General features: G+C 40.9%; 48 protein-coding genes, 11 tRNA genes, 3 rRNA genes and 1 other annotated feature (1 of these 63 only partly in view). Of the genes, 48 read left to right on the top strand and 14 right to left on the bottom strand.

Annotated features, from left to right (window positions below):
• The 12 genes from V5M37_RS23935 to V5M37_RS23880 all read left to right on the top strand — a co-directional run.
• Nucleotides 1–358 carry the end of an alkaline phosphatase family protein gene (locus V5M37_RS23935; RefSeq protein ID WP_423799423.1) on the top strand. It extends 542 nt beyond the left edge of the window, so only the last 358 of its 900 coding nucleotides appear in the window; the start codon falls outside the window, past its left edge; the stop codon is at nucleotides 356–358.
• An 88-nt stretch (nucleotides 359–446) separates the two neighbouring features.
• Nucleotides 447–1,460 (top strand): UDP-glucose 4-epimerase GalE, encoded by a 1,014-nt coding sequence (gene galE / locus V5M37_RS23930; RefSeq protein ID WP_423799422.1) that lies wholly within the window; start codon nucleotides 447–449, stop codon nucleotides 1,458–1,460.
• Nucleotides 1,461–1,494: 34 nt separating this feature from the next.
• On the top strand, nucleotides 1,495–2,775 hold the full coding sequence (locus V5M37_RS23925; protein WP_423799421.1) for an O-antigen ligase family protein: 1,281 nt from the start codon (nucleotides 1,495–1,497) through the stop codon (nucleotides 2,773–2,775).
• 107 nt (nucleotides 2,776–2,882) lie between these two features.
• The gene (locus V5M37_RS23920) at nucleotides 2,883–3,635 is read left to right on the top strand and encodes a YveK family protein (RefSeq protein WP_423799420.1); all 753 of its coding nucleotides are present in this window, start codon (nucleotides 2,883–2,885) and stop codon (nucleotides 3,633–3,635) included.
• Nucleotides 3,625–4,311: a CpsD/CapB family tyrosine-protein kinase gene (locus tag V5M37_RS23915; RefSeq protein WP_423799419.1), complete on the top strand. Its 687-nt coding sequence runs from the start codon at nucleotides 3,625–3,627 to the stop codon at nucleotides 4,309–4,311. The genes V5M37_RS23920 and V5M37_RS23915 overlap by 11 nt, the downstream gene beginning before the upstream one ends.
• A 47-nt stretch (nucleotides 4,312–4,358) precedes the next feature.
• Nucleotides 4,359–5,108 (top strand): glycosyltransferase family 2 protein, encoded by a 750-nt coding sequence (locus V5M37_RS23910; RefSeq protein WP_423799418.1) that lies wholly within the window; start codon nucleotides 4,359–4,361, stop codon nucleotides 5,106–5,108.
• A gap of 12 nt (nucleotides 5,109–5,120) precedes the next feature.
• Entirely contained in the window at nucleotides 5,121–6,287 is a 1,167-nt protein-coding gene (locus V5M37_RS23905) for a nucleotide sugar dehydrogenase (protein WP_423799417.1), read from the top strand.
• 49 nt (nucleotides 6,288–6,336) lie between these two features.
• Nucleotides 6,337–7,380 carry a glycosyltransferase family 4 protein gene (locus V5M37_RS23900; RefSeq protein WP_423799416.1) on the top strand — a complete coding sequence of 348 codons (1,044 nt, stop codon included), beginning with the start codon at nucleotides 6,337–6,339 and terminating at the stop codon, nucleotides 7,378–7,380.
• 94 nt (nucleotides 7,381–7,474) lie between these two features.
• Nucleotides 7,475–8,410 (top strand): glycosyltransferase family 2 protein, encoded by a 936-nt coding sequence (locus V5M37_RS23895; RefSeq protein WP_423799415.1) that lies wholly within the window; start codon nucleotides 7,475–7,477, stop codon nucleotides 8,408–8,410.
• A gap of 51 nt (nucleotides 8,411–8,461) precedes the next feature.
• Nucleotides 8,462–9,910, top strand: a complete 1,449-nt coding sequence (locus tag V5M37_RS23890; RefSeq protein ID WP_423799414.1) for a hypothetical protein — start codon at nucleotides 8,462–8,464, stop codon at nucleotides 9,908–9,910.
• Complete coding sequence (locus V5M37_RS23885; protein ID WP_423799413.1) at nucleotides 9,907–11,373, top strand: lipopolysaccharide biosynthesis protein; 1,467 nt, start codon at nucleotides 9,907–9,909, stop codon at nucleotides 11,371–11,373. Before V5M37_RS23890 ends, V5M37_RS23885 begins: the two co-directional genes overlap by 4 nt.
• A complete protein-coding gene (locus V5M37_RS23880) occupies nucleotides 11,357–12,574 on the top strand; it encodes a hypothetical protein (protein WP_423799412.1) in 1,218 nt (405 codons plus the stop codon). The genes V5M37_RS23885 and V5M37_RS23880 overlap by 17 nt, the downstream gene beginning before the upstream one ends.
• Nucleotides 12,575–12,716: 142 nt before the next feature.
• Here the strand turns inward: V5M37_RS23880 and V5M37_RS23875 are convergent, their stop codons facing one another.
• Nucleotides 12,717–14,555, bottom strand: coding sequence for a metallophosphoesterase (locus V5M37_RS23875; RefSeq protein WP_423799411.1), 1,839 nt, complete (start codon nucleotides 14,553–14,555; stop codon nucleotides 12,717–12,719).
• Nucleotides 14,556–14,888: 333 nt separating this feature from the next.
• The gene (locus V5M37_RS23870; RefSeq protein ID WP_423799410.1) at nucleotides 14,889–15,947 is read right to left on the bottom strand and encodes a lactonase family protein; all 1,059 of its coding nucleotides are present in this window, start codon (nucleotides 15,945–15,947) and stop codon (nucleotides 14,889–14,891) included.
• A 211-nt stretch (nucleotides 15,948–16,158) separates the two neighbouring features.
• On the opposite strand from V5M37_RS23870, the gene V5M37_RS23865 reads away from it, so the two are divergent.
• Both V5M37_RS23865 and V5M37_RS23860 read left to right on the top strand, forming a co-directional pair.
• Nucleotides 16,159–16,857: a DsbA family protein gene (locus V5M37_RS23865; protein ID WP_423799409.1), complete on the top strand. Its 699-nt coding sequence runs from the start codon at nucleotides 16,159–16,161 to the stop codon at nucleotides 16,855–16,857.
• A 1-nt stretch (nucleotide 16,858) separates the two neighbouring features.
• On the top strand, nucleotides 16,859–17,281 hold the full coding sequence (locus tag V5M37_RS23860; RefSeq protein ID WP_423799408.1) for a disulfide oxidoreductase: 423 nt from the start codon (nucleotides 16,859–16,861) through the stop codon (nucleotides 17,279–17,281).
• Between the two features lie 8 nt (nucleotides 17,282–17,289).
• Here V5M37_RS23860 and V5M37_RS23855 read toward each other — a convergent pair whose 3' ends face one another.
• Together V5M37_RS23855 and V5M37_RS23850 are read right to left on the bottom strand one after the other, a co-directional pair.
• Nucleotides 17,290–18,180 (bottom strand): DUF2935 domain-containing protein, encoded by an 891-nt coding sequence (locus V5M37_RS23855; protein ID WP_423799407.1) that lies wholly within the window; start codon nucleotides 18,178–18,180, stop codon nucleotides 17,290–17,292.
• Between the two features lie 89 nt (nucleotides 18,181–18,269).
• Nucleotides 18,270–18,509, bottom strand: coding sequence for a glutaredoxin family protein (locus V5M37_RS23850; protein ID WP_423799406.1), 240 nt, complete (start codon nucleotides 18,507–18,509; stop codon nucleotides 18,270–18,272).
• A gap of 274 nt (nucleotides 18,510–18,783) precedes the next feature.
• On the opposite strand from V5M37_RS23850, the gene V5M37_RS23845 reads away from it, so the two are divergent.
• From V5M37_RS23845 to V5M37_RS23835, 3 genes are all read left to right on the top strand, one after another.
• Nucleotides 18,784–19,380: a cell wall hydrolase gene (locus V5M37_RS23845; protein WP_423799405.1), complete on the top strand. Its 597-nt coding sequence runs from the start codon at nucleotides 18,784–18,786 to the stop codon at nucleotides 19,378–19,380.
• Nucleotides 19,381–19,575: 195 nt separating this feature from the next.
• Nucleotides 19,576–20,994, top strand: a complete 1,419-nt coding sequence (locus V5M37_RS23840; protein WP_423802678.1) for an NAD-dependent succinate-semialdehyde dehydrogenase — start codon at nucleotides 19,576–19,578, stop codon at nucleotides 20,992–20,994.
• 155 nt (nucleotides 20,995–21,149) lie between these two features.
• Nucleotides 21,150–22,274: an HAD family hydrolase gene (locus V5M37_RS23835; RefSeq protein WP_423799404.1), complete on the top strand. Its 1,125-nt coding sequence runs from the start codon at nucleotides 21,150–21,152 to the stop codon at nucleotides 22,272–22,274.
• A 53-nt stretch (nucleotides 22,275–22,327) separates the two neighbouring features.
• Here V5M37_RS23835 and serA read toward each other — a convergent pair whose 3' ends face one another.
• Nucleotides 22,328–23,971, bottom strand: a complete 1,644-nt coding sequence (gene serA, locus V5M37_RS23830; RefSeq protein ID WP_423799403.1) for a phosphoglycerate dehydrogenase — start codon at nucleotides 23,969–23,971, stop codon at nucleotides 22,328–22,330.
• 102 nt (nucleotides 23,972–24,073) lie between these two features.
• Nucleotides 24,074–24,287: a binding site (T-box leader), on the bottom strand.
• A 291-nt stretch (nucleotides 24,288–24,578) separates the two neighbouring features.
• On the opposite strand from serA, the gene V5M37_RS23825 reads away from it, so the two are divergent.
• Genes V5M37_RS23825 through thrB form a run of 3 tightly spaced genes read left to right on the top strand, consistent with a single transcriptional unit; the run spans nucleotide 24,579 to nucleotide 27,842 of the window.
• Nucleotides 24,579–25,874, top strand: a complete 1,296-nt coding sequence (locus V5M37_RS23825) for a homoserine dehydrogenase (protein ID WP_423799402.1) — start codon at nucleotides 24,579–24,581, stop codon at nucleotides 25,872–25,874.
• Entirely contained in the window at nucleotides 25,871–26,941 is a 1,071-nt protein-coding gene (gene thrC / locus V5M37_RS23820) for a threonine synthase (RefSeq protein ID WP_213144442.1), read from the top strand. The genes V5M37_RS23825 and thrC overlap by 4 nt, the downstream gene beginning before the upstream one ends.
• Complete coding sequence (thrB, locus tag V5M37_RS23815; RefSeq protein WP_423799401.1) at nucleotides 26,928–27,842, top strand: homoserine kinase; 915 nt, start codon at nucleotides 26,928–26,930, stop codon at nucleotides 27,840–27,842. The genes thrC and thrB overlap by 14 nt, the downstream gene beginning before the upstream one ends.
• A gap of 27 nt (nucleotides 27,843–27,869) precedes the next feature.
• On the opposite strand, the gene V5M37_RS23810 is transcribed toward thrB, so the two are convergent.
• Both V5M37_RS23810 and V5M37_RS23805 read right to left on the bottom strand, forming a co-directional pair.
• Complete coding sequence (locus tag V5M37_RS23810; protein WP_423799400.1) at nucleotides 27,870–30,410, bottom strand: bifunctional diguanylate cyclase/phosphodiesterase; 2,541 nt, start codon at nucleotides 30,408–30,410, stop codon at nucleotides 27,870–27,872.
• A 74-nt stretch (nucleotides 30,411–30,484) separates the two neighbouring features.
• The gene (locus tag V5M37_RS23805; RefSeq protein WP_423799399.1) at nucleotides 30,485–30,628 is read right to left on the bottom strand and encodes a hypothetical protein; all 144 of its coding nucleotides are present in this window, start codon (nucleotides 30,626–30,628) and stop codon (nucleotides 30,485–30,487) included.
• A gap of 157 nt (nucleotides 30,629–30,785) precedes the next feature.
• Between V5M37_RS23805 and V5M37_RS23800 the strand changes: the two genes are divergently transcribed.
• The 10 genes from V5M37_RS23800 (at nucleotide 30,786) to V5M37_RS23755 (ending at nucleotide 42,796) form a co-directional block, all read left to right on the top strand.
• Nucleotides 30,786–34,025 (top strand): BTAD domain-containing putative transcriptional regulator, encoded by a 3,240-nt coding sequence (locus tag V5M37_RS23800; protein WP_423799398.1) that lies wholly within the window; start codon nucleotides 30,786–30,788, stop codon nucleotides 34,023–34,025.
• Nucleotides 34,026–34,179: 154 nt separating this feature from the next.
• Entirely contained in the window at nucleotides 34,180–35,376 is a 1,197-nt protein-coding gene (locus tag V5M37_RS23795) for a substrate-binding domain-containing protein (protein ID WP_423802677.1), read from the top strand.
• Nucleotides 35,377–35,564: 188 nt separating this feature from the next.
• Nucleotides 35,565–36,320 (top strand): ABC transporter ATP-binding protein, encoded by a 756-nt coding sequence (locus tag V5M37_RS23790; protein WP_423799397.1) that lies wholly within the window; start codon nucleotides 35,565–35,567, stop codon nucleotides 36,318–36,320.
• Nucleotides 36,317–37,024, top strand: coding sequence for an ABC transporter ATP-binding protein (locus V5M37_RS23785; RefSeq protein ID WP_213144447.1), 708 nt, complete (start codon nucleotides 36,317–36,319; stop codon nucleotides 37,022–37,024). Before V5M37_RS23790 ends, V5M37_RS23785 begins: the two co-directional genes overlap by 4 nt.
• A 17-nt stretch (nucleotides 37,025–37,041) precedes the next feature.
• Nucleotides 37,042–37,902, top strand: a complete 861-nt coding sequence (locus tag V5M37_RS23780) for a branched-chain amino acid ABC transporter permease (RefSeq protein WP_423799396.1) — start codon at nucleotides 37,042–37,044, stop codon at nucleotides 37,900–37,902.
• A gap of 4 nt (nucleotides 37,903–37,906) precedes the next feature.
• On the top strand, nucleotides 37,907–38,905 hold the full coding sequence (locus tag V5M37_RS23775) for a branched-chain amino acid ABC transporter permease (RefSeq protein ID WP_423799395.1): 999 nt from the start codon (nucleotides 37,907–37,909) through the stop codon (nucleotides 38,903–38,905).
• A gap of 12 nt (nucleotides 38,906–38,917) precedes the next feature.
• Nucleotides 38,918–39,097 (top strand): hypothetical protein, encoded by a 180-nt coding sequence (locus V5M37_RS23770; protein ID WP_213117939.1) that lies wholly within the window; start codon nucleotides 38,918–38,920, stop codon nucleotides 39,095–39,097.
• 14 nt (nucleotides 39,098–39,111) lie between these two features.
• Entirely contained in the window at nucleotides 39,112–40,122 is a 1,011-nt protein-coding gene (locus V5M37_RS23765; protein WP_423799394.1) for a 3-oxoacyl-ACP synthase, read from the top strand.
• A gap of 5 nt (nucleotides 40,123–40,127) precedes the next feature.
• Nucleotides 40,128–41,030, top strand: coding sequence for an alpha/beta fold hydrolase (locus V5M37_RS23760; RefSeq protein WP_423799393.1), 903 nt, complete (start codon nucleotides 40,128–40,130; stop codon nucleotides 41,028–41,030).
• Between the two features lie 281 nt (nucleotides 41,031–41,311).
• Nucleotides 41,312–42,796, top strand: a complete 1,485-nt coding sequence (locus V5M37_RS23755) for a class I adenylate-forming enzyme family protein (protein WP_423799392.1) — start codon at nucleotides 41,312–41,314, stop codon at nucleotides 42,794–42,796.
• Between the two features lie 25 nt (nucleotides 42,797–42,821).
• On the opposite strand, the gene V5M37_RS23750 is transcribed toward V5M37_RS23755, so the two are convergent.
• Nucleotides 42,822–43,133 (bottom strand): spore coat protein, encoded by a 312-nt coding sequence (locus V5M37_RS23750; protein ID WP_423799391.1) that lies wholly within the window; start codon nucleotides 43,131–43,133, stop codon nucleotides 42,822–42,824.
• Nucleotides 43,130–43,336: a hypothetical protein gene (locus V5M37_RS23745; RefSeq protein ID WP_423799390.1), complete on the bottom strand. Its 207-nt coding sequence runs from the start codon at nucleotides 43,334–43,336 to the stop codon at nucleotides 43,130–43,132. Before V5M37_RS23745 ends, V5M37_RS23750 begins: the two co-directional genes overlap by 4 nt.
• 136 nt (nucleotides 43,337–43,472) lie before the next feature.
• Here V5M37_RS23745 and V5M37_RS23740 point away from each other — a divergent pair, with 136 nt between their 5' ends.
• The 3 genes from V5M37_RS23740 to V5M37_RS23730 are packed head-to-tail and all read left to right on the top strand — an operon-like array spanning nucleotide 43,473 to nucleotide 45,204.
• The gene (locus V5M37_RS23740; protein WP_423799389.1) at nucleotides 43,473–43,676 is read left to right on the top strand and encodes a spore coat protein; all 204 of its coding nucleotides are present in this window, start codon (nucleotides 43,473–43,475) and stop codon (nucleotides 43,674–43,676) included.
• Between the two features lie 16 nt (nucleotides 43,677–43,692).
• Entirely contained in the window at nucleotides 43,693–44,052 is a 360-nt protein-coding gene (locus V5M37_RS23735) for a spore coat protein (protein WP_423799388.1), read from the top strand.
• A gap of 15 nt (nucleotides 44,053–44,067) precedes the next feature.
• Nucleotides 44,068–45,204 (top strand): zinc-dependent alcohol dehydrogenase, encoded by a 1,137-nt coding sequence (locus V5M37_RS23730; RefSeq protein WP_423799387.1) that lies wholly within the window; start codon nucleotides 44,068–44,070, stop codon nucleotides 45,202–45,204.
• Between the two features lie 72 nt (nucleotides 45,205–45,276).
• On the opposite strand, the gene V5M37_RS23725 is transcribed toward V5M37_RS23730, so the two are convergent.
• Nucleotides 45,277–46,161, bottom strand: a complete 885-nt coding sequence (locus tag V5M37_RS23725) for a selenium metabolism-associated LysR family transcriptional regulator (protein ID WP_423799386.1) — start codon at nucleotides 46,159–46,161, stop codon at nucleotides 45,277–45,279.
• 215 nt (nucleotides 46,162–46,376) lie between these two features.
• On the opposite strand from V5M37_RS23725, the gene V5M37_RS23720 reads away from it, so the two are divergent.
• A complete protein-coding gene (locus V5M37_RS23720; protein ID WP_423799385.1) occupies nucleotides 46,377–46,742 on the top strand; it encodes an SCP2 sterol-binding domain-containing protein in 366 nt (121 codons plus the stop codon).
• 138 nt (nucleotides 46,743–46,880) lie between these two features.
• Nucleotides 46,881–48,134: a DEAD/DEAH box helicase gene (locus tag V5M37_RS23715; protein WP_423799384.1), complete on the top strand. Its 1,254-nt coding sequence runs from the start codon at nucleotides 46,881–46,883 to the stop codon at nucleotides 48,132–48,134.
• 27 nt (nucleotides 48,135–48,161) lie between these two features.
• Here the strand turns inward: V5M37_RS23715 and V5M37_RS23710 are convergent, their stop codons facing one another.
• From V5M37_RS23710 to V5M37_RS23695, 4 genes are all read right to left on the bottom strand, one after another.
• Nucleotides 48,162–49,700, bottom strand: a complete 1,539-nt coding sequence (locus V5M37_RS23710; protein ID WP_378582649.1) for a solute symporter family protein — start codon at nucleotides 49,698–49,700, stop codon at nucleotides 48,162–48,164.
• Nucleotides 49,700–50,026, bottom strand: a complete 327-nt coding sequence (locus V5M37_RS23705) for a DUF485 domain-containing protein (RefSeq protein ID WP_423799383.1) — start codon at nucleotides 50,024–50,026, stop codon at nucleotides 49,700–49,702. The genes V5M37_RS23710 and V5M37_RS23705 overlap by 1 nt, the downstream gene beginning before the upstream one ends.
• Nucleotides 50,027–50,327: 301 nt before the next feature.
• A tRNA-Ala gene (locus tag V5M37_RS23700) sits at nucleotides 50,328–50,400 on the bottom strand.
• 81 nt (nucleotides 50,401–50,481) lie between these two features.
• On the bottom strand, nucleotides 50,482–51,177 hold the full coding sequence (locus tag V5M37_RS23695) for an MgtC/SapB family protein (RefSeq protein WP_423799382.1): 696 nt from the start codon (nucleotides 51,175–51,177) through the stop codon (nucleotides 50,482–50,484).
• Nucleotides 51,178–51,753: 576 nt separating this feature from the next.
• On the opposite strand from V5M37_RS23695, the gene V5M37_RS23690 reads away from it, so the two are divergent.
• The 13 genes from V5M37_RS23690 to V5M37_RS23630 all read left to right on the top strand — a co-directional run bounded on the left by V5M37_RS23690 (nucleotide 51,754) and on the right by V5M37_RS23630 (nucleotide 57,585).
• Nucleotides 51,754–53,303: ribosomal RNA gene (locus tag V5M37_RS23690) — 16S ribosomal RNA — on the top strand.
• A gap of 192 nt (nucleotides 53,304–53,495) precedes the next feature.
• Nucleotides 53,496–56,430 (top strand): 23S ribosomal RNA (locus V5M37_RS23685).
• A gap of 135 nt (nucleotides 56,431–56,565) precedes the next feature.
• Nucleotides 56,566–56,682, top strand: a 5S ribosomal RNA gene (gene rrf / locus V5M37_RS23680).
• Together the 16S, 23S and 5S rRNA genes with 10 tRNA genes alongside form the textbook arrangement of a ribosomal RNA operon.
• A gap of 9 nt (nucleotides 56,683–56,691) precedes the next feature.
• Nucleotides 56,692–56,767 (top strand) — tRNA-Val (locus tag V5M37_RS23675).
• A gap of 21 nt (nucleotides 56,768–56,788) precedes the next feature.
• Nucleotides 56,789–56,861, top strand: a tRNA-Thr gene (locus tag V5M37_RS23670).
• A gap of 4 nt (nucleotides 56,862–56,865) precedes the next feature.
• Nucleotides 56,866–56,941: transfer RNA gene (locus V5M37_RS23665), tRNA-Lys, on the top strand.
• Nucleotides 56,942–56,950: 9 nt separating this feature from the next.
• Nucleotides 56,951–57,035: transfer RNA gene (locus V5M37_RS23660), tRNA-Leu, on the top strand.
• A gap of 10 nt (nucleotides 57,036–57,045) precedes the next feature.
• A tRNA-Gly gene (locus V5M37_RS23655) sits at nucleotides 57,046–57,120 on the top strand.
• Nucleotides 57,121–57,125: 5 nt separating this feature from the next.
• A tRNA-Leu gene (locus V5M37_RS23650) sits at nucleotides 57,126–57,214 on the top strand.
• A 13-nt stretch (nucleotides 57,215–57,227) separates the two neighbouring features.
• Nucleotides 57,228–57,304 (top strand) — tRNA-Arg (locus tag V5M37_RS23645).
• Nucleotides 57,305–57,319: 15 nt separating this feature from the next.
• Nucleotides 57,320–57,396 (top strand) — tRNA-Pro (locus V5M37_RS23640).
• Nucleotides 57,397–57,413: 17 nt separating this feature from the next.
• A tRNA-Ala gene (locus V5M37_RS23635) sits at nucleotides 57,414–57,489 on the top strand.
• A gap of 19 nt (nucleotides 57,490–57,508) precedes the next feature.
• Nucleotides 57,509–57,585: transfer RNA gene (locus V5M37_RS23630), tRNA-Met, on the top strand.
• The last annotated feature ends 86 nt before the right edge of the window (nucleotides 57,586–57,671 follow it).

Here is a 57,671-nt window from a genome sequence, read left to right as displayed (position 1 = left end):
AAATTTCCCAAAGGATTTTAGCAATCTCCCAACTGTTTCATTTATCATCCCAAATCAGCAAAATAACATGCATGATGGGTCGATTGAGCAGGCGGACAAATGGTTAAAGGAGCATATAGATTCCTATCTCCAATGGGCAAAAAGGAATAATAGTTTATTGATTGTCACTTGGGATGAAGATAATGGTTCAAAGGAAAATAAAATTCCAACCATCTTCATTGGTCCTATGGTGAAACCAGGGAAATTCAATGAGGATCTAAGCCATTTTAATCTTTTAAGAACGATAGAGGATATATACGGGTTAGGACATGCAGGGAAAAGCGATACTGTACAACCAATAATAAACATTTGGAAATAAGGGAAATGCAAAAGACGAACAGGCCTTGCCTGTTCGTCTTTTGCATTACTTTGGAATTAACACTCAAGCCAATTAGGAGTGAATATATATGTCTATACTCATTACAGGTGGAGCAGGTTATATTGGCAGCCATACATGTGTAGAACTGCTAAATGCCGGCTATGAAATTATTGTTATAGATGATTTTTCCAACAGTAAACCGGATTCAATAAATAGGGTAAAAGAGATTACGGGTAAAGAATATAAGTTTTACGAGATTAATATACTAAATCGTAATGCTCTTGAGGATGTGTTCTCAAGTAATCACATTGAGGGAGTCATTCATTTTGCCGGATTAAAAGCGGTTGGGGAATCGATATCCACTCCACTTCGTTACTATCATAATAATATTTCCGGGACGCTTAACCTTTGTGAGGTAATGAATAAGTATGATGTAAAAAAGCTAGTGTTCAGCTCATCTGCAACCGTATATGGCATCCCGGAAAGGGTGCCGATTTCAGAGGATTTCCTGCTTGGAGCAACAAACCCATATGGCCGCACCAAGCTAATGATAGAGGAAGTTTTGCGGGATTTATATGCTGCCGATAATAGCTGGAGCATTGCCTTGCTGCGTTATTTTAACCCTATTGGGGCACATGAAAGTGGATTGATTGGAGAAGATCCAAACGGAATTCCTAACAATTTAATGCCATTTATTACCCAAGTGGCTGCAGGGAAATTAAATGAACTGCAAGTGTTTGGTAATGACTATCCAACAATAGATGGAACAGGTGTTAGAGACTACATTCACGTAGTCGACCTTGCGGCTGGCCATTTAAAGGCACTGGAAAAAATACGATTATCTAATGGAGTTGAAGCCTATAACCTAGGAACAGGAAGGGGGTACAGTGTGTTGGAATTGCACTCAGCTTTTGAAAAGACATCCGGAAGAAAAATCCCTTATAAGATTGTTGATAAAAGACCAGGAGATATAGCAGTTTGCTATGCGGATCCACAAAAGGCAAAGAGCGAACTTGGCTGGGCTGCAAAAAGAGGAATTGAAGAAATGTGCAGAGATTCATGGAGATGGCAACAAAAGAATCCTCATGGATATAAAGTTTAAATAAATTAACACCATTTCAGGAGGGTGTGCATTTATGGATTTTAGCCTATCAACACCACCGAAAGAGCGTATTTCCATAGTCATACTTCTGGTTTTTTCGGTTACATTAGGTGCTTATCATATAGATATTGGGTTTTCCTTGCTGCCCTACATGATGGTATGCGCTTTGATGTTTTTATATGGTTTTTTTAATTTCAAAATTCCAAAACTAAGGCCTTTCGAAATCGCCCTAATGGTTTTTTTTCTTTATTATTGTTCGACTGGGTTATTTGCAAAGTTTCCAGAAAGCAGCTTGCGTTTGATTTTGGGGGTTTGGCTTGTCTTTTTTTGTTATTTTGTCATGCGGCATATTCTTTTTAGGACAAGCATAGAAGGAATCGAAAAGGCAATTGGCAGAACCGGGATTATTTTCAATCTTTTATCATTGTTACTCTACTTTTTAGGACTTGCTATGTTAAGTTTTAACTTTTCCGGTAACGGAATTCGTCATCTGGGAGTTTTGATTGATCGCGGGTTTCCTAGATTAATTGGAACGTTTTATGATCCGAACTTTTTCTGTTTCGGGAACTTACTATTTTTTTTCTACTATCTTACACATTTGCATAAGAAAAGTTCAAAGTTCGGACTATTGTTGACTTCAATGACATTGCTGCTCACTAATTCACGTGGTGGAGGAATTGCTTTAGCAGCAGGGCTTATAGTTGTATTTTTTTCGATGAAACCTTCGCAAAAAATCAAAATGCTGTTATTTATACCACTGTTCGCTTTCTTTATAAATTTACTTTGTAAATTTATTTTTTCCATTGACTTATACACGCTGATGATTGAACGTTTTGAAACATCTGATAACGGCAGCGGCCGATTTGATATATGGATGCATGGATTAACGTTGTTCCAAGACCATCCGTTTTTTGGAATCGGAATATTTAATTATCGATCATACAATTTGCATTTATATGGAGACAGTCACTTTATGCACAATACTTTCCTGGAGGTATTAACAGAATCAGGGGTTATTGGATTTTTGTTATACATTCTCGTTTTCATAAGCATATTTTTAGAATACTTTTCAATTAGAAAGTATGGAACAAAAGCCCGATATTTATTAATGGCCTTTTTCTCCATGGTGATCCTGATGAACTCATTGTCTGTGATCGTAAATGAGTCAATGTTCTTAATCTTTGCTCTCCTTCAAAGATATTTGTTTGAGGCTGATAGAACAATATTACAAATAAAGCAAAAAAATATCTCCAAACATCAGCTTACACAGCAATATTGCCATAAAAATAATTTTGAATTAGAGAGTTATTATTAAAGAACTAATTAATATACTTTAAAGAAATACGTTTAAAGTGAAATATTTGTATTTTGGTTGTTCTTTAATAGTGATACTTTGTTCCTTTAAAAATTTAGGAGGGCACAATGGAAGAAACGATTAGTATAAAAGAGTTGCTTAAAACTTTGCGAAAGCGGCTTATTTTAATATTGGGCATCACCTTCATGGCTGTATTAATAAGCGGGGTCGTAAGCTTCTATTTCTTAACACCAGTTTATCAAGCATCCACGCAATTGCTTGTCAATCAATCAAAAAGTGTACAAACTCCATATCAATACAGTGAAGTACAAACTAACCTCCAATTAATTAATACCTATAATGTCATCATAAAAAGCCCGGCCATCCTGGAAATTGTCATAAAGGATTTAAATTTAGATATGACGGTAAAACAATTGACTCAAAAAATCAGCGTCGGAAACGAAGAAAACTCACAAGTAGTCAACTTATCTGTTCAAGATCCAAATTTTGAAAAGGCTGCGAACATTGCGAATAAAACGGCTGAAATTTTCAAAAGTGAAATCGTTAAAATCATGAATGTGGATAATGTCAGCATTCTTACAGAAGCTGATATATCCGACCACCCTTCACCAATAAAGCCTAGGACAATGTTGATTATGGCGATTTCTTTTGCGGTTGGTCTCATGGCGGGAGTAAGCATTGCGCTCCTATTAGAATTCTTTGATAACACGATTGAAAATGAGCAAGAAATTGAAAAGCTAATTGGTGTCCCTGTACTTGGTATCATCGCGACAATGGATAAATTAAACCTAAAAGATAATATGAATGATATCAGTTCAGAGCAAAATGCAAGGTTAAGAGGTGAGACAATTGGTTCGTAGCAAAAACAAAAAACTGGCTCATTCAAATAAAAGAACATTAATTACCTTGTTAGATTCTAAATCACCGATTGCTGAGCAATATCGAATCATTCGCACGAATATCCAATTTTCCTCCGTTGACCAAGAAATAAAATCATTAATGTTAACATCTGCCGATCCAGGTGATGGAAAATCGACAACTGCGGCAAATTTAGCAGTGGCTTTTGCACAGCAAGGAAAGAATGTGCTGCTTGTCGATGCTGACCTGCGAAAACCAACGATGCAATATACCTTTAATCAGACTAATACGTTTGGGCTGACGAGTGTATTAACAAAGCAAATAAACCTAGAACAGGCAGTTGCAGAAATAGATGAAAATCTTTATCTTCTAACAAGCGGACCCATTCCGCCGAATCCTGCTGAATTACTCGGCTCAAAAGCGATGGATCATTTCTATGCAGAAGTCCTGGAATCATTTGACTTAGTGATTTTCGACACGCCTCCAGTTTTAACGGTTGCTGATGCGCAGATATTGGCCAATAAATGTGATGGAACTGTTTTGATTGTTTCCAGCCGTAAAACCGAAAAAAACCGGATCGTTAAAGCGAAGGAGCTTTTAGACGCAGCACAAAGTAAGCTGTTGGGCGTTGTGTTAAACAACAAGAAGGTTAAACAGTCAGATTATTACTATTATTAAAGTTCAAAATAATTACCACTATTTTTTAAGAGTGAGGATTAGATGCAATGAATGATTTAGTTTCAATCATAACACCTACCTATAATTGCGGTAAGTTTATCGCTGAAACGATAGAGTCGGTTAGGCAACAAACCTATCAGAACTGGGAAATGATTATTGTTGATGATTGCTCAACTGACAACACCAAAGAAATTGTAGAGGAATATATTAATCAGGACAAGCGAATTAAGTATCATTTACTTGAAAAAAATTCAGGGGCTGCTGTAGCCAGAACCAAGGCGATGGAGCTTGCGTCGGGAACATATATGGCATTTTTAGACAGTGATGATCTATGGCCTACGGAAAAACTTGAGCGGCAGCTATCCTTTATGAAAAAGAATGGCTACGATTTTACCTGTACTGAATATGAGCAGATTGATGAGAAAGGCACTCCTTTAAATAAATCAATTAAAACAAAGAACAAAACTAACTATAACGGTGTATTGCTAAGCTGTCCTGTCGGTAATTCGACAGTGATGTACAATAGTCAACATTTAGGAAAGTTCGTTGTACCCAATATAAGGAAAAGAAATGATGATGCTCTTTGGCTGCAGATATTAAAGAAAGAGAAGTACATTTATGGATTGCCTGAGATTCTGATGAAATACAGAGTAAGAAGTAATTCGATATCAAGTAATAAGTTAGACTTAGTGAAATATCACTGGTACTTATATAGAGAAATAGAAAAACTGTCAGTTATCCGCTCTTCATTTCATATATGCTGTTGGGTTTTCTTAAAAGTTTTTAAGATCAAGTAGGTGAGGATATAAATGAAAATAACAATCGCCGGGATAGGCTATGTAGGCTTATCAAATGCAATCCTATTAGCGCAGCATAACGAAGTCATTGCGTTAGATATTTTGCAAGAAAAAGTAAATTTTATTAACAATAAGAGGTCGCCAATTAATGATTATGAGATAGAAGAGTATTTGTCTACGAAAGAATTAAACCTGATAGCAACAACTGATAATTATATCGCTTATAAAGACGCAGAATATGTTATTATCTCCACCCCCACTGACTATGATCCGGATAAGAATTATTTTAATACAAGAAGTGTTGAAGCGGTTATTGCTAACGTATTAGCTATCAATCCCAAGGCGGTTATGGTCATTAAATCAACCGTACCGGTAGGCTATACGGAGAAGGTAAGAAAGAAATTTGAAACAGAAAATATTATATTCTCCCCGGAATTTTTAAGAGAAGGAAAAGCTCTTTATGATAACTTATATCCTTCAAGAATTGTTGTTGGTGAACAATCTGACAGGGCTAGGGTATTTGCAGATTTATTAGTTGAAGGTTCTTTAAAAGACGATATCTCTGTTTTATTTACAAATTCAACAGAAGCAGAAGCTATTAAACTGTTTTCCAATACCTACTTGGCGATGAGAGTCGCTTTTTTTAATGAGCTCGATTCGTATGCAGAGGTTAGAGGATTAGAGTCAAAACAAATCATTGAAGGAGTTGGACTTGATCCCCGGATAGGGAATCATTACAATAATCCTTCTTTTGGGTATGGAGGCTATTGCCTGCCTAAAGATACAAAACAGTTACTCGCTAATTATGCAGATGTTCCAAATAATATCATGAAAGCAATTGTTGATGCGAATAGAACAAGAAAAGATCATATAGCGGACTCAATTTTGAAGAGAAATCCCAAGATTGTAGGAATCTATAGGCTGACCATGAAAATGGACTCTGATAACTTCAGGCAATCCGCCATTCAAGGTATTATGAAGCGCATTAAAGCTAAAGGAATTGAAGTCGTTGTCTATGAGCCATCTATTCATGAAGAAAAATTCTTTAATTCTAAAGTAATTAATGACTTTGAAGAATTTAAGCGAATAAGTGATGTGATTGTCGCTAACAGATTAACGAATGACCTTAAAGAAGCAGCCCATAAGGTTTATACAAGGGATTTATTTAGCAGAGATTAATAATTTAAATCTTAGTATTTAATATACGGATTGAAGAGGGTGATTCAATGTGTATAAGGTAGGGATATGTGGGCATTTTGGCGGTGATCACATATTCGTGGATGGACAGACGGTAAAAACAAAGATATTGAAAGAAGAATTGGAAGGTACCATCGGGAAAAAGCAAGTAATGTATGTAGATACATTCAATTGGAGAAAAAAACCGCTAAAGCTGCTTCTCCAGTGTATTTTACTGCTGAAAAGGTGCGACAATATTATTATTTTACCAGCACACAATGGAGTTAAAGTATTTGTTCCAATTTTTTCAATGTTAAATAAATTGATGAGAAAAAGGATCCACTATTTTGTGGTAGGGGGATGGCTGCCATCATTGATTAGTCTAAACAGATGGCTGCTAAAATTCCTTAAATTATTCGATAATATATTTGTTGAAACGGCTTTTATTAAAAATTCGCTAAATGAAAATGGATTGAACAATATTCAAGTTATGCCAAATTTTAAAAATTTGGAAATACTTGATGAGGAAAGACTTCAAAAACACTTTTCAACACCTTATAAATTATGTATTTTTTCAAGGGTTATGGAAGAGAAGGGAATCGAAGATGCGATTGAAGTTGTTACAAATATAAACTCTTCCCGCAATGGCGTAGTGTATGAACTTGATATATTTGGTCCGATTGAAAGCGAGTATGAGGACAAATTTAACCAATTAATGAAGAAGTCACCGGAATACATTAGTTATAAAGGTGTTGTTGATTTTAATCGTTCGGTTGAAGTGTTAAAAAACTATTTTTTACTCTTATTTCCAACCCGGTTTAAAACAGAGGGGCTTCCAGGCACTATTATTGATGCATATGCGGCAGGTGTTCCTGTAGTTGCCTCAAAGTGGAATTCCGCAGAGGAATTTGTTATTGAAGGAAAAACGGGGTATATTTTTGAGTTTAAAGATATTACTAGTTTTAGATCAATCTTAGAAAAGATAATAGATAAACCGGGCATGATTGAAGGAATGAAAAATGAATGCTTAAAAAAGGCTGAAGATTATACACCGGAAAGTATTATTACTAGATTGTTGTCCGAATATATACACTAAATGAGATCCCCATCTTTACTAAAAAATGGGGATTATTTGTTTTTAATGATGCGTGATTTTGCTAATGAAACACAAACCAACGGGGATGTTAAAAATGAAGGAATTAATTTCAGTAATAATGAGTACCTATAATGAGAAGGAAGAGTGGCTTAAAGGCAGTATTGAATCCATTTTAAATCAAACCCATTCACACCTTGAATTCGTCATCGTATTGGATAATCCTAATAATCTGCTGATAAAAAGAGTGGTATTTGAGTATGCAAAGAAAGATGAGCGGATTATTGTCATCGAAAATGATAAAAATATAGGACTGACTAATAGTCTTAATAAAGCCTTGGAATATTGTAACGGCGAATATATAGCCCGAATGGATGCAGATGATGTTTCGGACCATCACAGATTAGAAAATCAATTATATTACCTAAAACAATATAATTTAGACCTTGTAGGATCTAAGATTAGGAGAATAGATGATATCGGCAGTATTATCCAGGAATCGTCAAATCATCCTGTTTCACATCATATTATTAATCGTGTTTTGAAATATGATAATTGCATTCCGCACCCAACCTGGTTAGTTAAAAAAGAAGTGTATGTTAATTTAAATGGCTATCGGAACCTGCATACGTGTGAAGATTATGATTTTCTTTTGAGATGCAAGAAAAAATTTCGGATTGGCAATTGTCATAATGTGACTTTGTCTTATCGGCTTAATCCGATTAGTATATCAAGATCGAATGCATTAAAGCAGCTTTTATCTGCTAATTTTTTGCAAAAGAATTTTAAAAACATTGAATTAATAACCCAAAGTAAAATTGACCAATATATCAACAAAAAGACCAATATAAAAGCTATGGAAAACTTTGATAAGGCACAGATTTATTTTAAGAAAGCATTAATATGCAAGGAGAAAAACCAATTATTTAAAATGGTACTAAACCTGATATTTGCTTTTACAACATCAAAATACTTTTTTATTAAGTGTAAAAATATGTTAGCTATTAGAATGATTAAATTAATCGAAAGATGAAAATTAATTTTCTAGAAGAACTCTTACATTACTATACAAGGAGTTTAGAAAATGATTGGACAGATAAAGCCGTTTAACCTAGTAACAGATTACTTGATTACAAAATTACAAATATCTGAAGATGCAAAATATGAAGTTTTAGAGATTAGCGCTAATGAACTAATAAAAGCTAATCGTTTAGATTTGATTGCAAAATACATGTATATCCTTTTTAAGGAGCAAGATATAAGGTCAAACTTTGCAACAGAAGTCTACACGAAACATTTAGAAGCCTTTTCAAAGGGTTCATTTAAAGAGCCTGGCAACGATAATAAAAATAGTTTGGAAGACTATATTACCGTTTTTGATGAAATGATTGATGACATTAAGTTTTATGGATTTGATGAGAGGATTTCATACATCCCTGTTGGCAATGATATGGGGATATTAGATGGTGCCCATCGAGTAAGTTCCGCTGCTTACTTTAATCAAACTGTGAAAGCTGTAAAATTCCGGGATATTCCCTCATCAAACTATAATTATGAATATTTCAGAAACGCATTATTAGATGAAAAATATTTGGATTTTATGGTCCAAAATTATTGTAAATTAAAAAAGGATATATATGTAGCATGCTTGTGGCCCAGTGCTGCCAGTCAAAGTAAGAGAGATCAAGCTTTTGAATTAATAAAAAAAACGTCTAAAGTTATTTATTGGAAAAATATCAATTTAACCTATAATGGGCTTCGAAATTTAATGATTCAAATTTATGGTCATCAAGATTGGATAGGCAATTATAGCAATCACTATTCGGGAGTTAACCGGAAGGTGGATTATTGTTATGGGGAAGGGAAATTCACCATTATTATCCTAGAAAACGATGATTTTGAAATAATTCTTAAATTAAAGGAAGATATTCGCAATATTTTTAAACTGGATAAACACTCCATACACATTACTGATACCGATCGGGAAGCAGCTCAAGTAGTAGATTTATTGCTAAATGAAAATTCGGTAAATCACCTAAACAATGGCTTGCCAGATAAGTACCCAAATACAATCAAGGACATATTGAAAATCAAAAGCAAAAATGAACATACAGAGTCGGTAATTATGTGTCCCAACGCTACATTGGCGGTTTATGGGATTGAGGATGTTGGCGGTATATTCCAAATGGACAAATCATTAAGCTCCGATGAGATCACAAAAATTACGCAGAAGTATGACTTTTTGTATGATACTAACAATTTTTTCGTTTACGATGAGTTGAAATTTATGTCATTACCAATTGCGCTGGAATATAGCGATATCGATTCCGATAAAAAGAAACATATGATTGAAAAATATATAACAAGAGATCATGCCTTAAGAAATAAGAGGCTTTTGAAAAACAGAATTAAAATAACGATAAGAAAGAAAACAGCTAAAATTTATGACTTTTTTATTATTTTTCTAAAAAAGGTTGGTTTATTTGAAATGGCAAGGAAAATTTATAAATCAATCAGAAGGGAAAGTATATGAAAGTCAGTGGAGCGGTCCTTTCTTTTCCGAAGACTTATAATAAAATGTCAAAGCCGGTCAAAGCATCAGTCTGGTTTATGGTGGGAAGTTTTCTGCAAAAGGGAATTTCCTTTTTGACGATTCCAATATTTACAAGGTTGTTATCAACAGAAGAATACGGAATTGTAAGTGTTTATACAGCTTGGTCCAGTATTTTGGTTATCTTCGCTACTTTAAATTTGTCTGGGGGTGTATATAATCGCGGCTTATTAAAATATGAAGAAAATAAATTTACAGCTTCACTGCAAGGCCTATCGACAGTATTTGCTATAAGCCTTTTATTAATTTACTTATTATTTCATAATAGTTTTTATGAATTCACGAAATTGTCTCATACTTTGATGCTTACAATGTTAATTTGTTTTATTTTTCTTCCAGGAATTAATTTTTGGTATGTTGGCCAAAGGTTTAAATTTGAGTATAAAAATGTGATTACAGTCACTATTTTTAGCACAATTTTAACAACTGTGGTAACAATAGCCGCCGTCTATTTCAGTGAAAACAGAGGTTTCATGAACATATTGGCTATGACTATTATGCCAGCGTTGATTGCTGTACCTTTCTATTTAAAAAACTTTTTAAAAGGAAAAAAGTTTTTTGACAAAGAAATATGGAAATATGCCTTAGTTTTTAATTTACCACTTGTTCCGCATTATCTGTCAAATTTGGTTTTAAGTCAATCAGACAGAATTATGATCAATAATCTTGCAGGCAGCAACTATGCAGCCATTTACAGCGTTGCTTATTCAGTGGCGATGATAATGATTATTTTGTGTGATTCAATTAATGCCTCGCTTACACCTTGGAGGTATCAGAAATTGGAACAAAAGGAATATAAAGAAATAGGTGATGCATCACAAAAAACCTTGATATTAATTGGCTCAATCATTGTGTTATTCAATATCTTCGCCCCAGAAATAATAAGGTTATTTACGCCGCCCAGTTATCATGAAGCAATTTGGGTTATTCCTCCCATTATTTTAAGCGTTTACTTTATCTTCTTATATTCTTTTTTTTCGAATGTGGAGTTTTATTTTATGAAAACCAAATTTATGATGTTGGCTTCAGTAGCAGCGGCAGCTCTAAATATACTGCTTAACTATATTTTTATTCCTATTTATGGGTATCTTGCAGCGGGATATACGACTTTATTCTGCTATGTTATTTTTACTATTGCCCATTTCGGTTTTATGAAAAAGGTTTGCAAAGAGAATATTGGTAATAGCCAAATTTATGATATGAAAAAGATTTTGCTCATTACTTTAACGATTTGTTTTTTAACGGCAGCATCAACGTTGCTGTATAACCTGATCATGGTGAAATTTATACTTTTAGCGATAATATTAATCTTAATTGTCGTTATGAGAAATAAAATTACAAATGTTATAAGAAAAGTGGTTGGGAAACGTGAAAAAGAATATTAGTGACTTTTATGACCAAAAAAGTTCAATTCACTTATTATTTCTTTGGAATAAGCATTTAGGGAGTAAACAAAAGGTAATTAATTTGCTAGCCAATGACTTTAAAATCATAAAGATTGTAAAAATTATTTGGACTGAGAAATATAAAGTTAATAATTATAACAGACTCTTTTCAGCTGATTTTATCAACAATAATTTTAAGATACAGGATATGGAAAATACCTTTGAGTGCATTATCTTTGAGGATAATAAAGCAAAATGGGGATGCTATAGTGTAGACGGAACTTTTTTGACAGATTGTAATACTAATATAGTTAATTTGAAAAATAAATTTTATCAAGATTTTAAATTTGATCAAGTGTATTTTTCTTATAATACCCCGATGACGATTCAATTGGGGTATTTGCTGTTTTCTCCACAAACTTTCATTAATATCCTAGACCATAATGACGAAGAAACTTTAACAATAGAACAAGATTTAGCAGGGGCAAATGAATGGCCTAGCTTGGTAGAATTTTTTGAGGTTATGAATAATTGTTCAAAATATGTGGTTTTAAGGAATTTTGAATTCCTGCCATATGAATTTGTTGATAATGATAAAGATATTGATGTTTTAACTGATGATGTAAAAAAATTCGCGCTCCTGGCAAATGCAAGAAAAAGATCGTTTGGAACCAGCGGCTACGAAATTTGTGTCAATGGTGAATGGATCCCGCTTGATATAAGGTATATCGGAGATAACTATTACGATTCTTCGTGGGAACATGATATGCTGAACAATTCAACCTATAGCAGCAATAATATAAAATGTATGAATGATTTAGATTACTTTTTTTCTTTGCTTTATCATTGCAAGGTTCAAAAACTAGAATTTAATATTAGATATGTTGAACTATTAAATAGGTTGGCAATGAAGATTGGACTGGAGAATTACGGAAAAAACCTAATTTATGATGATGAAAAAATTTCTATTCTTTTATATAGTTATATGAATAGTAAAAAATATGAATATGTTGAACCGATTGATAGGTCTATTACGTTAAACAGAAAATTTATCGCTAAGCTATTAAAGTATTATGAAAAAAATAAACCGGCGGAAAGGAAAGGTTTAAAATTTCTTTTGCTTTTCTATAAGCTTTTACCAAGTAATATAAAAGCACTTATACCTTCAAAATATAAGCAGCAAATGAAGAACTCAACTTAATTGGCGATGTTGGACTACCCCCCCATTATGTATAGCTGGTGACACAGTTGTACGTAATGGGGGGCTTTTCTTTTTTTATATATGTTTATTAAATCGATAAAAAGACGAACAGGTTTACCTGTTCGTCTTTGCAGCATAGACTCTATTGAATTAATTTGCCATCTGTCCCGAAGTTATAGGTTACTCCGTTAATGGTGTACAATCCGGTTTTCATAATGCCGGAATCAGCACCAAAGTAATAGGTATCACCTGAGATGGTTTGCCAGCCCTTTCTCATGATCCCATCAGGACCAAAGTAATAGGTGTTGCCTGAAATCTTCTGCCATTCGGTGCGCATTACCCCATCATCACCAAAATAATAGCGGTCTTTTTGATAGGTTTGCCACCCGGTTAGCATGACATCATTTGCGTAGAGGTAAGTTTTATCTCCATCTTTAACCCACTTATAGGTAATCAAAGCTCCATCTGATCCGAAGTTATAGAGTACCCCATCAACGGTGTACCAGCCAGTTTTCATAATGCCGGTATCAGCACCAAAGTAATAGGTTTTGTCAGAGATGGTTTGCCAGCCTTTTCTCATTACTCCATCAGTACCAAAGTAATAGGTGTTGCCTGAAATGGTTTGCCATTCGGTGCGCATTACACCATCATCGCCCAAATAATAGCGTTTATTATCGACGGTTTGCCACCCTGTTAGCATCGTTCCATTTTTATAGAGGTAAGTTTTATCTCCGTCTTTAACCCACTCATAAGTAATCAACACGCCATCTGTCCCGAAATTATAGGTTACTCCATCAATAGTATACTTGCCAGTTTTCATAATGCCGGTATCAGCACCAAAGTAATAGGTGTTACCTGAGATGGTTTGCCAGCCCTTTCTCATTACTCCATCGGGACCAAAGTAATAGGTGTTGCCCGAAATGGTTTGCCATTCGGTTTGAATGACACCATCTACGTAATAGTAAGTATTGCCCCCCTCTGTAATAAACCCATTTTTAACCAGCGGAGTCCCGGAATCAATTGGCGGTAAAGTTCCACTGTTTATTTGGTTCAGAATATCTTGTGCTTCTGGGTCAGGAGCATAATTGCTAACAGTTAAAAGCTTTCCGTCGGCAGTTTTTACGACACCATTGGCATCGAAGGTTACATTTAAAAGGCCAAGATATTTGAGATTGTAGCTAGCCTGAACAATAACCGTCGGTTCAGTTTTATTAACAATCACAGGTGGACTTATTTTCTCATGTGAATGTCCTCCGACGATTATATCTATTCCATTTACATTATTGGCAAGACTCAAGTCAGTACTGTAACCTAAATGGGAAAGGGCGATAATTTTATTAACTCCCAGACTTTTTAATGCTTCTACAGTTGCTTTGGCTTTATCTGTTGGATTACTAACAGGTACAGGATAATTATAGGAAGTAGTAAGCAACCCGAAAATACCCACTTTTTCCCCGTTGACGTCTTTTATCATCGCTGGGTAGAGTTTCCCGCCTGTAGGGGAAGTGGTGATCGTGTTTTCAGAGAAAGGTCCTAATAACGGGTCACCTGATACATTGACATTGGCACTTAATACAGGGAAATTAAGTCCTCTCATGAAGTCCGCCAGTACATAGGTACCATTGTCAAATTCATGATTTCCTAACGTCATAGCATCAAATTTTAGATTATTCATAAACCATGTGTCTGCTTTTCCGAGGTACTTTGTGTAGTAGTCGGTTCCATAAAATACATCGCCTGCATGTAAGAGTAATGCATTTGGATAACTGCTCCGAAGTTGTTTCACAGCAGTTGTTAACATTGGATACTGCTCTACATGCGAATGTGTATCATTTACATGCATTATTGTTAGAGTAAAATTGCTTGTTGGTTGGGTTGGTTTTGTTGGCTTGGCTGCTTGGGCATTGTCCATATATGGTAAAAAGTAAAAGGACAAAAATGCGAGCATTGCCATTATAACTAATCTTTTCCTAGCCTTCATTCACTAAATTCCCCCCTCATTTTTCCAAATTGTTTTCCTGATAAATCACATTGTAAGCAACATCTAGCTGATTTAAAAGGTTATAAGTTTGTTTTTTTGTGAGTAATTCACCTCCTTATATTTATCATGTTTTGTAAGTTGTCAGGGTAGCCTTTCGTAAATTACGCCTGGTGGTTCTGTATAAAGAACAATTAACTCAGAGGAAAATAGGAGAAAATCCCCAGGTGGGCTATTTAAATATATATGCTAACAGGTAATTTTATTTACTAGGTCCTTGAAAAAATTTTGTTTATTAAAAAAACAGGATAAGCTAAACGCCTACCCTGTCTTCCTTTAAACATTCAAAAACTTCACACAAACCGGATGCGGCACTTTAACATCCGACTGCAGCAATGTCAATCTTCCTGAATCTTCATCCCTCGCAAACAGCACAAGATTCCCCGATTCCTGATTAGAAGCAACAATAAACTTCTCGGAGGGATCCAGTTCAAAATCCCTTGGCCAATCTCCTTCAGTAGACGTATGCTCAATAAACGTCAACTCACCAGTTTCTCCATTGACACTAAAGACAGCAATACTGTTATGCCCGCGATTTCCCGCATAAACAAACCGGCCATCGGATGAGACATGAATCGCGCTTCCTTGGTTATTCTCTTTAAAATCCTCCGGAAGAGTAGAAATATATTGCTTTTCAGTAAAATGGCCATTTTCTGGGTGATAGGTCAGTACAATAACCTCCGAACTAAATTCTGTCATCAGGTAAGCAATGCGGCCGTTTGGATGAAACGCCAAATGACGCGGCCCGCTGCCTGCTTTTAATGGCAACAACTTCACTTTTGTTAGTGTGCCGTCATCCTCCACCTGATAGGTTATCAGTGCATCAATCCCCAATTCGACCACCGCCAAATAATTTTCATCAGGGGTTAGGCCGGCATAGTGGGTATGAGCTTTTTCCTGTCTTGGGTCCGGCCCGCGGCCTTCATGCTTTATACTTGAAGCGGCAGACTGAACAGATCCGTCTTCCCGGTTAACAAGATGAGACTCGACAGTACCTTTATGATAATTCGCAGTAAAGACGTAATTCCGCTGGCTGTCGACACTAACATGGCAAGGCGGTGAACCCGGTGCCATTTGCCGGTTTATAGCTGTCAATTCACCGTTATCATTTATTGAAAATGCAGCAACGCCGCCAACGTCCCCTTCTTTCCCCACTGAATAAAGAAAACGATTATCTTTGCTAATCGTTAAGTATGTAGGGTTTTCCAGCTCCGCTGCTACTTTCAAATTTTCAATCTTTCCTTCCTCGGCATTTAAGGTAAAGGAGTAGACACCTTTGCTTTCTCCCTTTGTGTAGGTACCGATATAACCCATATAGCTGCTGTTAATCGTCATATTTGTGCTCCTTTATAATCATAATCTAACTTATTTTATCAATTTTAGTTGAAAGTTATAAAAAATAACACCAGAATGAACTGGCTAGTACAATAAAACTAATAACGGTAAAACCAATTATTTGATTTATTCCAATAGATAAGTAATATTAAAACTATCTGGGAAAATAAATTCATCACATATATAACAGTTTTTTCGAAGGAGTCTGATCATGGCAAATAATAAAAAAACAAATACGAAGAATTCGTCATCGAAGTTTATCTTTTGGGTAATAGGGTTAATCGCTATAGGTGTTTTGGCACTTATTTTTTTGGGCAACCACTCTAAGGATAAAGAAGCAGTTAAATCAAATGAGATTGACTACAGCCACCAGCCGTTCTTAGGTAAGGAATCTGCCCCAGTATCCATCATTGAATTTGGGGATTATAAATGTCCGTATTGTAAGCAGTTTTCTGCATCTGCTGTCCCGTTTATTGAAAAGGAACTGGTGGATACGGGAAAAGCTAAATTCTACTTCTTTAATGATTCCTTTATTAATGTGGATTCTGAGCGTTCAGCGAAATTTGCGGAATCTGTATATGCGGTTCTTGGAAACGATACATTCTGGAAGTTCCATGAACTTCTTTATAAAAAGCAGCCTGAAGATCAGAAATATGAAAAAATCGATCTTTATACGGAAGAGTTCTTAACTGATACACTAAAGGAAGTGGCTAGTGACAAAGAAGTGGATAAGGTGGTTAAGCACTTCAAAGACGACAAATCGAAGGATGCCTGGCAAAAGGATATGGATTATGTGAAAAAGTTAAATGTTCAAGGAACTCCCGCATTATTTGTTAATGGTAAAAAGTTCGAAGGTCAATCCATCGACGACTTAAAAGAGATGGTCGAAAACGCAGCGAAGGGGAAGTAATATGAACAAATCCCTGCTTCTTTCCTGGATTGCGGCGCTTATCGCCACTTTAGGCAGCTTGTATTTTAGTGAAGTTATGCATTTTATTCCCTGTACGCTGTGCTGGTATCAGCGGATATTTATGTACCCATTGGCAATTATGTTAGGAATTGCTGTCTATCGAAATGATCTTGACATATATAAATATGTACTGCCATTATCAGTCATCGGTATGCTGGTATCCGGCTACCATACACTGCTTCAAAAACTTCCTTTCTTACAAAGGTTTGAAATGTGTACAAGCGGCGTACCGTGCTCCAAGGATTATATTAACTGGCTTGGGTTTATTACGATTCCTATCTTAGCCTTCGTTGCATTTACAATCATAACAATCAGCATGATAATTCTGGCGCGCAGCCAAAAGGAAGAGACTATCCGCGGATAGTCTCTTTTTCATAGGCGCTGCTGTTCCTGTTGTTTTACCTTTAATCGTTCTTCTAAAACATGCACGATTTGCAGGAAATGATCAGCCTCTCTAACGACATGGTCGGCTAACAGCGGGTCGATGACATTTCTAATTTGGCAGGTCTTAATAAAATCCAGGCCGGCTTGCTTGAAAGCACGCAGTTCCTGAGTGGCACTTTCACTGTCTTTATTGAGTTTTCCAATAATAGGATACGTAGGGCTTTTTTTATACAACATTGATTCAACATCACGTGCCTGATTTAGGAGGACCTCAAAATCATCCCCAAATTTTCTGGCGGTAATCACCAAATTCCGTTCAGATTGATCGAGAAGGGAGGCGATAAAGCGCGAATGCTCCATCATAATTTTTAGCCAAAAAACATTTTCTTTGATAATCGCATCCTGGATAGGGTCTAATATTCCATCATTTAATTTTTTTAAAGTCCTCATAAAGTATTCAGCTTCACGGGCGATATGGTCCACAAGAAGCGGGAAGTTAAACCCCATGACTTTACAATTAATGATTAAGATGAGCAGGTTCCGCTTAAAATTCCGCAATCCTAATACTAACTGAATGGTATCTTCATTTAATTTCCGTACTGCTGTTACATTATAAGGCGTTTGATGAGCCCTTTTTTCCTGCTCTGCAAAGTAATGATAAAATCGGTCCGTTTGTTGGATAAGCTGCTTGTCTTTTCGATTGAAGCCTTCCCCTAAAAAATAGGAATGCTCCTTCATAATACGCAGCCAAAATTTATTCTCAGTTAAAGAACGTTCAATAAACATTTGCTCTGTAAGAGATTCGGGTGGTGCTGCAAAGTTTTCTGGGGCAGTTAACATTTTGTTAAATTCCTGTTCGCTAAGTCCTTGATAGACCATGAGCCGCCCTCCTTAAAACACGCATAGTACATTATATTGATGCTTTTAGTGTTTATGTTAGGCCTGCTTGGTCCAATTTTTAAGAATTCTTACGTTAATTCAAGTAGCTTGTTCAATTTCTTCTCCTGAAAGCCTAATACCAGTTTTCCATCAATAAAGGTAGCGGGGGTAGCGAAAATTTTCTTTTCCTTTAACTGATCCAAGTACTCTTTATTATTAGAAGCATTCCGCTCTTCAAATTCAATTTCCTTTTCTTTTAAAAATGTTTTTACCTGATCGCAGTAAGAGCAGCCATTGCTGCTATATACAATTACTTCATGTGTGGACACCTGAAAAACCTCCATATACAATCTTGTAATTAAAGATAATCAATCACTTACTATATTACAAGCTTGAAACATTATGTAAAAAAAGGACCGGAATCATCCATTTTCTCCAACCACTGGATTAACAAATAAGTTGGTGATTAATACCAAAGAGCATGGGGAGCCTATTATGCTAGTTACTGCACGAGTTTTCCATTTTTTAGGCAATGAATAAGTGTGTTACAACTGATAGCCTTGGTTGTAGAGAAAACGAGCTACGAATTTAGGAGGTTATCAAATGAATAAACTTAAAAAACTAGTGATTGCAGCCGGGTTAATGTTATCAATGTCAGCTTTTACTTTAAATGGACAAACAGAAGCAGCAACAACTACACACACAGTACATTATGGTGAGACATACTGGAATATAGCAAGAGGATTCGGTGTTCCTGTTAATAGCTTAATGGCTGCGAATAATAGCAGACCACTGATCGCCGGTAAAAATATTACTCTGCCAAACTCTCCAGTTACTGCGGCAGACAAAGAGTTAATGGCACGTTTAGTCCGTGCTGAGGCTGTTGGTGAGCCATATGCAGGTAAGGTCGCAGTGGCAGTTGTCGTCTTGAACCGAGTAAAAAGTGATCAATTCCCAAATAGCGTTAGAGAAGTTATCTATCAAATTTCAAATGGACACTATGCGTTTACTCCTGTAGAAAACGGTCAAATCAATCAGGCGGCTGATGCCGAATCAAAAAGAGCTGTCAACGAAGCATTAGCTTTAATGGGTAAAGGGAATGGTTCTCTATTTTTCTATAATCCTAATACCGCTCAAAGCTCTTGGATTAAATCACGTCAAGTGACTGTAAAAATCGGCAATCATGTATTTGCAAGATAAGCTTAGTATGTCCAATAAAATAATTTTTTAATAAAAAGCAGCGGATTCCAACAATTGGAATCGCTGCTTTTTTGTTCCTTAATTTAGATGCTTCTAATAGCCGTGTGATTGGATGAGTTGATATAATGGAAGCAGTACAAAAGGGAAGGGGAGAATGCAATGGATACTTTAGGACAGAAATATCAAATTTACCCAATGTATCTTGATGGTAAATGGGTTGGCCAAGATTATGAAACGTTAACGGAAGTCGTAAACCCGGCGACCAAGGAAGTCATAGGAGCAGTACCAACCGGAGGTGCTTTTGAAGCGGAGCAGGCAGTCGATGCGGCCCACAAGGCATTTAAAACCTGGTCGAAAAAAACGGCTGAAGAACGCTATCAGCTCCTCATGAAATGGTACCAGTTGATTGATGAGAACAAACTTGAAATCTCTAAAATTATGACAATGGAGCAAGGCAAGCCGTTAAAAGAGGCAGTTGGTGAGGTCCAGTACGCCAATAGTTTCATTTCTTGGTTTGCTGAGGAAGGCAAGCGGGTTTATGGGGAAACGATACCTGCTTCTCATCCAAACAAGCGCATTCTCGTACGCAAGGAGCCTGTAGGTGTTATTGCGGCGATTACTCCTTGGAACTTCCCTGCGGCGATGATTACTAGAAAAGTGGGTCCTGCGCTTGCAGCCGGTTGTACGGCGGTAGTTAAACCAGCTAATCAGACGCCTCTAACCGCGTTAAAGATAGCTGAACTTGCCCATGAAGCGGGAATACCAGAAGGCGTATTAAATGTGATAACCGGAAGATCCTCAGAAATCGGGGATGTTTGGTTGAAGGACCCTCGTGTTACGAAAATTACTTTTACCGGTTCGACCGAGGTCGGTAAAACATTAATGAGGGGCGCTGCCGAAACTGTGAAAAAAGTATCACTTGAGCTTGGCGGAAATGCACCGTTTATCGTTATGGACGATGCCAATTTAGCAAAGGCAGCGGCTGGCCTTGTCCAATCAAAATTCCGCAATGCCGGACAAACCTGTATTTGTACGAACCGTGTCTATGTTCAGGAAGGTGTAGCAGAGGAATTCACGAAGCTATTCCAAGCGGAATTGGAAAAGCTTAAAGTAGGAAATGGACTTGAAGACGGTGTTGATATCGGTCCATTAATCGACCAAGCCGCCCGCAGTAAAGTGGAAGAACTCTTACAAGATGCAATCGAAAAGGGAGGCAGGGTCGTTTATACAGGACTAAAACCGGCGGAAGAGAAGGGTTATTTCTATGCCCCAACAATTTTAACGGATGTGCAGGATGACATGGAATGCATGAAGGATGAAATCTTTGGCCCGATTGCACCGATTGCGACCTTTAAGACGGAAGAAGAAGTGATTGAACGTGCTAATAATTCAAACTATGGTTTAGCTGCTTATGTCTATACCGAGAATTTGAGCCGATCGTTTAGAATCACGGAGCAGCTTGAATACGGTATCGTTGGTCTCAACGATGCACTGCCTTCAGTTGCGCAAGCACCGTTCGGCGGATATAAGGAAAGCGGTATTGGCCGTGAAGGTGGTCATTTCGGAATTGAAGAATTTTTAGAAGTGAAATATATTTCCATCGGTTTGGACTAAAATAAAAAACAAGCCGTGCACCAGAATGAACACCGGCGCACGGCTTGTTTTTATTTTTGCTATCACTGAATCTTCTCTCTTTTTACTTTTATTCAGTTCGTTTACTGTGGTACGATAACGTATAAAAGCAGACAGGGAAATGGGGGAATAGGAAATTGATTAAAAAGATTTTATTCGACGTTGACGGGGTTCTATTAAGCGAGGAACGTTACTTTGATGCATCGGCACTAACCGTCTGGGAGATGCTTATAAGCAGTAATTACTTGGCTTTATCACCTGAAAAATTCAAAACAGATTATAACGATAAAGAAATAGAAGAAATTCGAAATGTTGTATTTGAAAATGATAAAATCCTGAAATTCCAAAAATCACGCGGCCTAAATGCCAACTGGGACATGATTTATTTATCATTTGCCCACCAGCTAATTCATCTACTTTCACAAATCAAAGAATATGAAATTGAAAACATTAGAAAATGGTGTCAAGCACCAATCAATCATAAAACCTTACTTGAGATTGGTGGGGTGTTGAATAATTATTCGGTTGAACTGGATTTTGGTTTGTTTGTGAAGGAGTTTGAGAGGTCCGAGGCAACTAAGCAAGAACTGCTTGATTATTTGAATGTGCTGACCTTTGAGAAGCTTGGTGTGGAAACCTCTAGTTTTCAAAAAGGGGAGCTTTGGTCTGTATGTGAGCATGTTTCTCAGGAATGGTATGTGGGCGATGACAATATTATTGCTTCAACCGGCAAGCCTTCTGTTCAGAAAGGCAAGAAAGGCTTTTTAGTTAATGAAACAACATTGGCTCCTAAAGAAGATATAGGAGAGCTATTTCAATTTTTAACAGCCTCGGGGATTGAGATTGGGATTGGAACAGGCCGTCCCGAATTGGAAACGATTCAGCCATTTCAACACTTGGATTGGTTAAAGCATTTTGATGTGAGCCGGATTGTGACTGCGGATGATGTCGCCAAGGCTGAGCAGGAAATTCCAGAAGGGAAATCTTTATCAAAGCCGCATCCGTATACCTACATATTGGGTCTGAATCGCAAAGATCTGTCCGTGCAGGAGTGTTTGAACACGCCGCTGCCAATCAAGGATGGATATTCTGTCCTGATTGTGGGGGATTCATTGGCAGATCTTCTCGCTGCAAGGCAAATGGGTTGTCAATTCGCCGCCGTGTTAACCGGGTTATCCGGGAAAGACGCCAGAAGTGAATTTGAGAAGCATAAAGCGGACTATATTCTCGATTCTGTGCTTGATTTAAAGGGAATTTTATAGAAAATAACAGGGCTGCCCCTATAAAAGGAGCAGCCCTATTCAAATCCCAAAAATCAAACACTCTCCACAGCTTGCGGCTCAACGCGGCCTGCCTCAAACGTATCGACATTTGATAACTCCAAAAATTGTGCTTCGTCTAAACCAGGAATTTGGACAAGTTCACGGCTGACTTCAGTACCGAGCGTCTTATCAAGTGTTAACACCATGATGGCCTCGCCGCCAACTTCTGTACGGCCAACCTGCATCGTACCGATGTTGATTTGATAGTCTCCAAGTAAAGATCCTACCTTTCCAATCATCCCCGGCACGTCCTGATGTTTAATATATAATAGATATTTCTCAGGCTTCACGTCAATCCGGTATTGATTAATCTTTACAATCCGGGCACCGTAGCCATTTAACACAGTGGCCCCAATCCGAGCCGTTTCATCACCTTGCGAAACAGAAAGCTCCAAATAATTGGCAAAGCCTTTATTCGTAGCATTTTTCTGCACATTATAGGAAACGCCCTGCTCCTTCAATAAATGAAGCACGTTGATGAGATTGACAGAATCGCTTAAATGATAGGATAAAACACCTCTAAGCATTGTCCGTGTCAATAATTCTGTATCCTCATCGATTAGATCACCATAATAATTGATTTCTATTTTTGTAGGTGCAGAGTTTTTCAATAATTGAATGACAAGCTGGCCCACTTGGTCGCCAAGGACTAAATAAGGCTGGAGCTTGGCTTGCGTTTCGCCTGACATTTGCGGCATATTTACCGCATTTTGGATCGATTGGTTTTCAAAAATCTCAACGATTTCCGCGCTGACTTCTTCTGCTACTTTCTCTTGTGCCTCAACGGTAGAAGCGCCAAGATGCGGAGTAACGATAATATTCGGATTTTGCAATAGCTCTGGGTCACCAACCGGTTCTTTTTCAAATACGTCAAGGGCAGCACCGGCAACATGGCCAGATTGAATAGCCCGAACCAAGGCTTTTTCATCAATGATACCGCCGCGGGCACAGTTCACGAAGCGGACGCCTTTTTTCGTTTTGCTTAAAAATTCATCATTAATAATTCCGCGAGTATCATTAGTCAGCGGTGTATGGATGGTAATAAAATCAGCCTCGGCCGCAATTAAATCAAGGCTTGCTTTGGTAATGCCAAGCTTTTTCGCGCGGTCTTCCGTCAAATATGGGTCAAAGCCCAAAATATTCATGCCGAAGCCTTTTGCTCTTTTGGCCACTTCAGTACCGATCTTGCCCATACCAACAACACCAAGTGTCTTTTTGTACAGCTCCACTCCTTTAAAAGAGTTGCGGTCCCATTCACCGCCGGAGGTCTTTTGGTGGGCTTGCGGAATTTTTCTTGCCATCGCCAGCATCATCGCCAATGTGTGCTCAGTTGCAGCAATCGTGTTGGCACCAGGTGCGTTAATGACGATGATCCCTTTCTTGGTAGCAGCGTTGACATCAATGTTATCCACGCCGACACCTGCTCTAGCAATGACACGCAGGCGGCCTGCTGCCTCAAGAAGCTCTCCTGTTACCTTTGTTTGGCTTCTCACAATAAGGGCGTCGTAATCACCGATAATCTTTTTTAATTCATCTGTAGGCAGTGTTGGCTGTCTTTCTACAATGAAATTGGCATGGTCGACCAAGCATTTTAAACCTGTCTGGCTGATTCCGTCGGTTACAAGCACTTTGTACATTTTTAAAACCTCCAGTTTGTTTTTTTATAAAAATTTTAATAGCTTACGGTATTTCATTGAAAAATAAAAAACGCCCCTCATAACAGACACAGTGGTCGTGTTATGAGGGACGTAAGTTAACGTGGTGCCACCCTCTTTTGCCGCAACACCGGTGCGGCCTCTAAGCAAATAACGGGTTGGTTATACCCGGGCTAGCCTACTAAAATTTCAGCAGCCAGTTCAGAAGGGCTGGGCATTATAGAAATTAGCACCGGTTCGCAGCGTCCACCGGCTCTCTGAAACTATTTCCTATTGCCGTCTTCATCATCACTTTTTCATTAATAGAACACACCCAATTGAGTGAAATTTCAAAATTCAACTGAATATAGGCATTATTCTACATCCCGCTTTCGGGCTTGTAAAGGGGTTAAATTCAAAAAAATTTGCCAGTTTTCTCTGAAAATTTTTACTCAAAATAAAGAACCTTGCTATAATGCAATAGTAAGCGATTACAGCGGGGAAAAGTCAGAAATATATCTATTGTAAAAAAATGAACAGACCCTTATAATGTCTACAATAGAAATACAATTGTTCACACCAGAAGGACATAGGAACGGAGGGGAAATGGGTGAAAGCAATTTCGATTGGATTACTGGGGTTGGGTACCGTTGGCTCAGGTGTTGTCCAAATTATTAAAAATCATCAGGATAAATTAATGCACCAGGTGGGCTGCCCAGTAACGATTAAAAAAATTCTGGTTCAAAATTTAATTAAAACTAGACCTGTTGAAATCGAAGCAGGATTATTAACGAATAATGCTGATGACATCTTATTGGATGAAGAAATAGATGTTATCATCGAGGTTATGGGCGGAATTGACGCCACAAAAGACTATTTGATTACGGCCCTCCGTCAAGGCAAGCATGTTGTGACTGCCAATAAGGATTTAATGGCGCTCCATGGCTCCGAACTGTTAACGGTGGCATCAGAGTATGGCTGTGATTTGTTTTATGAGGCGAGCGTGGCTGGCGGTATCCCGATTCTTAGAAGTTTGGTGGATGGCCTTGCTTCTGATCGTGTTACGCAAATGATGGGGATTGTCAATGGAACAACAAACTATATTTTAACGAAAATGAGCAATGAAGGCCGCTCCTATGATGAGGTGCTGAAAGAGGCGCAGGCTCTCGGTTTTGCTGAGACGGACCCTACATCTGACGTTGAGGGATTGGATGCAGCACGTAAAATGACCATCCTTGCTACATTGGGCTTCTCCATGCACATTGATTTAGAGGATGTAAAGGTGAAGGGCATTTCTGGCGTAACGGAAGATGATATCCGCTATGGGAAACAGCTTGGCTATACAATGAAGCTGATTGGATATGCCCACCGTGAAGGAGAAAAGGTCGAAGTCAGTGTCGCACCTACCTTCTTGTCTGACAATCATCCGCTTGCTTCCGTTCAAAATGAATACAATGCTGTTTATGTGTACGGTGAAGCTGTGGGGGAAACGATGTTTTACGGGCCTGGAGCAGGCAGTCTGCCAACCGCAACCTCCATTGTTTCTGACCTTGTCGGTGTAGTGAAAAATTTGCGGCTCGGCGTGAATGGGAAAAGTGCGGTCACTCCGCAATATCCAAAGCAATTAAAGGATGATAACGAAAAATATTCAAAGTACTTCCTGCGTATCCACGTCCGCGATGAAGTTGGTGTTTTTGCCGATATAACGACGATTTTTGCCAAGTATGGGGTCAGCTTTGAAAAAATTCTTCAGCTGCCAATCAAGAAACATGAAACATCAGAAATTGTCCTAGTAACCCACAAAGCTTCTTTAACAAGCTACGATGGAATTCTACAGGAGTTAAATGACTTGCAAGCTGTAAAAGAAATAAAAAGTGCATATAGAGTGGTGAGGAAAACGATATGAGATGGCCAGGATTAATTGAAGCATATAAAGAATTTTTACCAGTAAATAATGAGACACCAAGGCTAACGCTAAATGAAGGAAATACCCCGCTAATTCACTTGCAGAATCTTTCCAAGGAATGGGGAGTAGAGCTTTATGTAAAAGTAGAAGGAGCCAATCCAACTGGTTCCTTTAAGGACAGAGGAATGGTAATGGCGGTTGCCAAAGCAATTGAGGAAGGCAGCAAAACTGTCATCTGCGCCTCCACCGGAAACACTTCAGCTGCCGCTGCAGCATATGCAGCCCGGGCGGGTATAAACTGTATCGTTGTGATTCCGGAAGGGAAAATTGCCATGGGCAAACTTGCTCAGGCGATGATGTATGGGGCCGAAATCATCTCCATTGAGGGAAATTTTGACCAGGCTCTTAAAATGGTACGAGATATCAGCGAAGTAGAGCCAATCACATTGGTTAACTCAGTTAACCCTTTCCGTCTGGAAGGGCAAAAAACAGCTGCATTTGAGGTTTGTGACCAGCTTGGTTCAGCACCTGAAATTTTAGCGATCCCGGTTGGAAACGCCGGTAACATCAGTGCTTATTGGAAAGGCTTTAAAGAATATAACAGTAAAAAAGAAACTGGTCTGCCAAGAATGTTCGGTTTTGAAGCTGCAGGGGCCGCCGCTCTCGTACATAACCGCGTGTTTGAAAATCCGGAAACAATCGCAACAGCGATTCGGATTGGAAACCCGGCTAGCTGGGATTTGGCGGTTAATGCAGTAAAAGAATCTAACGGTCAGTTTGATGAGGTTACCGATGATGAAATCGTCGCGGCTTATAAAAAATTAGCATCCACGGAAGGTGTTTTTGCAGAGCCGGCATCCTGCGCTTCCATCGCTGGTGTTTATAAATCATTACAAAACGGGAAAATCGCCAAAGGCACCAAAATTGTCGCTGTTCTTACAGGAAATGGCTTGAAGGATCCGGACACAGCTATTCAGAGCAGTTTGGTGAAACCTGTTGTATTGCCAAACGATGAAAAGGCTGTGGCAGAGCATATTCGAGGGGTTGTCGGGCATGCCGCTGAATAATCAATGGTTGATCAAGGTTCCGGCAAGCACAGCCAATCTTGGTCCGGGATTTGATTCCATGGGACTTGCGGTAGATCTGTATTTAACTTTAGAGGTGGAGAAAAGTGACCATTGGGAATTCTTTTCTCCTAACCCTGAATTAAACCAGCTTCCAACTGATGAAACCCATTTTATTGCACAAATTGCCCTTGAGACAGCTAAGAAATATGGAAAAGAGCTAACTCCTTGCCGTGTAAAAATGGAAAGTGAGATTCCCTTGGCACGAGGACTAGGTTCCAGCGCTTCTGCTATCATTGCAGGGATTGAACTTGCTGATATCGTGGGTGGCTTAGACCTGACAAAGGAGGAAAAGCTTCTATTGTCAACGGATATAGAGGGCCATCCGGACAATGTTGGGGCATCCCTTTATGGGGGCCTTGTCATCGGAAGTTATCGGCAAAACGAAGTGGAGATGCTGAGCTTTACCAATCTTTCCTTTGAAATGGCTGCGGTTATTCCAAAAGAAATCTTATTAACTAAGGATTCACGTGGAGTACTGCCAAATAGCTTTTCGATGAAAGAAGCGATCGAGGCTTCTTCAGCTGCGAACGTATTGGTGGCATCCCTGTTAAGTGAAAATTGGGAAATGGCCGGAAAAATGATGGAACGAGATCGGTTTCATCAGCCTTATCGGAGACCGCTGATTCCTTTTTATCAAGACGTTGAACAATTTGCAAAAGAGAATGGGGCATTCGGAACAGCATTAAGCGGCGCAGGCCCAACTGTCCTTTGCTTTGCTGAAAAGGGCAATGGCCGTCAGCTGGTTACAGATATCCAAAAGGCCTTCCCGGAAATGACCGTAAAGCTCTTGCAAATTGATTCCTCCGGCAGCAGAGTCTGTGAAACAGCGAAACGGAAGTAATTTAAAACAAAGCAAAAAGAGGCTGAATCATTCAGTCTCTTTTTGCTTTCTCAAATATTCCTCAAAATCGCTTTTATTTAATGGTCTACTAAATAAATAGCCCTGCATCAAACAACAATCTCTAGAAAGTAAAAATTCCTTCTGATATTCCTTTTCAACTCCTTCTGCAATTACTTGAAGCTTTAAGCTTCGGCCCAGATTAATAATCGCTTCGGGAATCTCGGAGTTCTCAAAATCTTCTTCGATATTCTGAATAAAGGATTTATCTATTTTTAAGCAATCGATCGGTAAATCTTTTAAATAGCTTAAAGACGAATAGCCCGTCCCAAAATCATCAATAGAAATGGAGATTCCTAAACTTTTAAGTGTACGAAGTGATTGAACAATTTCTCGTGAATTATTCAAAAGAATGCTTTCTGTAATCTCAATTTCAAAACAGTCAGGACGTAATTCACTATTGGCAAGAATTTCTTCAATTATCGTGACCAACTTGCGTGGTTCCTGAAACTGCCTGGCAGAAAAATTTACCCCTACTGATAACGGAATAGGCCTATTCCTGTTCCAGACGCTTACCTGACTGCAGGCTGTTTTCATCACAAATTCCCAGATTGGCTGAATTAATTCTGTTTCTTCGGCAATCGGGATAAAAATTTCCGGTGAAACAACACCCAATTCATCATCCGTCCATCTCAGCAATGCTTCAACACCAAAGATGGTACCTTCTTTTACATTCATTTTTGGCTGGTAATAGACTTCTAATAATTCATTTTCAATCGCTTTTCTTAAGCGAGCCTCAAGATGTGGTCTTTTTATATTCGCCTTTCTTAACTGTTCTGAAAAAACAACAACTTTGTTTCCTCCCATTTTCTTCGCCGTATACATGGCCGTGTCTGCGTAGATAATGAGACTTTCGATATTATCTGTGTGCTCGGGGTAGATGCTGACACCACAGCTGGCTCCCATATAAATTTCTGTTTCATCAAGAAAATAAGGGGCTTTAAGGTTGGTAATAATGCTCTCTGCAGCACTCTTTGTATCTTGTAAATTATAATTGAACAATAAAATAATAAATTCATCGCCGCCCTGCCTGATGATGAAATGATTTTCATTATTGGGCAGGCTGTCCTTTATTCGGCTGGCAGTCATTTTGAGGATTTCGTCCCCTTTGGAATGCCCAAAGGAGTCATTAACTTCCTTAAAACGGTCCATATCCATGAAAATAACCGATAAGGTTTCTCCATTTTGATTCGCCCTATTTACAATCGAAGGGAGTTTTTCTTGAAAATATCTTCTGTTAAGCAGTCCTGTTAACGCGTCATGATTCGCTTGGTATTCGATAAATTCCCTGCTCTGCTGGAGGTCCGTTACATAGTTGTGCAGGTCCATAGACAAGGCATTAACGTTTTCCGCCAGCATGCCAAGCTCATCTTTTCGTTTTAAATGAAGGTTTTTTCCAAAATTGCCTTTGGCAATTTCATTGACCCGATCCACAATATAACCAATCGGCCTGGTAATAGAGTTTGAAAAAATAAAGCTGATAATTAACACGATAATCATAATGATGATGGAAAGCAGGATATGAACCTTCAGTTCATGCGCCAATTCGTTTTCTATCAGGCCATAATCATAGACAAGGCCAATCACAAAGGCTGTGCCATTGGCAGAAGCAGGAACAAAGGTTTTCATTACGCTTTTTCCATTTAATTGGGCTTTGTAGGATTGTGTTTTTCCCGTTTTCATTGCTTTTTGGACTAAAGGAGTATCCTTTTTATAGTTTTTGTACTTTTTATAGTCACCGTACCACCAAGGTCGGGCAGAAATGCGCATATAGCTGTTTCCGTTTAAAAAGACGAATTCCTTCTTTTTTCCGAAATTCTTTGGATTAAAAACAGTTAACTCCAAAATGCCTTTTTGCTTGGTATAATCTTTAATAAATTTTGTAGGGCCAAAAAGATCTTCGTATTCAATAGCTTCGCTGTCCCGGAAATAAGGGTTAATGATATAATTCGTTGTCCCATCATAATAATAGCCCCATTTGTCAATGTGATCCGGATTTGAAGAGGCAACTTCGATCGGTCCCGACCAATAATTTGGCAGTGTTAACCCCTTTCCGACCGTAACTGGCTTTAACGCAAAAAGCTGCTGATAGGCATCATACCAATAGCCCCATCCCTTGGTGGACATGTTAATTTCTTGAGGGTCGGATGATTTCACGCCAATAATGTCATCCTTTGTCTTTGCCATTAAAGTAATGTGTGAGACACCGACATCCTTGGCTATTTTTTTGAGCTGCTCGTTTGAGACATCCTCCCAGCGGGACGGAAGCTGATCCTTGATGGCGAGGGAGGCAATCCGTAAATCCCTGCCAAGAATATCTTCAACATATAAGGAGCCCTTGGTTGTATTTTTGACATGATAGGAAATTTCATTTGTGATCATGGAAATCTCTCGATTGTTATTACTAATGAGCTGATTTTTTGACCGAATATAATGAAAGGCATTATTCGTAACTAAAATGATAAATACAAGCAGACAAAATAATAGCGGAAGTTTTTTCTTTATAGACAAGCTTTAACACTCCAATGAGCAGCATACACTTCCTTTTAATAAGGTGTGTATGCTGTTGTAGATTAGGGGACAGATTAACCCTTTATTCCATGGAGCCATTCTTCATAGCATTCATCACATAGCGTTTCATGCCTTTCTTGATCGGCTGAAACAAACGAAACTTGATGAAGATGTTTTTCCTCAAACTGGTTTGTGCAATAAAAGCATGTATCAGGCATTTTCTATCCTCCTTTATAAATATAGATAGTTTAGTTTCTTCCCGCAACCTTAGTTTTATAATAGAAAAAAATCTTTCAGTAACTCGTCCTATGATCTCCCAATATGGTAAAATAGTGTAAAAATTGGGAATTTTTTTAGAAGGGGAGGCCTTCAAGTATGAAGCTTCCAATTATTCAAACGAAGCTGCGGGTTCCTGCGGTGAAAGATGAGTTTCTAAGAAGAGCAAATCTTACGAGGAAGCTGAAGAAAATACCAGAACATCCCTTAACTATTATTCATTCCGGGGCTGGCTTTGGAAAAAGCACCGCACTTGCCTTGTTCATGAAGGACGAAAATATTAATGGCTGCTGGTATTCCATCTCTTCTATGGATGATGATATCCTTCCGTTTCTGTCTCATATTATCCATTCCATTCGAAAAGCTGCCCCTGAGTTTGGCAGAGAGTTGTTAACCTTTGTGGAAACCACAGATCGTTATATCCGCAATGAAGAAATAGGTTTCCTCTGTTCTTTGTTTATTAATGAAATCCTTGAAACCAGTTCTGAAATCATTTTGATTTTGGATGATTTTCACCAAATTGAACAGTCCTATACCATTAATAGTTTCATGGAAAATCTTCTCGAGCATATCCCCGCCAATTTGCATATTGTGATCTCCAGCCGAAGTCGTCCGGTTTGGAAGCCCCTTACAAAAATGAAAGTGTGCGGACAATTGCTGGAAATTACCAAAGAGGACTTAATTCTGACCATCGAGGAAATGGAATTGCTCTTGTTGGACTTATATGGCCTGGAGGTGGAGCATCATCATTTATTAGCTATTTATCAAGTAACAGAAGGATGGATTATTGCCACATGTATGATTGCCCAGCAAATTCCCTTGAAACAGGACATTTCCGCTTTAATTGAGCAATCTTCCCTGTCCCTGCATGACTTTTTTCAGTATCTAGTTTTGGAAGTGTTTTCAAAGCAGCCGCCCATCATTCAGCAATTTCTTGAACAAACATCTATTTTTGAGGAAATTGAAGAGGAATTATGTGATGAGGTCATCGGCATTCAAGCGGCCTCAAGTATGTTGGAACAGTTAAAAGACCGAAATCTGTTTATCCAAAAAGTCGACTCTAAGCATTATCGTTACCACGCATTATTTAAGGATTTTTTAGAAAATCATTTTGAAAAGAATCATCCGGAAAACTTTATCTTCCTGCATGAACGATGTGCTCGTTTTTATGAAAAAAGGGAGCTTTGGGAAAAGGCACTTTATCATTACAAAAAAATAAAACAGTTTAAAGCGATTGCCTCCATATTACAGGAAAAGGGCTTTCACATGCTGGAAAGCGGTAAATTGGAAAGCTTAGCGGATTTGTTAAAAAAAATCCCTGAGGATGAGTTCGATACCTACTATCTTCTTTGGCTATTGAAAGCGGAGGTATACCGATACCGTTCCCAATATCTTGATGCCGAAGAATGTTATCAAGAGGCTTATGAAGGAGCCCGGAAGAGAATTGACTTCCTCGGAATGAGCAGGGCTTTAGAAGGAAAAGCAAAGATTTACTTGGACACGATTCAGCCTCAGCGTGCAGAACAGCTTTTATATGAAGCGATTGCCCACCGCGAAAAAAGCAGTAGCCCCGTGGAGGAGAGCGGCAGACTTTATGAATTATTATCCGAGAATCTGCTTAACTCCGGGAAAGCAAAAAAAGCGGAGGTTTGGCTAAAAAAAGCCAAGGAGTCGACTATTTCCAAGCTTGACGGAAGCCTCGAGGCAAGATTGTATCTACGAACAGGACGGTTTGAGGAAGCAAAGAAATTTCTATATATGAAAAAAGCTGAAGTGAAGAATGTTCAACTTTCTTCCCTGCCGCAGGCACACCGTGAAATTGACTTATTGCTTTCCATTATCGAGGCTTTTACAGGAGAAGGGAATAAAGCAAAGGAGCTTGCCCAGGCAGGCATCCAGCAGGGAATCAGCTTGAAGGCTCCATTTGTGGAGGCCTGCGGGTGGATTAGGATGGGGCACGCTGTTCAAATTTTGAATAAATATGATTCTTCGTTAGCGGAAAACTGCTATCAGACGGCACTAGAATTGATGGATAAATTGCAAGTTGACCGTGGTAAGGCAGAGCCATTAATGGGACTTTGCATTTTATATGGCGTCAGAGGGGAATTCGAACGGGCGATGATGGCCGGAAAACGTGCTTTGCAGGAGACGGAAAGAGTGAATGACCTTTGGCTTTCGGCCATGATTACGCTTGGCATGGGGATCACTTGCATTCATAATGAACGATTCTCAAAGGCCCTGGATTACTTGGAACAAACGAATACCATGTTTGTACAATGTGAGGACTCTTTTGGTCAAATGCTCAGCAATTTCTGGCTGGCCTATTGTTTTCACATCGAGAAAAATCGGGAACAATTCAGAACAGCAATGCTTGAGTTTTTAAATATTGTTCAAACACACGAATATGAATTCATTTTTCATAAAAGATCTGTCTTTGGTCCAAGAGATTTGCAGGTGTTCATTCCTATGTTAATAGATTGTTTAAAAGAAGACGGACAAATAGGATATGCGGCCAAAATTCTGCAGGATATGGGAATTGCCGCCTTAGAATCCCACCCCGGTTATTCCATCAGGGTCCAAACCCTTGGGCAATTCAGGATTTGGCTGGCGGATAAGGAAGTCGGTGAAAAGGAATGGCAGAGAGAAAAGGCAAAGGAACTATTTCAATTATTGATGACTACCGGTGAATTAATTTCAAAAGAAGAGATTATTGCAATCCTTTGGCCAAATCAAGAGCGAAAAAGTGCTGACCGGGACTTCAAGGTGGCCTTAAACAGCCTGCAGAATGTCCTTGAACCCGCACGGAAGGCAAGGGCTGCCCCTTTTTTTGTGATAAGAGAAGGAAGCTTCTATGGATTAAATCCGCTGGCGGTGATTGAATTGGATACAGTCCTTTTTCAGGACTTGATTCAAAAAGGGCTTCAGGCAGCAGAACCTGAGAAAGGGCAGCTTTTTTTGGAAAAGGGCTTAAAGCTCTATCAGGGGGAGTATTTGCCTGACCGCCGCTACGATGATTGGTGTATCAGCAAAAGGGAGAGGATGCTCGTTTATTTCCTAAGAGGAGCGGAAAAAATGGCGCAAGCCTATGTTCGTCAGGAAAATTATGATGGGGCCATTTTCTGGTGTGAAAAAATATTGGAGCGGGACCGTACATGGGAAGAAGCATACCGGCTGCTCATGTACTGCTACTATCGTAAAAATAACCGGCCGCAGGCCTTAAAATGGTATCAAAAATGCACCGAGGTTCTCGAAAAAGAACTAGGTGTTTCTCCGCTTGAGCCAACAAGGCATATGCGTGACATGATTATGGAATCTGACAGCTATATACAGCCAATCTGACAGCCTGAAAAAAAAGGCTGTTTTTTTTGTAACTTCTTTGTAACTCCTATTTCCTATGATGAAGTCAAAGCATTTCCATGATTGACCTGAAAAATTTTAAGGGGGAAGAGATGTGAAGGGAAGCAGAAAAAGATGGGCATTTTTAGGATTACTAATGTTTGTGATGCTGTTTGCCAGTGCATGCAGCTCGGACAAATCATCATCAGAGCAGAAGGACAACGGTGGAAAGAAGGAAGAAAATAAAGCCCCAATTAAAATCGGTGTGCTTGCATCAAAAACTGGAGCCTTGGAGTCCTACGGTAAACAAACATTAAGAGGCTTTGAGCTGGGACTACAATATGCTACAGACGGAAAGATGGAAGTGGATGGCAGAAAAATTGAATTCTATGTGGAAGATACCGAAACGAAGCCGGAAGTAGCTGTACAAAAAGCAACGAAACTATTAGAAGAAGACAAGGTAGATTTCTTGGTTGGATCGTCTAGTTCGGCTGATACATTAGCAGTACTTCCGCTGGCTGAGGAATATAAAAGAATTATGGTGGTTGAACCAGCTGCAGCGGATACGATTACTGGATCCGAGTTCAACCCTTATATTTTCCGAACAGCACGGAACTCTTCACAGGACGCAGTTGCAGGTGCAGCAGCCATCGCGAAAAAGGGTGTCAAAATTGCGACCCTAGCTCCTGATTATTCATTTGGACGTGACGGGGTAGCAGCATTTAAAGAAGCGGCTAAGAAATTAGGAGCTGACATTGTAAAGGAAGAATATGCGGATCCGGCAGCAACGGATTTTACCTCTAATATTCAAAAAATCATTGATGCCAAACCTGATTACCTATTCGTAGTCTGGGCGGGTGCTAACTCTCCATGGAAACAGATTGCCGATATGAAGGTTCAGGAAAAAGGCATCAAAATCTCAACCGGAGCACCGGATATTGCGGCCTTATCTACAATGGCGCCGCTTGTAGGAATGGAAGGCTTCACTGTCTATTATCATGATCTGCCAAAAAATAAAATCAATGATTGGCTTGTCGCTGAACATAAAAAGAAATTTAACAATGAGGTTCCCGACCTATTTACACCAGGAGGTATGAGTGCGGCGATCTCCATTGTGGAAGCTGTCAAGAAAACAAAAGGCGATACTGACGCCGATAAATTGATTAAAGCGATGGAAGGAATGAGCTTCGAAACACCGAAAGGAAAAATGACCTTCCGACCTGAGGATCACCAGGCACTGCAGTCATTATATGCGATTAAGCTTGAGAAAAAGGATGGCGTGAATTATCCGGTTCCGGTATTAATGCGCGAGCTGACTCCTGAGGAAACCGCTCCGCCAATCCGTAATAAATGAAAACTCGCCGATTGGCGAGTCCGATAGGACGAAGACAGAGGCGTAGTTGAATTTATGCGTTAGGAAGTTAGAAATTTTGGAAAAATTTCTAATTTCCTATTAGCTAAATAAATTTCACAGGTGAGTGGGGGGATTAAGGTTTAATCGGGTCCCCCTCTTCCTATTTGTAATCTAAGGTGGTGATATGTTTGGCAGCATTGATTGAAACAAATGATTTATCGATAACCTTTGGCGGCCATACCGCGGTTGATTCCGTTACATTAACAGTTCCTGAAAAAAACTTTAAGTCAATTATCGGGCCGAATGGCGCCGGAAAAACGACCTTTTTTAATCTATTAAGCGGGCAGCTTACGCCGACAAAAGGGAAAATTTATTACCGGGGGAAAGACATCACTGCTTTTTCACCGACGAAACGAACCAGGGCAGGAATTGGCCGTTCCTTTCAAATTACAAATGTATTTCCCAATTTAACCGTTTTGGAAAATGTCCGGCTCGCTGTCCAATCGCAGGCGGGAATCCGCTATCAAATGCTCTTTCATTATAAAAAATATCGCCAATTTGAAGAGAAGGCGCTGGAATGGCTGAGGCTGGTGCTTCTCGATGACAAACAGGACTCACTTGCCGCTAACCTTGCCCATGGTGAAAAGCGGAAGCTGGAAATTGCCATGCTGCTAGCATTGGAAACAGAGGTTTTGCTACTGGATGAACCGACCGCGGGGATGTCCCTGGAGGAGGTTCCGGCGATTTTGGAAGTCATCAAGCGGATTAAGCAGCAAGGGGATCGAACCATCATTCTAATTGAACACAAAATGGATATGATTTTAGATTTGTCCGATTCTGTCATGGTTTTGTTTAACGGCAGGCTTCTGGCTGACGGCACGCCAGAGGAAATCATGAAAAATGAGACGGTTCAGTCGGCCTATTTAGGAGGGCTATACGAATGAGCGAACTACTGCAGCTAAAGGACATAGAAACACATATTGGCCAATATCATATTCTTCAGGGTGTTTCGTTGGAAGTGAAAAAGGGAGAAGTGACCGTTTTGCTTGGCCGAAATGGAGCAGGTAAGACGACCACTTTACGGACTATCATGGGGTTTACGCCTGCTTCCAAAGGAAGTGTGATCTTTAAAGGGGAGTCCATTCAGACTCTTGCCCCCTATACCATTGCCAAAAAAGGGATTGGTTTTGTACCGGAAGACCAAGGGATTTTTTCAGGCTTAACCGTTGAGGAAAATATGAAGGTGGCAATGCAAAAGGAAAATACAGAAACTTTGAAGAGAATGGATTGGATCCTGGAGCTGTTTCCCGACTTGAAAAAGTTTTGGAAAAAGCCAGGAGGGCTGTTAAGTGGCGGGCAGAAGCAAATGCTGGCCATTGCCAGGGCCTATATTAATGAGAATGAATTGCTGTTAATCGATGAGCCGAGTAAGGGATTGGCTCCAATCGTTGTGGAAAAGGTGATGGAATCCATTACCCAAATGAAGGAGCAGACAACCATTGTTTTGGTCGAGCAAAATTTCATGATGGCGAGTACGATCGGTGACCGTTATTACATTATTGATGACGGCCAGACAGTAAGCCATGGAACAATGCAGGAATTGAAAGAAAACGAGGAAAAGAAACGAAAATATTTAGGGATTGCCTAGGAAAGGGGAAGACCTTTGTGGATTTATTCTTCAATTTGGCCTTAAATGGGCTGGCGACAGGGATGCTCATTTTCCTGCTGGCGGCCGGGTTAACGCTAATATTTGGGTTAATGGATGTATTGAACTTTGCCCATGGCGGGCTATTTGCCTGGGGTGCTTACAGCGGTTTATGGATTTATGGAAAAACGGGGAGCTTTCTGATTGGGATTGCCGGTGCCATCCTGACCGGATTCCTTTTGGGAATCATCACGGAAAAATGGATTATCAAACCGGTTTACGGCAATCATGTCCAGCAAATTTTAATTACACTTGGGCTCATGCTTGTGCTTTCGGAAATGCTGAAGGTGATTTGGGGACCTAATCAAATTACCGCCACGCCACCGGATTATTTAAAGGGAAGCTGGGAACTAGGCGGCGTGATTATCATTAAATATCGGGTATTTATTATTTTGGCTGGCCTGCTTATTTATACGTGCGTGCAATTTTTGCTCAAAAAAACGAAAATCGGCCTTGTCGTCCGAGCTGGCGTAATGAATAAGGAAATGGTCCAGGCATTAGGTATTAATATTCAAAAGGTATTTATGTTTGTATTTATGATTGGTTCAGGAATGGCCGCTCTCGGTGGAGTTCTTTTGGGGCCGTATTCCGGAGTCATCCATGCCGGGATGGGAATGGAGTTTGCCATTTTAGCCTTTATCGTGGTAGTCATCGGGGGCATGGGCAATTTCAGTGGTTCCATTTTGGCGGCCATTCTGGTGGGGCTGTCCGGTTCGTTTATGGCGTACTATGTTCCGGATTTGTCGCTTGCTGTTAATATGCTGTTGATGGCAGTTGTATTGATTATTCGGCCGCAAGGGCTATTTGGGGCAAAGGGGTGAGAATATGAAGTGGTTACGAACCAATAAGGGGACAACATTATTTTGGATAGTTGCAGCATTTCTCTTCCTCTTGCCATTTGTCTATGAATCTCGTAATCTGATGATTTTATTAACGCAAATATTTATTTTTTCGGTATTTGCAATGAGCTATGACCTGCTCCTTGGTTTTACCGGTATTGTTTCTTTTGGTCACGCGATGTTTTTTGGAATCGGAGCTTATTCGATTGGGATTTTTATGAAGCGATTTGAGCCGACGATGCTGAATTTCCTGCTTGCACTATTGGCTACACTTGCTTTAACGGCGATGGTCAGCTTTTTAGTCGGGCTTTTGACGCTCCGCTTAAAAAGCCACTTTTATGCGATGTTAACGTTGTCTTTATCGGGATTGTTTCTAGTAGCGGCAGAAAAATGGCGGAGCCTGACCCATGGGAATGATGGCTTTACATTTCGTGTTCCGGAGCAATTTATTGACCGGACCGATTACTATTTGATTTGTCTGCTGATTATGGCGGCGGTGTTTATGATTTTAAAGCGGTTTACCAATTCACCATTGGGACGGGTGCTTCAAGCGATTCGCGAGAATGAGCAGCGCACCGAGTCACTTGGCTTTCATGTCCTCCACTATAAAATTGCCGCAAGCATCGTTTCCGGAGTATTAGCCGGTGTAGCGGGTATTCTTTATGCGATGTCACTACGGTTTGTCAATACAAGTGTTTTTTCGATGGACATCACATTGGATGCGTTGTTAATGACGATTATCGGCGGTGTCGGCACACTATATGGTGCGATGATCGGTGCTGGATTAATTGAATTTGCCCATGACTGGCTGACAGAGCTGGCGAAAGAGCATTGGATTTTTGAACGCTGGATTATCTTTTTTGGCATTATTTATATTTTAGTGGTCATGTTTTTCCCGAAAGGAATTGTCGGTACGTTAAGGACCATAACCTGGAAGCGGAAAAAGCAGCAGGCAGTCAATAAAAAAGAAAAGCTGGCGGGCTAGAAGGAGGCGGCGATGGATACGAATCAAGTTACCTCCTTTGTCGTTCGTTTTCAATTAGCTGCAGTCGAAAAGGAGACTGGGTCCCGGCACTGGAGGATTAAAGTGACCCATGTACAGGAAGACCGGGAAACTTTGTTCGAAACGATTGAAGAGGCGATGTCGTTTATGAAGGAAATTGCGGAAGATTCATAGAGTAGGTGATCGTTTTGCAAATAGGCATAGTCAGTACAGGGATATACTTGCCGGAAAAAACAATGACTGGTCGGGAAATCGCCGAAAAGGCAGGCATTCCAGTGGCCGTTGTGGAAGAAAAAATGGGGATTAGGAAAAAGCATATTCCAGGTCCAGATGACCATACCTGTGAAATGGGCATCCTTGCTGCAAGAAAGGCGCTTGAGAAGGCCTCGTTTAATCCTTTGGATATTGACCTCGTCATTTATATCGGTGAGGAGCATAAGGAATATCCACTCTGGACGGCGGGAATCAAGCTGCAGGAAGCAATCGGCGCTTTTAATGCCTGGGCGTTTGATACGGCTTTAAGGTGCGGCACAACCGTGATGGCGTTGAAGGTGGCGAAAAGCATGATGCTCTCTGACCCAGGTATACGAACGGTTCTTCTTGCCGGGGGTTACCGAAATGTTGATTTCATAGATTACGAGAACCCTAGAACAAGATTTATGTATAATCTTGGCGCTGGCGGCGGGGCCATTCTTCTTCAAAAGGATTATTCGGAAAATCTTTTGCTTGATACGGTAATCCTGACGGATGGTTCTTTTTCCGAGGACGTCGTCGTCGTTGCCGGCGGCACTATACATCCAATCTCGAGCGAGGCGATTGCCAAACGCTTGAACATGCTCGATGTACTTGATCCTGAGGGGATGAAACAGCGTCTTGAGGAAAAATCAATGAGCAATTTTTTAAAAGTCATTCGCGAATCGGTTCGGAAGAGTGGGTATACAGTGGACGATATTGCGTATTTAGCGATTCTTCACATGAAAAAATCTGCTCATGAATATGTTTTAAGAGAAATGGGCTTGTCCGACGAGCAGGCAATTTATTTGGAGGATTACGGTCATATTGGGCAGATAGATCAAATCTTGTCGTTGGAGCTGGCTTTACGGGAAGAGAAAGTGAAGGACGGCGATCTTGTCGTTTTTGTCAGCGCCGGGATTGGCTATGCGTGGGGAGCGACAGCCATTAAATGGGGAAAGGGATGATAGAGATGGTAAACGTATCAGTGAAGAGTGTCGAGCTTTCAAACGGAGAAACGCTTTTCTACCGGGAAAGGGAAGGCGGAGAAATAAAGGTATTATTAGTTCATGGTAATATGACTTCATCCAAGCACTGGGATCTCGTTCTTGAAAATATGGATGAGAAATATAAATTGTTTGCCGTTGATTTGCGGGGATTCGGCCTGTCTACTTATAACAACCTAATTATGTCGATTAAGGATTTCGCTGATGATGTCAAGCTGTTTGTAGACACGATTGGTTTGAAAGACTTTGCGCTTGTCGGCTGGTCAACCGGAGGTGCTGTGGGTATGCAATTCGCCGCTGATTATCCAGGTTATTGCAATAAATTGGTTTTATTAGCATCTGAATCTACTAGGGGTTATCCGTTTGACGGAAAATTGAACGATGCTGATGAGCCGCGCCGATTTACCTTGCATGAAGAGATAAAGCGGGACCTCGTCCGCACCGTTCCTGTGCAAGCCGCCTATGATACCAATGATGTCGCGTTATTGAAATTAATTTGGAACGCAGTCATTTACACTCACAACCAGCCGGCACCTGATCTTTATGATGAGTATGTTCAGGACATGCGGACGCAGCGTAATCTGGCTGAAGTCCATCACTGCAACAATACCTTTAATATCAGCCATTTTCATAATGGACTTGTTCCTGGAAATGGCAAGGTCGACGACATTCATGTTCCTGTTCTGGTCTTATATGGTGAAAGGGATATGGTTATTGCCAGAGAAATGACGAATGAGCTTTTAGCAGATTTGGGAGATAAGGCGACCTATGTGGAATTGAAAAACTGCGGACACTCCCCATTAGTAGATGACCTGCCGCAATTGTTGGATGCAATGACGAAGTTTTTGGAGAGGGAAGTGCAGGTATAATAAGTTAGTGAAAACGGCCTTTGGGGGGGGCGTTTTTTTTGACGCTTCGATTTATTGTCTACATTGTGAACTTTGTAGATATGTTCCTTAAATTTGTAGATAAATTTTTAAAAATTGTAGATATCCTAATTAATTTCGTAGATATCTTTAAAGAATTGTAGATATAATCCGAAAAGTGTTGATAACCCTTTCCTATAATCTAGACTCCGCTTCTGTTGTAACTCCTCTGTAACCATTCCCGGCTAAAATAGCACCATCTAGTAGTGAAGGAGCGAGTTTTGGTGAGGTGGGAACTGGATTGGCTGGAAAATAGAGCGAGATTATCGCCAAATAAAGCTGCCATAATCGATGTTAAGACTAACGAGACTTGGACTTACGGACAATTGAGCGCACGGGCGAACAATACGGCAGCAAACCTGCAAAACAGAGGCGTAAAAAAAGGCGATCGGGTTGCTCTCTTGGCCCCAAACGATATATGCTATTTTGATTTATTATTTGCCTGCGGAAAAATTGGCGCCATTTTTGTACCACTGAACTGGAGGCTTTCGGTTCATGAAATAAACGAAATATTGCAGGACTGCACACCGATTCTGATCGGGGTACATGAACAATTTATTCATATATATGATCAGCTTCCTGAGGAAAAACCACACTCTTTTATGGTCGAAGGCTCTAACTATTCTGAAATTAAATTTCTTCAAATAGTAGAAGAAATATCTGAAACCGACCCATTAGCGATGATTTACACGGGCGGTACAACCGGGAAGCCAAAAGGCGTTGTATTAAGCCATCGATCCATCCTCTGGAATGGGATAAATTCTATTTTGAGCTGGGGGCTGACGGATCAAGATGTCACCGTCAATTATATGCCCATGTTTCATACCGGCGGCTTGAATGCGTTAAGCATTCCTATCCTTATGATGGGCGGGACCGTTGTCATTGGTGACCATTTTGATGCGGCAGAAGCGGTAGAATCCATCAATCGTTACCAATGTACAATTATTCTCCTAGTGCCAACGATGTATCATATGTTAATCCAATCGGAAGAATTTAAAAGCAGTCATTTTCCTTCGATGAAAATCTTCTTATCTGGGGCGGCGCCATGTCCCATGCAAATTTATGAGGCGTTTCAAAAAAAGGGCTTGGCCTTTAAAGAGGGGTATGGGTTGACAGAAGCAGGGCCGAATAATTTTTATATAAGCCCCGAGGAAGCGCAGTTAAAGCGCGGATCAGTCGGCAAACCCATGATGTTTAATTCAATCACTCTTGAAAAAACAAATGGCTGGGAAGCCACAGCAAACGAAGTCGGCGAACTATTAATCAGGGGCAAGCATGCTTTTTCGTTCTATTGGAATAATGAGCAAGCGACGAACGAAACAATGACGGATGGCTGGATCCGCACAGGGGATTTAGCCAGAAGGGATGAACAGGGCTATTATTATATTGTCGGCCGGAAAAAGGATATGATCATCACTGGCGGCGAAAATATTTATCCCTTGGAAATTGAGCATTGGCTTGCGGAGCATCCAGCTATCGAAGAGGCTGCTGTCATCGGCCTGCCAGACGAAAAATGGGGCGAAGTGGTAGCTGCTTTTATAGTTTTTAAGGAATGGAGCATAACTGAAGGCGAACTAAAAACATATTGTGAAGCCAAACTGGGGCGTTATAAAATTCCTAAAAGATTTATTCAAGTAAATGAACTTCCTAAAACCCATGTGGGAAAAATTGATAAAAAGAAATTAAAGGAAATGGCTATCAAAATATAAAGGAGAACCTCAGTGTTCTCCTTTTCTATTGCTGACCCATTTTTTGCGCAAGATTTATGGCCGTGTCCGCAACAGTTAAATCAAGGTTCAATTGTTCACTTAAATCATGTGGATGATAAAAGCCTTTTGCCAACATATAGTTTGTTATTTTTTCATGCGTGGCGATTGCTTCGTTTAACTGTTCTCGCAGTGCCGCTTTTAATTCAGGTGTGGCGGTTTCTGTGATCGCTGCAGCATAATTCCTTATAGCCGCTTTGGCTGAAATAAGAAAATCGGTCGCGATGACCTGGTCTGTCAATCCGCCCATGCCTATCAGGTTTTGGATTAATTGATTCACTCATTTTCCCCCCGATTTGTTAAAAACTCCTTTAGCCTTTCGATGTGCCGGATTCCTGCAGCGGTATCAGCCGTAAGAATGGCCTGAAGCTCCTCATCCTGCGCCAATTTACTCATTGTTGCCGTTTTCGTAAGGCAAAGATTTTTAAAAGCGATTATTTCATGGAGATCCACAGTTTCATGGAGTGCTAATCGTTTAATCACATAACTCCCCCCAATCGTACCTAATCGTTCTTGTTTATCGTTTCTATCCTTCCTGATTGTTATACACCTTCTGGTTTTGCATAAAAGAAATTGCCCTATGGAGAAAATAACAAAGTATCAAATTGGAGGTGAATCCATGGACAGGTTGGCTTTGCATGAAACGATGGAAACGCATGAATTAATAAATTTTAAAACTGTCTGCTTATTGAAATCAAAATTAATGCAAGGTGTCTGCTTTGATAACGAATTAAAAGCCTTAATGGTAAAGGATGTTAAGCAGTCCATTCAAGATATGAATGAGTTACTCCAATTTTATAAACAAAGCCAGTTACTGCAATAAAAGTGAGGTGAATGGAATGGAGGACTTTTTAGACCCAAGGAATGCGGAAGGGATGCCGAATTTGGCTGATTCGGCAATTGCGATGGACTTTTTACTGGGTATCAAAAATGGTATTCGCACCTATAGCTTTGCCATTACCGAAACAGCCAACCCGGAGCTGCGGAGGACTTTACATCGGCAAATGGAAGCGGCCATTGATTTGCACACGGAGATTTCAGAGTTAATGATAAAAAAGGGATGGTTGAATCCCCATAGCGTTAAAGAACAGTTTCCGGTCGATCTTAAAGCGGCAGAAACCGCCATACAGATTGCGGAGTTGGACATATATCCTAGTGACACAGATCGCCGCGGGATGTTTGCAACTCCAAACAAATAGGGAGGTGAATAATAAATGAAGGCTGTTACATACCAAGGTATAAAAAATGTAGAGATCAGGGAGGTGAAGGACCCGTCCATTAAAAATGCTGATGATATTATCGTAAAAATCACCACCTCGGGGATTTGCGGCTCTGATTTACATCTCATCCATGCGATGATTCCGAATTTGCCTACCGATTATGTGATCGGTCACGAACCGATGGGGATTGTCGAGGAGGTCGGCCCGGAGGTAACCAACTTAAAAAAAGGAGACCGGGTCATCATTCCGTTTAATGTCAGCTGCGGGCACTGCTGGTATTGTACTCACGACCTGACAAGTCAATGTGATAACGGTAACCCGCATGGTCAAGGGTCGGGCTTTTTCGGCTATTCGGAAACAACGGGCGGGTATGCCGGCGGTCAAGCAGAATATATGAGGGTTCCGTTTGGGAACTTTACACCCTTCAAAATCCCGGAAAACTGTGAAGTGGAGGATGAAAAACTGGTCTTACTGGCAGATGTTATGCCGACCTCCTACTGGAGTGTGGACCATGCAGGTGTAAAATCCGGTGATACTGTTATTATTCTTGGCTGCGGCCCGGTTGGCTTAATGGCGCAAAAATTTGCCTGGCTTAAAGGGGCAAAACGGGTTATTGCTGTAGATTATGTGGGCTACCGCCTTGAGCACGCAAAACGCACGAATAAAGTGGAAATTGTCAATTTTGAGGATCATGAAAATGTCGGGGATTACTTGTTGGAAATCACCCAAGGCGGAGCGGATATTGTCATTGATGCAGTAGGGATGGATGGGAAAATGACCCCATTGGAATTCCTAGCTTCAGGGATGAAACTGCACGGCGGGGCGATGGGGGCGGTTGTTATGGCCAGCCAGGCGGTAAGAAAAGGCGGTACGGTACAACTTACCGGAGTTTATGGCGGCAGATACAATGCCTTTCCGCTGGGGGATTTCTTTCAGCGCAATGTGGATATTAAGATGGGACAGGCACCGGTAATACCTTACATGCCGTTTCTGTATGACATGGTAAACAGGGGGGAATTTAACCCATCTGACATTATCACACACGTTCTTCCACTAGACCGAGCCAAGCACGGTTACGAAGTATTTGATACTAAAACCGAGGACTGCATCAAAGTCATCCTTAAACCTTAAATCATTAAAGAACTTGGGAACTGCGAACGTAATACTTTACAGCAGCGGGGGCATGCCCCCCGTCAAAGTTTTTTAGAGCAATTCAGCGGCTTTTTCAATAAATAGTTTGGCTAGGATGGATTGAGTTTTATGGATGTTATAGGTGAGATAAAAGTATCTTTCCTCATCAAATCCAGGAATTTCATACATTTTAAGTCTGTTTTGGGCAGCATATTCTCGTGCGGCTATTTCGGAAATAATCGAGATGCCAATATCTTGTATGACAAACTGTATTAAGCTCTGACTGGAATCTGTATAAGCAATAATATTCAATTTATCCTTTGATATTTTATGTTTCTTTAGAACCCTTTCAAGAATGGCATTTGTTCCAGACTCGGAGTTCCTCATGATAAATGGATACTTCAAAATCTCTTGAATGTTTACCGGTTCTGTTATATTTCGTTCATTTGCTGTAATCAGAACAAGCTTCTCCTTTAATAGCGGTATATAGTGAAGTTTATCGCTTTCATACTTTTCTCCTAAGACCCCAACTTCGACGGATCCGTTTAGTACTTTTTCCACGACATTTTTTGAGGAGGACTGGCTAATATGAAACATGGCATTTTCGTAACCTTCTCTAAAACTCTTGACCATTTTCGGCAGAAGGAACTGCCCCGGCACCGAGCTTGCGGCAACCCGAATCATGCCTCGAAGTTCAGTCATTCCTTGTTTTAAATCCATTAAAGCCTGGTCTTTTAAGAGCAATAGTTTAAGCGCCCACTGATAAAGCCGCTCACCGTGGGGAGTCAGTATACTTTCACGGCCAACGCGATCAAAAAGCTGTACATTCAATGTTTTTTCCAAGGCCTGAATATGGGAACTGACAGTAGATTGACTTAGAAAAATATCCTCAGCGGCCTTCGAAAAGCTTTTATGTTCAACCACCTTTGTAAACACATATAACTGGTGTAAATCCAACGAGAGTTCCTCCTATGTTTCATTCGTGAAAATCGATAATTGGTACCCGAATTAATAGATAGTTTAAATATATCATTGATATTTATGAATCCAATATTTCAAGCAGCTAATTTTTTTATTAGGTATTTTAAAGAGTTCATAAAATTGTCACTTTATCCTTGCAATACGAAACAGTATCATTGAATTAAAGGTCTATTTAAAGGAGGACTTCCTAAATGGAAAAGGCGATTCAAGAGTATTCTTTAACGGATTTAATGGCAAGAATTGAAGAAATCTTTAATGAAAATCCCGGTCCAATCCAAGGCTTTAACGCTGTTGTTCAATACGATGTGTATGACCAGATGCCGTCAACCTATCAGCATAATTTTCAAGATGGTACATTAACAATTAAAGAAGGAGTCCAAGTTGCCCCTAACGTGACGATGTCTTTAAACTATGATACCTTCAAAAAATTTGTTTTGTGTAAAATGAGCGGTACGATGGCCCTGCTGACAGGAAAAGTGAAGGTGAAAGGTGACGTAAGTACTGGTTTGAAAATAGAAAGCATTCTCAAAAAATATAATCTAAAAGAACCTTTATAAAAATACCAGGCTGCCTGAGATAGTTCAGCAGCCTTTTGCTTTTTTGCTGGTAAATTCAATTTTCGCAAATGAATAATTGAAATTATTGTGGAAAACAATCATTATTAGTGGAAGGTAATACAGAAAGTAGGCGGTTATTTGTCAGAATTTTTATCATTAGGGATTTCAACCACAGTAGTGGATAAATTACGCGGGTATGGGATTGCAACCCCAACACCGATTCAACACCGGGCGATTCCGATTATTATGAAGGACATGGATACAATTGCCCAAGCACAAACAGGTACTGGCAAGACGCTGGCCTTTATCCTGCCCATCCTTGAAAAATTGAATCGAAAAGACGGTCATATTCAAGCCCTTATTGTGACGCCAACGAGAGAATTGGCTTTGCAAATTACGGATGAAATTGAGAAATTGATTCATGATTTGGATGATATTAATGTTCTAGCTGTTTATGGCGGGCAAGATGTTGACAGACAATTAAAGAAATTGAAGAACCATCCACAGATTGTTGTTGGGACTCCGGGCAGGCTTCTCGACCATATTCGAAGGGAAACAATCCAATTAGCGAATGTATCTTATCTTGTTCTGGATGAAGCAGACCAAATGCTTCATATTGGGTTTCTCAGCGAGGTTGAGGATATCATTAAAGAAACGCCCGCAAGCAGGCAGACCATGCTTTTCTCAGCAACAATTCCTCCTGAGGTTAAAAAGCTTGCCAATAAATACATGCGGACCCCGGAATATATTCAAGTCGAAAAAGTTCAGGGACCAGCTGACAATGTGAAACAGATTGCCATTCATACGATTGACCGTGCGAAGCAGGCAACTCTTATCCAATTAATTGAAACGCATCGGCCATTTTTAGCAGTGATTTTTTGCCGAACAAAACGGAGAGTTTCCAAACTTTATGAAATTCTAAAAAGCCATGGATTTCCCTGCGATGAGTTGCATGGTGATTTGTCACAGGCAAAACGAGAGCAGGTCATGAAACGGTTTCGGGATGCGGAAATTCAATTGCTAATTGCCACCGATGTAGCAGCAAGAGGACTTGATGTAGAAGGTGTAACCCATGTGTTTAATTACGATATTCCTCAGGATCCCGAGAGTTATATTCATAGAATCGGCAGGACCGGACGGGCAGGGACGAAAGGACTAGCTATCACCCTTTATTCTACAAAGGACAGGCCGACTCTTGATTTAATTGAAAAAGAGCTAAATATTAGAATAAATAAACAAAATATAGGGAATTCGAATAAGGAAAAAGAAACTCAGCGGGACACTTCTGCAAAAAAACGACAAGATGGACAACAAATGAAAAATGTTCATCAAAAGAAAAATGGTGAAAGAAAACATCAGAAGAAGAACTTTGCAAGAAAAAAACCCCATTAATGGGGTTTTTTTTAACCTTTATATATTTTATCTTCCTAAACCAATCCCTGTATTGGATTTAACGAGGACTTCCTCATATTTTTTAACATCAGCTTTTTGGCTGGAAAAGATGGTTCCAAGGTAACCAGCAAGGAAACCAAGCGGAATGGAAACTATCCCTGGTGTTGTGTAAGGGAATAATGGGTTCCCTACAAAAATAGCTTTACCTACTTCCGGGCTAAATACATTCGGACTGATCAGCACTAAGCCGATAGCTGAAATTAGACCGACAACCATCGCCCACATCGCGCCGGTTGTATTAAAGCGTTTCCAATAGATAGTGTATAGAATGACAGGTAAATTCGCGCTAGCTGCAACAGCAAAGGCGAGCGAAACAAGGAAGGCGACATTCAGCGTCTGTGCGCCTAAGGCAAGAATAATGGATACGACAGAAACCCCGATGGCTGCGTAACGGGCCATCAATACCTGTTGCTTTTCGGTTGCTTTTCCTTTTTTCAAAATTTCATTGTAAAAGTCATGGGAAAAAGCTGAAGCTGCTGTCAGCACCAGCCCTGCAACAACAGCAAGAATAGTTGCAAACGCCACCGCAGAAATAAAGGCAAACAACATATTACCGCCAATTGCTTGAGCTAATAAAGGAGCTGCCATATTTCCGGCTGGGTTGGCAGCAATAATTTTTTCATTGCCGACAAATGCTGCAGCACCGAAACCAAGGAAAATGGTCATAACGTAAAATATTCCAATAACCCAAGTAGCATAAACAACAGACGAGCGTGCCGTCTTGGCATCCTTTACGGTAAAGAAGCGGACAAGAATGTGCGGAAGCCCTGCCGTTCCAAGAACAAGCCCCATATTTAGAGATAATGTATCCAGGCCGTCTTTGTACTTTACACCTGGATTTAGGAAGGATTCCTTTAAAGGAGTTGCCGTTTTCATTTGGGCAAACATATCGGTAAGGCTGAAATTAAACTTGGCAAAAACAATCATAGAAATAATGAAGGTGCCGCCCATTAACAGGATCGCTTTAATGATTTGCACCCAGCTTGTTGCATGCATTCCGCCAAAGATAACGTATACCGTCATTAACACCCCGACGATTAAGACAGAGGTTGTATACTCCAATCCTAATAATAATTTAATAAGTGCACCAGCACCGACCAGCTGAGCAATCATATAAAAAATAGAAATCGTCATTGTATTCATGGCGGCGAATCCGCGGATCTTTTTGGCATCAAAACGAGCCGCTATCATATCGGCAAAAGTGTATTTGCCAAGGTTTCTTAACGGTTCCGCTACCAAATAAAGAACGACAAGGTAAGCCACTAGAAACCCAATGCTATAGAAAAATCCATCAAAGCCGGTCAGGGCTACAGCTCCGGCAATTCCTAGGAAAGATGCTGCAGACATATAGTCACCTGCGATGGCAAGTCCATTTTGCCAGCCGGTAAGGCCTCCGCCAGCCGTGTAAAATTCACTGGCATTCTTAGTTTTCTTGGAAGCGAAATAGGTGATGACCAGCGTTACGAGAACAATGGCAAGAAACATAAGGAATGCAGGGGTATTCATTAGCTATTCCCCCTTTCTTGAATGACCTGGGATGATAACTCATCAAACCTTGCCGCTTTCTTAGAATAAAGCATGCACAAACCCCATGTCATAACAAACTGAAGGAAAGCAAATACCCATGCCCAAGTAATATTTCCGATAAATTTTGTATTAAGTATCGTTGAATATGAGGTTAAGATTGGCAAGGCAAAATAAAAACAGAAAAAGAAGATAGTAAATGGAATTATAAATTTTTTCTTTTCGGAGAGTAATGTCTGAAACGAAGAAGACTGGACAATAGAACTGTAATCGCTTTCAGTTTGAGCGTTTATTTTTTTAGCTTCCAAAGAGAAGCTCCCCCTTTCGTATAAACCACTGGATTAAGGAATGTGGAATTAAGATAAAAAAGATGATGACAGGTAATGATGCAGGGGCAAAAGGTGTTATAAAGCTTCTGATAATAGGCTTGAGATTTCCCTCCTTTTGATTACAGATATTTCTAAAATTTGAAAATATTTTACGTTTTTTATTATAATTTTAAGAGAATCATAGTTGCAAGGGAATATTTTCTTATTTTGGAAATTTTTTATTAACTTTTGAGAAATAAAAAAAACCTTTGCAGTTGCAAAGGTTTTTTCTGAATAATGATGGAGACTATCGGGATCGAACCGACGACCTCTTGCATGCCATGCAAGCGCTCTCCCAGCTGAGCTAAGCCCCCGATGGATTAGTACAAGAAAAATTATATCTGCATTACGAGCGAATTGCAAGAGGAAATTTAGAGAATCACAAAAAATTATTTTTAACTAATGCTTTCAATTTCCACTTTTTTAACACCTTCTATATCGGAAACAGCCGTATATACATCTGTTGTTTTTTCGCGGTAGTCAACAGCAACTAAAATTTGTACCAGGTGATCACCGTTATCTAGATCCTTAATCCGTATTCTGCGCAAAATATATTTTTTCTCAAGTAAATAAGATATAGCTTTTTCAATCTGATCCTGGTCTCGAATAAATAATTGAAGCATGATTTCTTTTTCCCGTAATTGCTTTGGTCCAAAAATTTTCATAACGGCAGGGATAAATTCTACACTAATTATAAGTAGGGCAACGCCGACGAATGCTTCTAAATAAAATCCCGCTCCTACGGCAATCCCGATACCGGCAGCCCCCCAAATCATGGCAGCAGTAGTTAGCCCGGAAATGCTGTCATTGCCTCGTCTTAAAATGACACCTGCTCCAAGGAAACCAATTCCCGAGACGATTTGTGCCGCCAGCCGCAAAGGGTCCATAGTAATTCTAACTCCCTTTGAATCAGGGAACATATAAGCCGATTCAATAGATACAATTGTCAGCAAGCAACTGACAACTGAAATGACGAGACTTGTTTTTAATCCTACTGGCTTTCTTTTTAATTCTCGCTCAAGGCCAATAATTAGACCGAATACAGCTGAAATTCCTAATTTCATCAGTATATCTAAATCCAAGCTGCTCATAAATTCACGTCCATTTTATATATTATTCGTTTTTGAAAACCCATTTGTTATTATATATACTCTGATTCTTGCATAAAGGACTGCAATATGGAAGAACAAAAGTGTACGCTTCATTAATTACATATACAATTATTGTTTGTTTTATGTATTTGCAGTCTAGAATCTGTAATATGCTTCTAATATTTCTTAAGGATGAAATTACAAGGATAAAATTCGTTTCTTGAGGTTGATAATATTTTTTAATGGATATAAAGGTGGAGAACTTAAAATCATTTCAAAAAAAGTTATAAATTATATTGCAAACATTTATTTATCGTGGTATATTAATTCTCGTCCTCTTCGAGAGTGTCAAACAACTGAAAAAGAAATTTAAAAAAGTTGTTGACATCGAGAAGTTGACTGTGATAAATTAAGGGAGTCGCTTTTGAGAGCGAGGCTAGAAAATAGCGAGTGAACAAACACCCAACAGTATGATAGTTCTTTGAAAACTAAACAAACAAAAACGTCAACAAACAATAATATTCGTTTCATTTGAAACGAAGCCAACGTAACATTTTTGAGCTAATCAACTCAACTTTATTGGAGAGTTTGATCCTGGCTCAGGACGAACGCTGGCGGCGTGCCTAATACATGCAAGTCGAGCGAATCACTGGGAGCTTGCTCCCGGTGGTTAGCGGCGGACGGGTGAGTAACACGTGGGCAACCTGCCTGTAAGACTGGGATAACTTCGGGAAACCGGAGCTAATACCGGATAATTTCTTCCCTCACATGAGGGAAGGTTGAAAGTCGGTTTCGGCTGACACTTACAGATGGGCCCGCGGCGCATTAGCTAGTTGGTGAGGTAACGGCTCACCAAGGCGACGATGCGTAGCCGACCTGAGAGGGTGATCGGCCACACTGGGACTGAGACACGGCCCAGACTCCTACGGGAGGCAGCAGTAGGGAATCTTCCACAATGGACGAAAGTCTGATGGAGCAACGCCGCGTGAGCGATGAAGGCCTTCGGGTCGTAAAGCTCTGTTGTCAGGGAAGAACAAGTATCGGAGTAACTGCCGGTACCTTGACGGTACCTGACCAGAAAGCCACGGCTAACTACGTGCCAGCAGCCGCGGTAATACGTAGGTGGCAAGCGTTGTCCGGAATTATTGGGCGTAAAGCGCGCGCAGGCGGTCCTTTAAGTCTGATGTGAAAGCCCACGGCTCAACCGTGGAGGGTCATTGGAAACTGGGGGACTTGAGTGCAGAAGAGGAAAGCGGAATTCCACGTGTAGCGGTGAAATGCGTAGAGATGTGGAGGAACACCAGTGGCGAAGGCGGCTTTCTGGTCTGTAACTGACGCTGAGGCGCGAAAGCGTGGGGAGCAAACAGGATTAGATACCCTGGTAGTCCACGCCGTAAACGATGAGTGCTAAGTGTTAGAGGGTTTCCGCCCTTTAGTGCTGCAGCTAACGCATTAAGCACTCCGCCTGGGGAGTACGGCCGCAAGGCTGAAACTCAAAGGAATTGACGGGGGCCCGCACAAGCGGTGGAGCATGTGGTTTAATTCGAAGCAACGCGAAGAACCTTACCAGGTCTTGACATCCTCTGACACTCCTAGAGATAGGAATTTCCCCTTCGGGGGACAGAGTGACAGGTGGTGCATGGTTGTCGTCAGCTCGTGTCGTGAGATGTTGGGTTAAGTCCCGCAACGAGCGCAACCCTTGATCTTAGTTGCCAGCATTCAGTTGGGCACTCTAAGGTGACTGCCGGTGACAAACCGGAGGAAGGTGGGGATGACGTCAAATCATCATGCCCCTTATGACCTGGGCTACACACGTGCTACAATGGATGGTACAAAGGGCAGCGAAGCCGCGAGGTGGAGCCAATCCCATAAAACCATTCTCAGTTCGGATTGCAGGCTGCAACTCGCCTGCATGAAGCCGGAATCGCTAGTAATCGCGGATCAGCATGCCGCGGTGAATACGTTCCCGGGCCTTGTACACACCGCCCGTCACACCACGAGAGTTTGTAACACCCGAAGTCGGTGGGGTAACCGTAAGGAGCCAGCCGCCTAAGGTGGGACAGATGATTGGGGTGAAGTCGTAACAAGGTAGCCGTATCGGAAGGTGCGGCTGGATCACCTCCTTTCTAAGGATAATGCAGTCCTTATGGACTGATAAGAAGTTGACTGTTTCTTGTTTGTTTAGTTTTGAGAGAACAATCTCTCAAAACTTTCGTTCTTTGAAAACTAGATAATCGTATAGAAGAAGTAACCAAGTAAGAACCGAGTAATCGCCATTTTAGTTTTTCTCTCTTATTTTTAAGAGTAAAAACCTTTTAGGTTAAGTTAGAAAGGGCGCACGGTGAATGCCTTGGCACTAGGAGCCGATGAAGGACGGGACTAACACCGATATGCTTCGGGGAGCTGTAAGTAAGCGCCGATCCGGAGATTTCCGAATGGGGAAACCCACTGTTCGTAATGGAGCAGTATCTTTACCTGAATACATAGGGTATTGAAGGCAGACCCGGGGAACTGAAACATCTAAGTACCCGGAGGAAGAGAAAGCAAACGCGATTCCCTGAGTAGCGGCGAGCGAAACGGGAACAGCCCAAACCGAAAGGCTTGCCTTTCGGGGTTGTAGGACACTCAACATGGAGTTACAAAGGAACGGGGTAGATGAAGCGGTCTGGAAAGGCCGGCCATAGAAGGTAAAAGCCCTGTAGTTGAAACTTCGTTCCCTCCTGAGTGGATCCTGAGTACGGCCGGACACGTGAAATCCGGTCGGAAGCAGGGAGGACCATCTCCCAAGGCTAAATACTCCCTAGTGACCGATAGTGAACCAGTACCGTGAGGGAAAGGTGAAAAGCACCCCGGAAGGGGAGTGAAAGAGATCCTGAAACCGTGTGCCTACAAGTAGTCAGAGCCCGTTCATGGGTGATGGCGTGCCTTTTGTAGAATGAACCGGCGAGTTACGATTGCATGCGAGGTTAAGTTGAAGAGACGGAGCCGCAGCGAAAGCGAGTCTGAATAGGGCGAATTAGTATGTAGTCGTAGACCCGAAACCAGGTGATCTACCCATGTCCAGGGTGAAGTCCAGGTAACACTGGATGGAGGCCCGAACCCACGCACGTTGAAAAGTGCGGGGATGAGGTGTGGGTAGCGGAGAAATTCCAATCGAACTTGGAGATAGCTGGTTCTCTCCGAAATAGCTTTAGGGCTAGCCTCACGTAGTTAGAGTCTTGGAGGTAGAGCACTGTTTGGACTAGGGGCCCTCATCGGGTTACCGAATTCAGACAAACTCCGAATGCCAATGACTTATCCGTGGGAGTCAGACTGCGAGTGATAAGATCCGTAGTCAAAAGGGAAACAGCCCAGACCACCAGCTAAGGTCCCAAAGTATACGTTAAGTGGAAAAGGATGTGGAGTTGCTTAGACAACCAGGATGTTGGCTTAGAAGCAGCCACCATTTAAAGAGTGCGTAATAGCTCACTGGTCGAGTGACTCTGCGCCGAAAATGTACCGGGGCTAAACGTATCACCGAAGCTGTGGGTGGACACCTTGTGGTGTCCGCGGTAGGAGAGCGTTCTAAGGGCGTTGAAGCTAGACCGTAAGGACTGGTGGAGCGCTTAGAAGTGAGAATGCCGGTATGAGTAGCGAAAGATGAGTGAGAATCTCATCCACCGTATGCCTAAGGTTTCCTGAGGAAGGCTCGTCCGCTCAGGGTTAGTCGGGACCTAAGCCGAGGCCGAAAGGCGTAGGCGATGGACAACAGGTTGATATTCCTGTACCACCTCTTTATCGTTTGAGTGATGGGGGGACGCAGGAGGATAGGGTAAGCGCACTGCTGGATATGTGCGTGCAAGCAGTTAGGCTGGTGAATAGGAAAATCCGTTCACCTTAAGGCTGAGCTGTGATGCCGAGGGAATTATAGTACCGAAGTTCCTGATTCCACACTGCCAAGAAAAGCCTCTAGCGAGATAAAAGGTGCCCGTACCGCAAACCGACACAGGTAGGCGAGGAGAGAATCCTAAGGTGAGCGAGAGAACTCTCGTTAAGGAACTCGGCAAAATGACCCCGTAACTTCGGGAGAAGGGGTGCTTTTTGGGGTGAATAGCCCCGAAGAGCCGCAGTGAATAGGCCCAGGCGACTGTTTAGCAAAAACACAGGTCTCTGCAAAGCCGCAAGGCGAAGTATAGGGGCTGACGCCTGCCCGGTGCTGGAAGGTTAAGAGGAGGGGTTAGCGCAAGCGAAGCTCTGAATCGAAGCCCCAGTAAACGGCGGCCGTAACTATAACGGTCCTAAGGTAGCGAAATTCCTTGTCGGGTAAGTTCCGACCCGCACGAAAGGCGTAACGATCTGGGCACTGTCTCAACGAGAGACTCGGTGAAATTATAGTACCTGTGAAGATGCAGGTTACCCGCGACAGGACGGAAAGACCCCATGGAGCTTTACTGTAGCCTGATATTGAATTTTGGTACAGCTTGTACAGGATAGGTAGGAGCCTGAGAAACCGGAGCGCCAGCTTCGGTGGAGGCGTCGGTGGGATACTACCCTGGCTGTATTGAAATTCTAACCCGCACCCCTGATCGGGGTGGGAGACAGTGTCAGGTGGGCAGTTTGACTGGGGCGGTCGCCTCCTAAAGTGTAACGGAGGCGCCCAAAGGTTCCCTCAGAATGGTTGGAAATCATTCGCAGAGTGTAAAGGCACAAGGGAGCTTGACTGCGAGACCTACAAGTCGAGCAGGGACGAAAGTCGGGCTTAGTGATCCGGTGGTTCCGCATGGAAGGGCCATCGCTCAACGGATAAAAGCTACCCTGGGGATAACAGGCTTATCTCCCCCAAGAGTCCACATCGACGGGGAGGTTTGGCACCTCGATGTCGGCTCATCGCATCCTGGGGCTGTAGTCGGTCCCAAGGGTTGGGCTGTTCGCCCATTAAAGCGGTACGCGAGCTGGGTTCAGAACGTCGTGAGACAGTTCGGTCCCTATCCGTCGTGGGCGCAGGAAATTTGAGAGGAGCTGTCCTTAGTACGAGAGGACCGGGATGGACGCACCGCTGGTGTACCAGTTGTCTTGCCAAAGGCATCGCTGGGTAGCTATGTGCGGACGGGATAAGTGCTGAAAGCATCTAAGCATGAAGCCCCCCTCGAGATGAGATTTCCCATAGCGTCAAGCTAGTAAGATCCCTGAAAGATGATCAGGTTGATAGGTCAGAGGTGGAAGCGCGGTGACGTGTGGAGCTGACTGATACTAATCGATCGAGGACTTAACCAAGTCATAATTAAGTAAGGTGAACTCGTTCTTATTTACTTCTTCTGTATTATCTAGTTTTGAGGGAATGAAAAATTTTAAATTTCCTCTTGCAAAATATGAAATAGACATTATAATAAAATAGTGTCTGATAAATGGTCTGGTAGTAATGGCGAGAAGGTCACACCCGTTCCCATCCCGAACACGGAAGTTAAGCTTCTCAGCGCCGATGGTAGTTGGGGCGAAAGCCCCTGTGAGAGTAGGACGCTGCCAGGCTGTTAAAATGGAGGATTAGCTCAGCTGGGAGAGCATCTGCCTTACAAGCAGAGGGTCGGCGGTTCGATCCCGTCATCCTCCACCATAATAATTTAATTATCATTTTGCCGGCTTAGCTCAATTGGTAGAGCAACTGACTTGTAATCAGTAGGTTGAGGGTTCAAGTCCTTTAGCCGGCACCTTGAGCCATTAGCTCAGTCGGTAGAGCATCTGACTTTTAATCAGAGGGTCGAAGGTTCGAGTCCTTCATGGCTCACCATTTAAATATGCGGGTGTGGCGGAATTGGCAGACGCACCAGACTTAGGATCTGGCGCCGCAAGGCGTGGGGGTTCGACTCCCTTCACCCGCACCATTTAAATATTGCGGAAGTAGTTCAGTGGTAGAACACCACCTTGCCAAGGTGGGGGTCGCGGGTTCGAATCCCGTCTTCCGCTCCAAAATTGCCGGGGTGGCGGAACTGGCAGACGCACAGGACTTAAAATCCTGCGGTAGGTGACTACCGTACCGGTTCGATTCCGGTCCTCGGCACCACTTAATAAATAATGCGCCCGTAGCTCAATTGGATAGAGCGTCTGACTACGGATCAGAAGGTTATGGGTTCGACTCCTGTCGGGCGCGCCATTAAATTTAATAGTACGGGAAATAGCTCAGCTTGGTAGAGCACTTGGTTTGGGACCAAGGGGTCGCAGGTTCGAATCCTGTTTTCCCGACCATTCTCACTAAATTCAATGGGGCCTTAGCTCAGCTGGGAGAGCGCCTGCTTTGCACGCAGGAGGTCAGCGGTTCGATCCCGCTAGGCTCCACCATTTAATTAATATGTAATTTGGCGGTGTAGCTCAGCTGGCTAGAGCGTACGGTTCATACCCGTAAGGTCGGGGGTTCGATCCCCTCCGCCGCTACCAAGATTATTAGGACCTTTAGCTCAGCTGGTTAGAGCAACGAGCAAGGCTTCCTGAATATACTACGAGTTGTACCCATCGAGCTGCTG

Origin of the sequence: Neobacillus sp. SAB-20_R2A (assembly GCF_049568635.1) — a bacterium.
GTDB lineage: Bacteria > Bacillota > Bacilli > Bacillales > Cytobacillaceae > Neobacillus > Neobacillus citreus.
This window is presented reverse-complemented; position numbering and strand designations above follow the sequence as displayed.

Coding starts and splice junctions, on each gene's coding strand:
- galE (WP_423799422.1), top strand. CDS start 447: ATGTCTATACTCATTACAGGTGGAGCAGGTTATATTGGCAGCCATACA.
- V5M37_RS23925 (WP_423799421.1), top strand. CDS start 1,495: ATGGATTTTAGCCTATCAACACCACCGAAAGAGCGTATTTCCATAGTC.
- V5M37_RS23920 (WP_423799420.1), top strand. CDS start 2,883: ATGGAAGAAACGATTAGTATAAAAGAGTTGCTTAAAACTTTGCGAAAG.
- V5M37_RS23910 (WP_423799418.1), top strand. CDS start 4,359: ATGAATGATTTAGTTTCAATCATAACACCTACCTATAATTGCGGTAAG.
- V5M37_RS23905 (WP_423799417.1), top strand. CDS start 5,121: ATGAAAATAACAATCGCCGGGATAGGCTATGTAGGCTTATCAAATGCA.
- V5M37_RS23895 (WP_423799415.1), top strand. CDS start 7,475: ATGAAGGAATTAATTTCAGTAATAATGAGTACCTATAATGAGAAGGAA.
- V5M37_RS23890 (WP_423799414.1), top strand. CDS start 8,462: ATGATTGGACAGATAAAGCCGTTTAACCTAGTAACAGATTACTTGATT.
- V5M37_RS23885 (WP_423799413.1), top strand. CDS start 9,907: ATGAAAGTCAGTGGAGCGGTCCTTTCTTTTCCGAAGACTTATAATAAA.
- V5M37_RS23875 (WP_423799411.1), bottom strand. CDS start 14,555: ATGAAGGCTAGGAAAAGATTAGTTATAATGGCAATGCTCGCATTTTTG.
- V5M37_RS23870 (WP_423799410.1), bottom strand. CDS start 15,947: ATGACGATTAACAGCAGCTATATGGGTTATATCGGTACCTACACAAAG.
- V5M37_RS23865 (WP_423799409.1), top strand. CDS start 16,159: ATGGCAAATAATAAAAAAACAAATACGAAGAATTCGTCATCGAAGTTT.
- V5M37_RS23860 (WP_423799408.1), top strand. CDS start 16,859: ATGAACAAATCCCTGCTTCTTTCCTGGATTGCGGCGCTTATCGCCACT.
- V5M37_RS23855 (WP_423799407.1), bottom strand. CDS start 18,180: ATGGTCTATCAAGGACTTAGCGAACAGGAATTTAACAAAATGTTAACT.
- V5M37_RS23845 (WP_423799405.1), top strand. CDS start 18,784: ATGAATAAACTTAAAAAACTAGTGATTGCAGCCGGGTTAATGTTATCA.
- V5M37_RS23840 (WP_423802678.1), top strand. CDS start 19,576: ATGTATCTTGATGGTAAATGGGTTGGCCAAGATTATGAAACGTTAACG.
- serA (WP_423799403.1), bottom strand. CDS start 23,971: ATGTACAAAGTGCTTGTAACCGACGGAATCAGCCAGACAGGTTTAAAA.
- thrC (WP_213144442.1), top strand. CDS start 25,871: ATGAGATGGCCAGGATTAATTGAAGCATATAAAGAATTTTTACCAGTA.
- thrB (WP_423799401.1), top strand. CDS start 26,928: ATGCCGCTGAATAATCAATGGTTGATCAAGGTTCCGGCAAGCACAGCC.
- V5M37_RS23805 (WP_423799399.1), bottom strand. CDS start 30,628: ATGCCTGATACATGCTTTTATTGCACAAACCAGTTTGAGGAAAAACAT.
- V5M37_RS23800 (WP_423799398.1), top strand. CDS start 30,786: ATGAAGCTTCCAATTATTCAAACGAAGCTGCGGGTTCCTGCGGTGAAA.
- V5M37_RS23795 (WP_423802677.1), top strand. CDS start 34,180: ATGTTTGTGATGCTGTTTGCCAGTGCATGCAGCTCGGACAAATCATCA.
- V5M37_RS23785 (WP_213144447.1), top strand. CDS start 36,317: ATGAGCGAACTACTGCAGCTAAAGGACATAGAAACACATATTGGCCAA.
- V5M37_RS23775 (WP_423799395.1), top strand. CDS start 37,907: ATGAAGTGGTTACGAACCAATAAGGGGACAACATTATTTTGGATAGTT.
- V5M37_RS23770 (WP_213117939.1), top strand. CDS start 38,918: ATGGATACGAATCAAGTTACCTCCTTTGTCGTTCGTTTTCAATTAGCT.
- V5M37_RS23760 (WP_423799393.1), top strand. CDS start 40,128: ATGGTAAACGTATCAGTGAAGAGTGTCGAGCTTTCAAACGGAGAAACG.
- V5M37_RS23740 (WP_423799389.1), top strand. CDS start 43,473: ATGGACAGGTTGGCTTTGCATGAAACGATGGAAACGCATGAATTAATA.
- V5M37_RS23735 (WP_423799388.1), top strand. CDS start 43,693: ATGGAGGACTTTTTAGACCCAAGGAATGCGGAAGGGATGCCGAATTTG.
- V5M37_RS23730 (WP_423799387.1), top strand. CDS start 44,068: ATGAAGGCTGTTACATACCAAGGTATAAAAAATGTAGAGATCAGGGAG.
- V5M37_RS23720 (WP_423799385.1), top strand. CDS start 46,377: ATGGAAAAGGCGATTCAAGAGTATTCTTTAACGGATTTAATGGCAAGA.
- V5M37_RS23710 (WP_378582649.1), bottom strand. CDS start 49,700: ATGAATACCCCTGCATTCCTTATGTTTCTTGCCATTGTTCTCGTAACG.
- V5M37_RS23695 (WP_423799382.1), bottom strand. CDS start 51,177: ATGAGCAGCTTGGATTTAGATATACTGATGAAATTAGGAATTTCAGCT.